Genomic DNA, 57,671 nt, shown 5'->3' on the forward strand with positions numbered 1-57,671 from the left:
TGACAGTCTTTGGAATTTTAATTGGTAATATCAAAATATATATAAGTTTGGCATGTTAGAAACGCAGGCCTTAGGAACAAAGAATAAGTCCAAGGCAAGTTCTAAGCATTAAGACTGGTTGACTTGATCCCAAGCCATACCAAGCACATCTGAGACCAAAGCTTTACCCATCGGTGCATAAGGTAGTAGTTCAGGCGCGAGCACCGAGGTTTGCCATTGCGGCATTTGTACCAATAGTGGTGCGCTAACACTAAGCACAACCAACACCATCAATACATTTTTGGCTGCCCCAAGGACACCACCTGCGATTTTGTCTACTACGCCCAAACGCAAGGTTTTTAGCACGCCTGAAAATACAAAAGCCACTAGATGCATAATCGCCAATATAATAATCACAACGATTAAAAAGGCCATTGCCATTTGTAAGACAGGAGCTTGTACAACGCCTGATAACTGTGGAGCCACTGAGCCTGCCAAGCGCGTGGCAGCAATGAGAGCAATAAACCAGCCTACCAGACCTACTGCCGTCTTAATGAGTCCTACCTGAAAGCCACGCCATAAGCCAATCAAGACCACAATAGCAATCACGATGTCTAGACCACTCATATATAACGCCTCATTTTTAGTGGTTGTCTAACCTTCCATGGCATCGTAATAGCCACCAATCGCTTGAAGACACGACTGTACCAGCCCAGGACCTCGATAAATCAGCCCAGTATAAAGCTGTACCATATCGGCACCTGCTTCAATCTTTTTAACCGCTTTGGCACCGCTATCAATACCACCCACGCCAATCAAAGCCACTTTACCATCCAGCTGATCAGAGAATTGTTGTAAAATTTGGGTGCTAATGTGGCTCACTGGACGACCTGATAAGCCACCGGCTTGGTCACCATCTTGCAAGTCTTCGACACCGACACGGCTCAATGTGGTGTTGGTAGCTATCAAACCATCAATCTCAAAATCTAACAACTGCTGTGCAATATAATCCACTTGTAGTGGCTCTAAATCAGGGGCTACTTTTAAGACCAATGGCACATAAAAGCCATACTCTGTTGCCAATTGATTATGGCGGTTTTTAATCGTAGCAAGTAGCTGCGTTAACGCTTCACCACTCTGTAAGTCACGTAAGTTTTTGGTATTTGGCGATGAGATATTGACGGTAATATAAGAAGCGTGTGGATAAACCCGCTCTAAGCAATAGACGTAATCATCAGCGGCTTGTTCCACTGGCGTACTGGCATTTTTACCGATATTGATGCCGATATTACCTTTGTATTTGCAGCGTTTGACGTTTTCAATCAGATAATCAACGCCCTGATTGTTAAAACCCATACGATTGATAATAGCATCGGCTTGCTTGATTCTAAATAGTCGTGGCTTATCATTGCCTATTTGCGGCTTTGGCGTGACCGTACCCACTTCTATAAAGCCAAAGCCAAGCTCGGCAAGTGCGTCGATATAATCGCCGTTTTTATCCAACCCTGCGGCAAGACCGACTGGGTTATCGAATTGTAATCCCATACAGTCTGTGGGCTGCATCGACTGACCATATACCAAACCTAAAGCACGCGCTTTATGAGCTTTATCTAGTAAAGATAAAGTCATCTCATGGGCGTGTTCAGGATCCATCTTAAATAAAAAAGGGCGAAGTAAGGCATAAGACATAGTAACGACAGACCCTGCTCGAAAAGCAATGATGAATGAGAAAAACGAAAGAGGTTAAGCGCAGCGATTATATCAGCTTAACAGAAATAAGACCAAAGTTTCATACAGCAAATTTCTATTCCAAAAAGTCAATAAGCGCTGCTAAACACCGTATCAAAATGATATGAGATTGCCCATATTATGGCACAGGTCGCCCATCTGTTAAGGCAATCCAACCTCGTATAATACGATAAAGATGCCAAATAAAGGTCAGTCCCATAATAATAAAACCAACACTGACCAATAAAAATGAACCGATGGCTATATTGCTGCTATCAGCAAGCATGCTGACACCAAAACCGCCTAAAGCAAACGTGATGATAAGAATGCCTATGATAAACCAGACGATACTGTACCAAAATGTCTTAATTTGCCAATCAAAATGCGTGGCGAGCCATGAGCCGTCCGCATCGTGGCGCTTAGCATAATTCATGATAATCGGCACAACCCACAATAGACCAGCCGTAAAATAACTGATCACATACAATAGATAGGTGATGTGATTATAAGTGGTCAAAGAACGGCGTTTACTGTCACTCATGTTGCCGCTTATATTATCGTTTATCATGTGTCTTGATCCTTAACAAGTCATATTATAATCAGACGTCTTAATTTTCACATTAGTCTGTTGACGCAGATGCTTATCCATTCAAGCTCAGAAAAACATTTTATAGAAATACTTTATAGAAAACGCCTATCACTAAAGCGTGCCACAAAACTTTAATTGTGTCGGATAGAATGTTTTTCAATGAAGTTCAATTCAAAATATGAAGCAATAACAGTGGGTGAAAGTAATGTTAATAAAACACGGTTTACGCTGTGACTTTTCTTATGTAGAAAATCCTAAGCGTATCATCGGTTCAATATAATGTGGATATAAGGAAGTCTGATTTATATAGAATTGACTATGATTTTAAGAAGTGACGGTCGCTTGTACCTCAATGGCTTTGGTGGTCACGTCCTGTTGCATCGAGAGTTGAGTAAATTGCCAACCTTGCTGTTTAAGTTTACCAAGTGCCGCACTCACAACCGCCTGACTGGCATTGGTAAAGCTCAGTTGAATTGCATCGCCAGCCGCGACTACTTGCGCATCTGTAATACCCGAAGTATTTAACAGCGCGCTGACAGTACTGGCAGGTGGCATAGCGGCTGCCCCATCTACAGTATTGACCGTATTACTATCAATATTACCCGCTTGCGCGCGCAGCCAAAAATAGTCAGCAACCTGCTCTTGATACTCGCTTTTGCTATCGCTTGCAGCTTGATGAACCGTATAACCGCCGTAGCCACCCACAAATAACAGCAGAAAAGCAGACAATATGGCCAATGCTAATTGATCGCGTGGAGACAATGCCTGCCAGCGTGATGATAGGACATTTTGATAACTATTCGCCCGCTCTGAAAAAGCGCTTGCTTTAGGCGCGGAGGTGCTACGTTTGGCACGGCGCTGTAATCGTTTCATTCTCTAACCTTTATTGCCAATAGTTTGCGATCAAGTGACTACTATAATGCTTATTGTCATCAAAAATATATCAGTCATGAGAAGTTGAAGTTCTCAGCGAGCTTAAGATGCTGCTACCTTATCTGCACCAACGCTTTCTGGCGTAGTACCTTCATCATTTATACTCACAGTAATTTGCCCACTAAACTGCCCTTGCTCATTACTATTTACCCGTTCTAACTTGGCTGTTAATCCTTGGGTGAACAGGGTATTGGCAAATTTATCAAGGCTATCGCGGTCAGGTGCAATCAAGGTGAAACTGAGCGCGGACGGTTGCATAACCAGAGACTGCGCCTTTAAGGAGGATTGCTTAATCAGTGGTGATATGCGTGATAGCACGGCTATATGTGGGGATGCTTGACCATTGGTACCCAGTTTTGGCGCCATTTGCGTGGTCAAATTGGTTCGGGGATTTAGACGTTCATCAGGAAACCAAGACTGATATTGATTAGTAATCGCTGTCTTTGTTGCCATCGTCGCTTGATTATATTTATAAAACTGCACCCCATCTGTCGCTATTTGCAGCACTAGGGCTGATAACGCTACCATCATTGCCACACGTAGGTAAGGCGATAATTGCGAATCGGTTGATTTGATAAAGAAATTAAGCGCGTGACGTTCAGGGCTATCAATCGGCGTTGGCGTACTGGTTAACATAGTCAATAGCAGCTGATGATCTGCGATAAGCGCGGCTGTTTGCGCTGAAAAATCGGTGGTCGTTACTGGGTTTTGCAAATTGATACTAGGATCAGATTTTGTAGCATCAAGGTCTGAAAAATTTGTATTATCGAAAGCTTCAATGCTTGGCACCACAGTCACTTCACTCAACTGCGGAAAGCGCTCAAAAATCAACGGCAAATAGCTGACCGCCATTCCTTGATATAATGATTGGCGTAGCAGCATCGTCTGGTCATCTTGATATAGAGTGATTTGCTGCCCCGCGCCTTCTTCTGGCACTGGTAATAATAAAAAGTCAGGCAGTAGTGCCGCGATACTCATACCGACAAGTTTGGCACTTTGCTGCCATGCCTCAATATCACCCTGCGCGAGCGCATATAAATACTGGTTATCAGCAAGGCTGGTTTGCCGTATTGCCAATTGCTCAACAGGGGTCAAGGACGTCTCTTCAAATAGATACTGCTTACCAGTATTACCCAATTGCTTCAGCTGAGTACCATTAAGCTCGGTATCCACTTGTAATACGTGGCTTGACGGAAAGTACAAACATACTGTTTTATGGCTATTGGATTTATAGCTGCTATAAATGTCATGCAACTGTTGCCAGCCAGCAACTGACTGCCATTGTTGTATGTCTTCATGCCAGACAGCTAGCGGACTGTGCTGCGCTCTTAACCAAACATGTAACACCAAGTGTGTCCTTAATTATCAAAGCCGTAAAATAACAAACTTATACGTTCTGTAAGCGCCCATGACAGTCTTTAAAGCATGAAAATATTTTAAAGACTGTCATGATGAATAATATCACTAGGGCGTGTCCTCATTTTAAAAATGGTCATAAAAATGAGATAAATTGCAGTCAAATGAGGAAAATAGCGCAAATAATATCGAGATATTAATCAGCTATTTGACGATATTTGGCAAAATTTAGCCATTTTTAGCCCATTTAGATACAATCGCTTGAATTGAGGACGCGCCCTAATACCAAATAGTCGATTGAAAAGTAATATCAATACGGTTGCTCAGGTACAAAACGATCAACCTCAGTTGCCATTCCAGACATGATGAAATCCATCTCAAACACTCGTGCTTCTGCCAAAGAAAACGACTCCGGATAATCACCGGTTAGTAAGCCAGCGAGATTGGCGACGATAGACATATGACAAACCACCACGAGACACTGCGCCTCAATCTTTGCTATATCGGTCAACGCACTATGGGCATCGTCAGAAGGTGTAATGTTATCTTGTACGGTCGCTGGTACTGTAGGAGCACGCGCTTGCAACTCTGCTAACGTTTGCTGCGCCCTATCATAAGGACTCACGATAAAACGATCGGGCTTATAATTGGTGGTGATATATTCTGCAGTTTGCGCGGCTTGCTGCTGTCCAAACTTGGTCAGCTGACGAGCGCTATCTGGACGCGTTTCGTCTTCTGCTTGACCGTGACGTACTAGTATAATTTTCATAACTTTCCTTGTCTATAGCCTGCCTTTTTATCAGCTGGCTTTTTATCAGCTGCCTTTCTATAACCTGCTTTGCCACTGCCTGACCTTACACATTTTCAGCAATACACATTTCTAGCAATCATTTTACTTAGAGTCGCTGTCTTTATCGCTACTCTTGTTTTTAGAGGTACTATTGGCAGCTTTCATTTGCGCAGTAAGGGCAGCATTGCTATGGTCATGAGCCATCACGAACTCGACGTCACTACGAAATCCCGCTTCCATCAAATGAAGCGCCACACCTAATGCGGCTTTATCTTCATAAATAACCGCATAAAGTGCATGGGTAATAGGCATATAAATACCGTCTTTGGTCGCTTTTTCGTGGACTTGCTGAATAGTATTAACGCCTTCAGCAGTCTGACCCAGCTTTTTGACGGCGGCATCAATACTCATGCCACGACCAAGCATATTACCGATGCGGTAGTTACGGCTTAATTCTGAGCTACAGGTTGCGTATAAATCACCAACACCTGATAACCCTAAAAATGTTAAGGGATTGGCACCGGCTTCGACACCAAAACGACTCATCTCTGCCAGCGCGCGGGTTAATATCATGGCTTTGGTGTTCTCACCCACTTCGTAGGCAGCAGCCATACCCATCGCAATAGCATAGATGTTTTTGAGCGCACCGCCCAGCTCAACACCGCGAATATCATCGCTGGCGAACACTCTAAAGAAGGCACTATGCAGTGCTGCTTGTACAGCATGACGTAGTGGTTCAGACTCACTCGCAATCACTGTCGCAGACGGCATATTTTTCATAATTTCTATAGCAAGATTGGGCCCTGACATAACGCCAAAATTCACTTCAGGCAACACCTCTTTGATAATATCACTCATCATGGCAAAAGTGTCTTTTTCCATGCCTTTCGTTAGCGACACAATAGACTGCCCACTGATAAAGGGCGCGATGTTTTTCAGCGTTTCACGAAAGGCCAAGCCTGGTACTGCAATAAAAATAATATCGGTATCTTTGACTGCTGACGCTAGATCATGACTGTACTTCAAGCGGTCATCAAGCTTGTGACCGGGCAGGTATTTCTTGTTCATCTGCGTTTTTTGCATCGCCTTGACGGTACGCTTGTTACGAACCCACAGCGTGGTATCACAACCATTACGCGCGGCTAGGTTCGCCATCGCTGTACCAAAACTACCACCGCCCAAAAATGCCAAACGGAGCTTGGTAGGATTACTATGAATCTCTGCCATGTTTTTTGCCACCGCAGACTCTACCGCACTAGGATCTAGCTTCTTACGGCCAATACCAGATTTACTAGCTCGTCCAATGATACCCGACAACAGACTGTTTTGTTTGTCAGCTGCTTTATTACTCTCGTTGCTACTATTTTCATTGGTATCTTTGTTGGCATTGGTATTGCTGTCATTAGCGCTTGTCATATGCATTTATCCGTATTGACTGACTTATTATTAATAATATCTTTAGTGGACAGCTACTGAGACCAGTTATGTTTAATAAGTAACCAATCTTAGCTCGGTAGCACTCAAATATGTTTATGGCTCAAAGCGGACCAGCGGCTCGATATCAATAGCTTTGCGTGTGGGTTCGTCTTTAGGGCTGGTGCCAGTATAAACAAAAGCCGTGACATAATCATCTGCACTTACGCCTAAATATGCTTTTATAGCAGGTTCGTTACACAGTAAGCCTGTGCGCCATACTGTGCTAAAGCCCTGCGCTTTTAAAGCCAGAATAAGATTTTGAACCGCAGCGCCTGCACTTAACATTTGCTCGAAATGCGGTACTTTTTTGTGTTCTTGCATCTGAGTAACCACGGTAATCACAACTGGTGCACGCAGCGGCATCGTCTGCGTTTTTTGCACTGTTTTCTCAGAGAGCACCTCGCCCTCTTCTGTCGCCTTTGCTTTTGCTGCTTCGACAAGAGCACGCCCTAAATCATGACGAGCATCGCCCGCAGTCACGATAAAACGCCATGGACGCAGTTTTTTGTGATCAGGCGCGGTCGCAGCACACCCAATCGCTTCTTCAATCTGAGCGCGCGTTGGTGCAGGAATATCTAAGTTACCCACGCTACGTCTTGAATTAATCCAGTGAATGAGCTCGTCGCTAGTAAACGGCGTGCTCTCAGTCGTTAGTGCTTTGATCGATATTTTTTCATTTTTCGTTACTTGATTGTCTTTTGTAGAATTAGTTTCGTCAGACTTATTCATTATTCACCCTTATTTATTATTGATATTGACTGCTACTGTTTATATCAGCAGATTATCCCGTTATAAATATGATTAGACAATCGTAAAACCGTAAACGAAAAACCAAGCAGCCTTTACCCTCTTACTTTAAATAGTGATCATACCATCAAGCCGCATCTGCATTTTCGACACGGTGCTCCATTTTTAAATAATCTTCTGACTGCATCTCAAGCAAGCGCGAACGCGTCCGTTCAATCTCAAACGCCAGTTTTTCGCCCTGATACAGCTCAAGAATTGATTGCTCTGCTCGAATCAGTAATTTTACGCGGCGATCGTAAAACTCATCGACCAGATAAACAAAACGCCGCGTCGGATCACGCAGATCATCATCCAATGATGGTACTGAATCGACTAAGACCGTACTAAATTGTTTCGCGAGTTCAATAAAATCAGCAGCCGAACGTGGCTCCATACATAAATGACGGAAGTCGCAAAATAAAACATCTTCAGTGCGAGCATTAATCTTAATTTGACGACCATTGATAGTAATCGGCTCATTACTGATTTTTTGATTATTAGATAAACTCGCAAAACGGTTGGCTAACCAATGGTGGTTGGCTTTGGTCATGGGCGATTCATACAGCTCTGCTTGCTGCAACACGCGCAAACGATAGTCGATACCGGAGTCAATATTCATCACGGCGGTATGGTGCTCAACTTCAGCGATCGCGGGCATAAAGCGATCGCGGTGTAAACCGTCTTTATAAAGTCCTGCTGGCTCAATATTTGAGGTAGCGACCAATGTAATACCACGATTGAATAGCATGGTAAAGAGATCGCCCAAAATCATCGCATCAGAGACGTTAGAGACAAAGAACTCATCAAAGCAGATAATGACTGCTTCTTTATAAATGATGTCAGCCACTTTCTCTAGTGGGTTACTTTCGCCTTGTATGGCGTTTAGCTCACGATGAACGCGCTGCATAAAATGATGGAAATGAAGGCGCATCTTGCGATCAATCGTCAAAGAATCATAAAACATGTCCATCATCCATGTCTTACCACGTCCAACACCGCCCCACATATACAGACCTTTTGGGGCAGTCGGCTTAGATTTTAAAAAACTAAAAATGCCTTTTTTTTGTTCCACGCGACTGGTGAGCTGGTGATGTAGCTCATCAAGATAGCTCATGGCCTGATATTGCTGCTCATCTCGAGTAAACTCATCGGTACTGACGGCTTGCTCGTAACGTTGCAATGGAGATAAACTCATAATACGACTCATCATTTAAAAAGGTAAATATTAGGGCGTGTTTGGTCCTTCGACCATGACACTGACTATTTTTCAGGCGATTCGACGTTAGAGATAGCAAGGCAATATTTCTAAGCGCCTATTTTCAACAAGGAAGCGGCATAAAAGAGTGCTATCCCTACGGACGGATACTATCTCAGGTGGTGAAACTTATGAGGTTACTTGATCTTCAATGCTCATCAAAACTATACTGTTGCAACAATTTTTTTAACTCAGATAAGCGACCGTGAAAAAAATGTCCAGCGCCGTCCACGACACTGACTGCTAGACCTAAGCGTTCTGCAAATTTCTGCATATTATCAGGATCAATCACTTCATCAGCATTGCCATATATCTCAAAGGTTCTGTCAGCTGGCAAGCTTAAATCTTCGCTGTCGTTTTTTTCAACAGACGGAGCGATAAGAGCAATTTTAGTAATATCAAAATCACTTAACCCCCAAACATGAGAGGCTTCGAGCACCTGCTCAGCCGCACGCGCAATCACGTAACCACCGAAAGAAAAGCCGCCAAGCCATAGCTTGCGCGCATTGGTTTGTTCTGCAATCCATTGTAGCACGGTCATTGCATCCACCACCTCACCTTCCGCATAATCATGCTCGCCAGTCGACTGACCGACACCGCGAAAGTTAAAACGGACCACGTGCATACCGCTATCACGCGCAAAGCGGTACATTGTAGTGACGACTTTATTGTTCATCGTGCCATCAAACAGCGGGTTGGGATGACAAAGCAGCGCCACCGTGTCGGTATTCGGATCGTTAGGATTGTCTTGTTGCCATAGCGCGTCAACTTCGAGCACGCCAGCAGGAGCAGGAATTAATGGCATAAAATTACTTATTAATTAAAAATGAATACCTCAATTATCCTAGATATGATTTTTATTTCAAGTGATTTGCTGTGTACGCCTCAGGTTTGTGGCAGGTGCACATGGTTTTATCATAAATAATAGCTTAGAACACTTAGGGCGTGTCATCAATTAGCACATGGATACATTTAGTGGTCTTAAAATGGCTAAATTGCAGCATGTAATACAAGCGCAATACCGAACACAATAACTGCCTAGACACCCCAGACTGCAATAGGTTAGATTTAGTCTGTCTTTTAATAAACAAAATACTTGCCTTACTTGTCTTTAGTTTTTATGATTAATTTATAGAAAAGAGGAATAACTTATGAATACGGTTAATAAAACTGCCACCATCACTGCTACTTTGGCGACTGCGCTTGTTTTGAGTGCCTGCCAGAGCACGCCTTCCTCACCAGTCATTCAACGTGCCAACTCTATTTACGAGACTACTGGGATAGCGGATAGCAAAGTAAAAGCTCAGCAAAATGCGCTTGATAGTGCCAAAAACACTTGTCGCAGCAAACAAGTGATTATCGTTGATGACAAAGTTGCTTATAATGGTATTTTAGATGAGCGCACGGGTCGTATGGTTGGACAAGCAAGTGCGGTTATCGGCTCTATCTTTGGCACGGGCTCACCCAATTTGTCACGCGATGATGATTATGAGTATACGATCAACTTCCGATGCCAGTAAAAGAACCATTATCAACTGACAAAGCTAAAGCATTCTACTAAATTTTTGAGCTAACTGAATAAGCTGATAAACACGTGAAGTAGCCCTAGCTTTGCCTTGTACTCAATAAAAATAAGCGTATTTGGTGTAAAATATAATAGGGTTTGGCCAGTAAGTCAGCGATGAAAATAATATATTGATCGCTGACTTACTGGCTTTACTTTTTGTAGCTACACTTTTGAGGTAAACTACCCTGTTTAATCTTCTACACCCCTTATTCAGTTTCTTAGTTTTCAGAATCCTTGTTTTTAGAATCCTTGTTTTTAGAGCCCATGGTCTACTATTATGCGCAAACCCAATCTTTCAAATACCAAACCAGCAAAAGTGTTAGCGCCTGCCAAGGATTTAGCGACGCTAGAAGCCGAACTGGCTGAGCAGGAAGATCGTTTAGAAGACACGGTCTTGCGTTTAAGTGACTATTTGTCAGCGGTTGAGATGGTCATCAAGCAAACCTTTGACCACCGCGTATGGGTGAAGGCTGAAATTCGTAATCTGTCTAGCAAAGGCGGGCATTATTACTTTGAGTTGGCTGAAAAAGATGAGGAAGGCAAAGTAGTCGCCAGCTGCCGTGGCAACCTTTGGCGCTTTAAAGCTGCACGCGTATTGGCAAAGTTTGAGCGGGCGACTGGCATGCCTCTTGAGCGCGACTTGACCGTATTACTCAAAGTCTCCGCAGGTTTTCACGCGCAATATGGCTTCTCTATTACCATTGAAGATATTGATCCTAGCTATACCTTAGGGGATTTGGCACGGCAATATGCCGAAATGGTCGATCGCTTGACTGGTGAAGGTTTATTGCAGCTTAATCAGCAGTTGCCTGTGCCCTTTGATATCGAGCATGTCCTAGTGATTGCTCCCGAAAAGGCCGCAGGTTTAGGTGATTTTCAAGCCGATGCGGATCGCTTAGCGAGTACAGGCGCTTGTCACTTCCATTACCATCACGCGACCTTTCAAGGCAATCATGCTCCAAGCGAGATTCGCCAAGCCATTGTCAGTGCCCAGCAACAATTCCAAGATACTTATCAGCGCCTGCCTGACTTATTAGTGATTATTCGTGGTGGCGGCGCGGTGGGAGATTTGGCTTACCTCAATGATTACGAGCTTGCCGCATTGGTCGCTGAACAGCCTGTCCCCGTCTGGGTTGGTATTGGTCACGAGCGCGATAAAGTGATTTTAGATGAAGTGGCGCACAGCAGCTTTGACACGCCATCCAAAGTGATCGCGGCGATTAGTAGCCATTTAGCACAACTGGTCACGCAGACTTTACATTATCAAGCGCAAATCAAACAAGCCGCCCAGCGTCAACTCAATATCGCGGAGCAACAAACGGCGCGACAATTGAGCCAAATGCAGTCGCGCACCATCGGTCAATTAACTGCCCTGCAAAAAGACAGCGACTATGCGTGGCGTAGTATTCAGCAAAGCGCACAGCGGCAAGTAAAGCAAGCAGCGAGACTGACAACCGAGTTACACACACAGACGCAAACCCTTGCACATCAGCAATTAGCCAGCGCCCATAACTACAGTGGTATCTATCAAAAAACCATTATGCAGAGCGCTCAGCAGCAGCTGATACAGGCACAACGTGATAGCGCCCATCTGCGTGATATCGTACTTTTGCACCGACCGTCTCGCGTGCTCAAGCAAGGTTATACCATGCTGACTGATGATAAAGACAAACAGATACTCACTAGCAGTACACAGCTCTACCCTGAGCAAACCATACATATCGTCTTAAAAGATGGTAAGGCTAAAGCTCAGATTGTTGATGTTAATACTGAGAAGAACACGACAGAAATCTCAGAGACACCAACTGAACCACACAATAATATCTAACGATCACTTATCTACTTACTTTTACTTTAAAAATCAGGAAAACCCATGACGACTCCTACTCGCAAGCGCAAAAAAGCCGCTCCAAAAACCTTTAAAGCGGCTTACGATATTCTAAAAACCAATGCGGCTGAATTGCAGCAACAAGATGAGCCTGATATCGACAATTTGATGACTACGGTGGAAGAATCAATTGCTGCTTACCGCGTTTGCGAGACACGCATCAATGCCGTACAACAAGCATTGGATGCAGCTTTTGCTGAAGAGGTAAAAACTGAGGAATTAGATAGTTAAATAGCTAAATGGCATCTACTCAGGTTCATCAACCTCGAAAACTTGGCGCAGATAGGCAAGATACGTATCATTATTAATCATGGTCTTGCCTGGACTATCAGACAGTTTAGCCACAGGTTGCCCATTGCACTCAACCAATTTTAGTACGATGTTAATCGGTGTGATGCCCATGTCATTGGTGAGATTGGTGCCAATACCAAAGCTGGTTCTGATACGCTCTTTGAAGTACTGATGCAACTCCCACGCCTTTTCAAGCGTCAAGCCATCACTAAAGGTTAGAATCTTTGTCTTAGGGTCTATCTTTAGTTTTTGATAATGGGCAATGGCTTTATCACCCCAGATATAAGGATCGCCGCTGTCATGGCGCAGACCGTCGAAAAGCTTGGCGAAATACAGATCAAAATCACGCAGGAATGCGTCCATGCCAACGACATCGGTCAACGCAATACCCAAATCACCACGATATTCATGTACCCAAGATTCGAGCGCGGCTTTTTGTGAGTCACGCAAACGCACATCCAATGCCTGAAAAGCTTGCATAAACTCATGCGCCATCGTCCCTATTGGTGTCATCCCAAGCTGCTTTGCCAAATACACGTTAGAGGTGCCGCTAACAATTTTTGGCTCAGCTTTGTGCAGGGTTTCTACCACATGCGCTTGCCAGCTTTTGCTAAAGCGTCGACGTGTGCCAAAGTCTGCAACGATGAAAGGTGGCTTTTCTGTATTTTGTTGCTTTGCATACTGATGCAACAGCGCAACCTTGTCATCCAAACGCCTTTGCCCCTCTTCTATCACGCTAGGGCTCGATAAGGCATTAAAATAAAGCTCGTTGACGATTGCCAGCACGAATACTTCAAAGAACATCGCCTGAATCATTGGCCCTTCGATATCGATCAGCAAGCGCCCTTTGCGGTCCGTACTGACGGTAATAAAGCGGCGCTTAAGTTTAAATAACTCTAAATAATCGACAAAATCAGAACGAATAAAGCGCAACCCACGCAGATAATCCAATTCATCTTCTAAGAAGCGCAATTCACATAGCATATCTAATTGCTGCTCTAACGTCTCTTTAATGTCGGCTAGTGGATAGACCGCCTCACTATTATTACGGCAGCGAAACCGATAGACACCGTGGGTCTGCGGGAACTGGTGTAACATGGCTTGTAGCATGGTAAATTTGTACAAATCGTTATCCAATAACGAGGTAATAATAGGTGCAGAAGTGACCGTCATGTTACAACCTTAAACGCAAAAGTAAAAAATCTATATTGCTCAATAGCTAAGCGATACTGACTAAAAGATATCTTGGGGCTTCTAATAATAAATGCTCATGAGCCTTTAAAAGACCGTTCAGTATAACGATATTTGTTGTTTTTTGCAGGCGTGACTACCCCTAGCAGCAAAAATCATACGATAATCAAAAACGTCTATAAAAACTGCTGCTTAGCTTGGTATAAAAATAAGTATAACAAAGACGTTCAGAGCAACCTCAACGTGAATAAATCCATTATTAGGCTTTAGCACGCATAAATTGAGCGACATAGTCATCGGCAGGATTGTCTCTTAATTCGCTAGGCGTGCCCGTTTGTACCAAGCGACCACCATTTAAAATACTAATACGCTGACCCACTTTGACCGCTTCATCGATATCATGAGTAATAAAGACAATGGTCTTATTGAGACGGTCTTGTAGTTCAAGCAGCTGATCCTGTAGTTGGGCACGAATAAGCGGGTCAAGTGCAGAGAACGCTTCATCCATCAGCAAAATCGGATTGTCAGTCGCTAAGGCTCGCGCCAGCCCTACGCGCTGCTGCATACCGCCCGACAGCTCATCAGGGTAGCTGTGCTCTAGATTGGGTAGCCCTACCTCATTAAGCCAATGACGCGCAACTTCATGACGTGCTTCCACGCTCATCTTGCGAACACGTAAGCCATAAGCCACATTTTGTATGACGGTCATATGTGGCATCAAGCCAAAATGCTGGAATACCATACTGACGGTATTCTGACGATATTGCTGTAACGCCTTATCATCCAATTCTAGAATATTGATAGAGTCGCTTGAGTTGGTATTGTTTATCCCGTCTGTATTAGCGGTTACTGGTGCAGCAGCAGTCGATGAATTTTCTTTTGCTATGCCTTGTGCTTTTGATGACAGGTTTTTAGAGTTAATAGTGGTGTCGACCCATATCTTGCCGCTGGTTGGATCAATCAAACGGTTAAGATGGCGTATCAAGGTCGATTTACCTGAGCCTGAGAGTCCCATAATGCAATGCAGCTCCCCCGCTTTAATCGCCAAATTAACATCATAGAGCCCGACTGAATAGCCAGTCTGCTTTTTGACAGCGACACTATCCATACCATCTACTAGTAGTTTCAACACTGATTGTGCTTGCGACTCATTAGCATTATAAATTTTGCTGATATTCTCTAACTGGATATGATTCATAGCTATTCTCATTATTGTTTAACCGATAGGACGTTTGCCAGCTTCAATGGTTTTTTGCCGCGCGCGTTTTCCTTGACCAAAAGCTTGGCTAATACGGTCAATGATAATCGCCACAATGACAATGGCTGTACCCGCTTGTAGTCCTTGACCGATATTGAGCGTCTGAATAGATTGTAAGACATCTTCTCCCAGACCCGGCGCACCAATCATAGACGCCAGTACGACCATGGCAAGCGACATCATCACTGCCTGATTGATCCCCGCCATAATACTGGGCAACGCTTGTGGTAATTTGATCCAAATGAGTAGCTGAAAATGGGTACTACCGAACGAGCGCCCTGCTTCGATCATTTCATGATTGACCTGCGTGATGCCCAACGTCGTCAAACGAATAAGCGGTGGCAAAGCATAAATAATCGTGGCAAATAATGCTGGCACTTTACCAATACCGAATAACATGAGCACGGGGATTAAATAGACAAAGCTTGGCATGGTTTGCATCACATCCAATATCGGCGTGACAATTTTTCGCAGCAGACTGCTACCCGACATAGCAATACCAATGGGGATACCGATCACCACCGTCACTAAAACCGAGACGATCAATAACGCTAAGGTATCGATTAAAGCGCCCCACAGTCCAAACGCACCGATTAAAAAAAGTCCTGCCCCGCAAGCAATGGCAAACCATACTTTGCGCACCCCGAACCATGCCAATACGGTCACCAGACCAATAATTAACCATGCTGGAATTACCGTTAATAGGCGCTCAATAGGCAACAACAAATAGGTCAAAGTGACGCTACTGATACTCCGAAACACATCACCATAATCTCTAACCACAGTCGCTAAGGCTTTATTAAGGGGCGTCTCAAGGGACCATGACGGAAAGCTGGAGGTTAGTGCTAGGAAGGGGTTACTTGAGGTGGCGTCATTCAACGGTGTATTGACACTGGTATTGCCTGTGCCATCGTTCGTTAGATTAATACCTAAATTGGCAGCAAGATTTTCAGCGACTTCTTTGGGTAGCCACGCTTGCCAAACGTTTGGATTGGCACGTAAAAACTCAAGCGCCTGTTCATCACCACTGCGCTTGCTTTCACTCATCTCTAAAATTGCACTGTTTAGTTGATCTGGCGTGAACTGAACTTTTTCAAAGGCACTTGCCAATTCGGGATTATCATTGATAAAAGGTGTCGATGCAGCAATCTTAAGCGGAGAGACAGGAAAGCCAGAGACACAATCCAAGGTACCATCAGCCAGTAACAAGTCTTGCCAACACTCATCCTTATGGGCAGGGAACGCTAGCGGCGCAAAGTCGTATTTGGCGATGAGCCCCGTTGGCTGCCAATAGTAAAATAGTAGCGGTTTTTTTTGTTCAAATGCGGAGGCAATTTCAGCATCGAGTGCTGCACCCGTACCTGGATGGGCGTTATTAAAAACAGCGTCTAAGCCAGTATTTTTGAGCAGTCGGGTGTTAAAAATCTCACATGCCCAGCCTGACGGACAGTTCATGAACCGTGACTTGCTAGGATCTTCTGGATCTTTAAATAACTCTGCGTACTTAGGCAAATCCTGATAGCGGCGCAGTCCCGGATTGTCATCCATGACGTATTGCGGCACGTACCAACCTTGAGTAGCACCGCCCTGCAGCGTATCGCCAATGACCGCAACTTTGTTGTCATTGATGGCCTGCTCCATAATCGGTGAGCGCCCAATCCATTGTTCGCCGATGATTTGAATATCGTTTTGCGACAATGCGGTCTCGAGTGCAGGTCCTGCCCCAGGTACTTCTTCGATCGTGCAGTCGTAACCACTCTCAGCAATATATTTGAGTATCCCAGTCGTAAACTGACCACTCTCCCAAGTCAGCGCGCCAAATTTGATCGGTGATGCGCAAGCGGCTGACGCTGAGACCGGCAGTAACAACACGCTCATACACAGTAAACTTAACGCAATCCATTGGCGCATGGGATGTCCTATATGTCGTTATTAAAATGAGTTATTTCGATGTCAAAGTCAGGTATCAATATTAAGTTATGAACCACTTGGCTGATAGCAAATGTGGACTTAATCTTTATTTCTCATTAGAAATATAAACTTACCATAACTACCGTCTAGTAATATTAAGAAATGTAGCGACATATGAGAATGATTATAGATAACTATTGGCTAGGTTCAGCTTTCCCTTTATGTATAAAAAATATTATAAAGCCATCAAAAATAAATACTACAATCATTAAAATTTTGTTTTTTGGACAAAAAAAACAGCACCTACTTATGTAGGTGCTATCATTATTAAACCGACAATCTCATCACATTTACTTCATCATAAATGCCATAGCTTTGTTAAATAAGCCGCCATAAGGTGGTAATAGGAAATTCATGCCGTTGAGCTTATTTTGTACAAAAACAGGTTTCATGTGACTTAAACGCTCAAAACCAGCTTTGCCATGGTACGCACCAGTGCCTGAGTGCCCAACTCCGCCGAACGGCAAGTCGTGTTGCACCACATGCAGGATCACTTCATTAATAGCTAAGCCACCTGATACCGTGTTGTCACGTACTTTTTCTATGTCGCTGTGACGCTCACCAAACACATAAAGCGCTAATGGACGCGGACGAGCATTGACGAAATCGATCGCATCATCGAGCGTATCATAGTGCATTAACGGCAGAATCGGTGCAAACAGCTCGTTTTGCATCACATCACTATCGGGTGCAGGCTCACTGATAATAACTGGTGGCATCAACCGCGTTTCGATATCATAGTCTGCGTCAGTTATCTTATGAATGTTTTCGCTAGAGACGCCATCTAGATAACCTTTGATACGCTTAAACTGCTCACCATTGATAATACGCGAGTAATCTGGGTTCTCGCTGATGTTCGGATAATGATTTTGCATCCACTCTTTTGCTAAGCCAATGAACGCTTCGTGATCTTTGCGCTGGATTAGGACATAGTCAGGGGCAATACAAGTTTGACCGGCATTCAGCGTTTTACCCATCATCACGCGATTGACAGCCGCTTCTAGATTGGCACCGTCCAATACGATAACGGGTGACTTACCACCAAGCTCCAACGTGACCGGGGTCAAATTAGGCGCAGCAGCAGCCATGACCTTTTTGCCTACTTCAGTAGAACCAGTATACAATAGATGATCGAAAGGCAGCTTACTGAAAGCGGCAGCGATCTCTACTTCACCCAGTACAACACAAACCATATCTGGCGAAAAGTAATGAGCGATGAGATCTGCAAACACTTGCGCGAACTGCGGTGCTGACTCACTCATCTTAACCATGATTCGATTGCCTGCTGTGAGCGCATCGATGATTGGCCCGACGGCTAAGAACAATGGATAGTTCCATGGCACCATGATACCAACCACACCTAACGGCTGCGGCTGAATCTCGTTATGAGCTGGCATGTATAATGCTGAAATAGAAGCGCGACGTGTTTTCATCCATTTTTTGCCATGCTTTTTGGCATGGCTGATACCCGTAAAACTGGGAACAAGCTCCGCAAATTGGGTTTCAGACTCGCTGCGATAGCCAAAATCTGCGCTAATCGCTTGAGCAAGGTTATGTTGGTTATCGCTAAGCATCATCTCTAAGTTGTCTAATTGAGTCTCCCGCGTCGCCCAATCATTTATTGGTTGAGCACGGCTCAATGCTTGCAATCTAGAGAACTGCGCTTGCATCTCATCGATAGTAGTCATAATACTAAGCGCTTTATCGGTACTGGTATGCGCCTGATTAGTGGTGTTCTGATTATTGTCTGTCATATATCTTCCTTGTCATAAGCGTTAGAGTCAGTACGCTGTATTTGATTGATAACTCTATATTTGTCTTTAAGCGCTAGCGGAAATAGCCGCACGCGCGCATATCATTATAAGAACTAACAAGATTCCATTCGTTGCTGTTTAATGTAGCGCATTGACTAAGCAATGAACAGTGTCTTTGATTGACTGCTGGGTTTGTATAAAATACGTGTCGGTCACAGGGACAATAGCTGCACTGAATCATCATTTAAAGGATATATCGCCTTTTATAGTCTCTTTAATTATATTCTCTTTAATTATAGTCTCTTTAATATTTAGGCTTTATGGTAGGTATCGATTAAAATTGTAGGTATCTATTAAAATTTGGGCGGCAATCACAAAAACTGCTACACTCAGCATTGGGGCGTGTTGAACTTTCGCCACCAGTCAAAATTCGCCAATACTTTACACCAGACAACAATAAGACAGTCACGCTTATGCAAAATGTCACGCAGCAGACTCACAATACCTCTCCTCACGACACCCTTCTTACAAAATCGCTGTCGGCCGCCGATTATGTCTCTACCCATGATGCTATGCTAGCGCGTACCTTGGAGCGTATCGCACTCAAAAAAGAGCAAGGCTTACGCACGCCTGATGAGCTATGGATTGTCGATCATAATGACGTTTACACGCTTGGGCAAGCAGGTAAAGAAGAGCATATCCTGCAACGAACTGACACCCCGATTATCAAGACGGATCGCGGTGGACAGGTGACCTGGCATGGTCATGGACAGCTGGTGGTATACTGGCTATTTGATCTGGACAGTATAGGCTGGAGTGTACGCAATCTTGTATCGCATGCAGAGCAAGCGATTGAGGACGTGGTAAATGACTGTCTACAGAACTCATCGTCATCTATCAGCGATAATATCAGCGCCCACGCTCGCCGTGATGCGCCCGGTGTTTATTTATATGCAGATACTGATACTGATACTGACAATGATGCGCAAGTCCAAAATACTTCTTTGGATGACAAAATCATGCTTGGCAAGATAGCCTCATTGGGTTTTAAGATTAAGCATGGTTTTAGCTATCATGGCATTGCACTCAATATCAATTGTGATTTATCGGCTTTTAACGCCATCAATCCTTGCGGCTACGCTGGCATGCAAATGCTACGCTTGGCTGATTTTTTGACCATACAAAAAGAGCCAGAGGCGCAAACAGCTCAGCACATACATAATTCTTTGAGCTATGAGCAAGTGACCCAAAAGCTTATTGATAATATTGCCAAACGTCATGCTGGACTGATTGAGCTACGAGCAATTGCACCCAAGTGATTTTCTGAGGCCATTTTGCATAATCTTTTTTTGCATAATATCTTGCCCGCTTAGACTTAAGCATTATGAGAAAATTCAGACCAAACTTGCTATAATTGCATGCAGCACAAATCGGGCACAGTAATAATCTTACTGCTTGTCCAGCTCAATCCTTTGACTATCATTGATTATTCAAACACTTAAAACAAAAGAAAATTGGAGCATTTTATGGCAGATTTTAACAAAATTTTGGACGCCGGCGACGTAGATGGCGGCATTATCAACGTAGTAGTAGAAATCCCTGCTGGTAGCAGCCATAAAATTGAGTGGAATCGCGAATTGGCCGTATTTGAGCTTGATCGTATTGATCCACAGATTTTTGCTAAACCTTGTAACTATGGCTTTATCCCACAAACGCTAGACGAAGATGGCGATGAGCTAGATGTGTTATTGCTTACTGAGCAGCCATTACCAACAGGTATTTTCTTAAAAGCCAAAGTAATCGGCGTCATGAAGTTCGTTGATGATGGCGAAGTAGATGACAAAATCGTTGTCGTACCTGCTGATGACCGTGACACAGGCAATGCTTACAACAGCCTAGCTGATCTGCCAAAGCAGCTAATCAACCAGTTAGAGTACCACTTCAGCCATTACAAAGACCTGAAAAAACCAGGTAGCACAGTGGTTGAATCTTGGGATGATGTTGCAGAAGCTAAAGAAGTGATCAAAAAGTCTATCCAACGCTGGAAAGATCTATAATCTATCACAGGTTGGCAGAAGTGCTGATAAAGATAACTATTAAAATACCGCAGTCATGATTATGATTGCGGTATTTTTTTGCTTGAATCTTGCTGATAGAAAATGGTTATAATGAACCACCGTACGACCTATTCACACTCTCATGTTGTAATAAGGACAATCATGTTTAATCCTGATCCTAGCGCAAAATCAGTCAATACAAAGTTGCCAAAAGCGATCATGATGATGATTGAAAAAAACAATTTGGTGATGGCGATCAAAACATTGGCAGCAGATGAAAACATCAGTATGGATGAAGCAAAGAGTAGAATCGATGCTTATGAGACGGCATTAAAGGTAAAACAACAGCAGAAATTAAATACTATTGCCAATAAGCAAGGTATTCCTAATCAGGCGATCAGTTTTGATAGAGAGCAAGCAGAGGAAGAACCAGATCGTTTAATAAAAAACCGTGTGAAAACCACTCAAACAGATCAAGGATTCAAAAGCCTACAGCGAGGTGTCGACAGCCAGTTGAATGATTTGGGCTATAAAAAACCGCTTTTACCGTATTGGGCAAAGCGGTTGCTAATCATTATCTTCATTATGATAGGATTGTTCTGGATATTGTGGCGAGTATTTGGCTAAATAAAAAATATTAGATTGTCATATTTTCCATAGAATTTTGTATTAATGCATGGCAGCTGCTTAACTATTTTTCTTTATAAGAGGCGCTTAAACCAAGCCTTTATAAAGGAAATAAAACCCTACCACGGTTAATAATATCGCAAAACATTTTTTTAGTAATGCTGGTGATAGTATATGCGCGACTTTCGCGCCTACTTTTGCGGTAAAAAAGCTCATGATACTAATGCCTAAAAAGGCATAAATATGGACAAAGCCAATAGTGTTAGGCACATCAACTTGCTGCTGCATGCCAAAAACCATAAAGCCTAACGCACCAGCAATGGCAATCGGTAAACCACATGCTGCTGAAGTGCCGACAGCTTTTTGCATGACCACGCCATAACGCGTGAGATAAGGGACGGTTAAGCTGCCACCACCGATACCAAAAATGGCAGAAGCGACACCGATAACCCCGCCTGCTGCTAATTGCTTAGGCTTAGACGGCAGTTCTGGATTAACATCATTAGAATGACTAGCGACCTGCTTTTTACCACCAAAAAACATCTTATAGGCGACCCAAAGCAGAAATACACCAACGATAAGCTGGAGATATAGCCCAGATATTTGCCCTGCAATCCCCGCACCCAAAAAGCAACCAATCGCTAGACCTGGTGCGAGATTTTTAAAGACAGGCCACATGACCGCGCCCTTTTTATTATGCGCCATGAGCGAGCTAATAGAGGTGACAATAATGGTCGCTAGTGATGTCCCTAACGCCAAATGCATGATATTGTCAGGACTGTAGCCCATTTGGGTAAAGACGATAAATAATAGTGGTACGATGATGGTGCCACCGCCCACGCCAAATAGCCCTGCAGCAAACCCTGCTAGCGCACCAATTATTAAAAAAATGAGTATTTCCACGGGATAGTTACTTCTCGGTTAAAGGATAGTTTTATAGTCGATGCTAAATAAAATGGATACGTTATCTGACAACGTAAAACTGATACAAATTTTTCTAGCTTGCTGTGCCTACGCCGACAGAGGCTACAAAAAATTCATTCCAGTTTTACTGTATTTTCTTTATATTGAGCTGACTATAGTTAGATGACCATTAAATAATCAATGTCAGAAAGTCAGCTTAAGCAATTTCTATTTGACCTACTTGATGATAGGCACGGTTGAAATACACCAAACCTTCATCAGTGCCACCTTGTGATACGGCTTGCTTGATGGCAACCACACGACACATAAACACGCTATGCGTGCCGACTTCTTGAATATCTTGAATTTCACAATCAAAACTGACCAGCGCATCCTCTAAAACAGGCGCACCTGTCGCTAATTGCGTCCAAACGCCCTGTTTAAATCGTTCTTCCGAACTTAATTTGGAGGCAAAGGCATTAGATATTGGCTCATGATGTGCGCCTAATACATTGACACTCAACGTTTTGTTTTCAAGGAAGTGGGCATGTGAGCGAGAGGTCTGATTCATACAAACCAACAAGGTAGGCGGTGTGTCTGTGACGCTACATACCGCAGATGCCGTAAACCCATGAATACCAGAGCTACCTTTTGTGGTAACCACATTAACGGCAGTCGTCAATAGCGACATGGCATCTCTAAAGTCGGTGGCTTCAATCATATCTTTACTCATCGCTGAACTCCTAAATTTGGCTATGACTTATTTCTAAATGGCATTAAGACTACTTGATGGCCTACCCACAGTATTTCAATCAAACCGAATAAACAAACTTGATTAGACCTATCCCACCTATTGATAAGTGCGAGCCAGTAACTAAGCGCTCAGCTCTTGACGAATGATTGCCGCGCCCTCACTCAACGCTTTTAACTTGCCTTGCGCTACTTGGCGAGGCAAAGGTGCCATGCCGCAGTTGGTCGAAGGATAGAGCTTGTCTGCATCGACGAATTGTAGAACTTTGCGTAGGGTATCTGCCACTTCTTCAGGGGTTTCAATAGTATTGGTTGCCACATCGATAGCACCGACCATTACTTTTTTACCGCGAATCAATTCAATCAAATCCATCGGCACGTGCGAGTTTTGGCACTCAAGCGAGACGATATCAATGCTTGACTGCTGCAATTTTGGAAACGCTTGCTCATATTGACGCCACTCTGAACCCAGTGTCTTTTTCCAATCATTATTGGCTTTGATACCATAGCCGTAGCAAATATGCACCGCTGTTTCGCACTTTAGACCTTCGATAGCGCGCTCTAACGTGGCGATACCCCAGTCATTGACGTCATCAAAGAACACATTAAACGCAGGCTCATCAAACTGGATAATATCCACGCCAGCCGCCTCAAGCTCTCTCGCCTCTTGATTCAGAATTTTGGCAAATTCCCAAGCCAATTTTTCACGGCTTTTATAATGACCATCATACAGTGTATCAATCATCGTCATAGGCCCTGGCAGCGCCCATTTGATTGGCTGATCGGTTTGCGCCCGTAAAAACTTAGCGTCGTCTACAAACACTGGCTTTTGACGGCTCACCGCCCCAACGACTGACGGCACACTGGCCTCATAACGATCACGAATCTTAACGGTTTTACGATTCTCAAAATCGACGCCATCCAAATGCTCAATAAAAGTAGTCACAAAATGCTGACGGGTCTGCTCGCCATCACTGAAGATATCAATCCCAGCATGCTGCTGTTCTTGCAATGTCAAACGTAAGGCATCTTGTTTGGCTTCAAGCAGTTGCTCCCCTTCTAATGCCCAAGGTGACCAAATTTTTTCAGGTTCTGCGAGCCAAGACGGTTTTGGTAAGCTACCCGCTGTCGATGTCGGTAATAATAGTTTCATAATTTTTAATCTTCTATAATGTTTATTTTTTTATTTTGGTGTCCAGTGAGGTTATGCTAGGGCGTGTCCTCATTTTAAAAATGAGGATAAAAGTGAGGTAAATGGCAGCCAAACAAGGAAAATAGCGCAGATAATATCGAGATATTACCTAGCTAGTTGACGATGTTTGGCAAGATTTAACCACTTTTAGCCCATTTAGATCGCTATCGGTTGAATTGAGGACACGCCCTAGGCAGCTTGTTTATCATCAGCGCGTTTTTGCACCGCTTCTTTTTGAAAAGTCTCGTTTGTCACCACATAGTTTGCCGCCCACTCATCAAGGATAGCTTGATACGGTGTGATGAATTCATCTTCCGTAAACTTACCTTGCGTCACTGCCATCTGACTGCGCTCTTCGCGGTCATAGACAATTTGCGTCAGTGAGTAATCTTGGTACTTTAAGCTTGGTTGATACACTTGAGCAGCGGTCGAGTTGGCATTGTAAATTTCAGGTCGATAAATCTTTTGAAAAGTCTCCATGGTACTGATGGCACTGATTAGCTCAAGGTCAGTGTAATCACCCAACAAGTCACCCGCGAAATAAAATGCTAAAGGCGCCACACTACCAGCAGGCATAAAATAGCGCACTGCTAAGCCCATTTTGGAAAAGTACTCATCAGTTAATGACCCCTTGTTCAGAGAGCCGCCATCTTGTCTGTATTCAGCCCCCAATACAGGATGCTGATTGCCAGTACGCTGATAGGTTTTACTGCTTGACACACTCAGACAAATCACTGGTTGTTTATCAAAGTTGGCTTGGTAGGCCTCTGAGTTCAATAAATGTTGAAACAGTTTGCCATGTAAATCGCCAAACTCTTCTGGCGGCGCGGATTTTGGATGGTTTACAAAGTGTTCTGGTAACACAATACTAAAGTCATAATCGCGCACATAAGAGGAGAAGCTATTGCCAATCATACCGTCAATACGCTTGTTTTCCTTATGATCCACAATCGTTGTTTTTAAGGTCTCAATGACTGGGAAGGTATGACCATTGCCTTCGATATCCAAGTCGGCAGAAATGATATCAACTTCAACAGAATAGCGGTCGGCGGTCGGATTATCCCAATGTGCTAGATCGTTAAAACGATTGTTTATCATGGTTAAAGTCTTGCGCAAATTCTCTTGACGACTCTCGCCACGTGCCAAATTTGCAAAATTCGTCGTCAGACGGGTGCTGTCTGCAGGTTGATAGTTTTCATCAAAACGAATGCTTGAGATGGAATATGTAAATTGTTTATTCATGGTAATCCCCTACCCTAATCTCATTAACTAAGATAAAAATGAATTTCTGTATGGGGTGAATCATACCTAAAACATTACATGAATAAAAACGATACTATTTAAATATAACATGAATAAAATTCATGTTAATAATTCTAGAAGCATGAAATAAATTTGGATAGCGGAGGTTTTGATGGCTTAATCAGTAAAAAATTAAGCCTATCAAATCATTTAAATATATCAACTACGAGTGTCTAAAACGTGACTTGATGTATGTGTAGAAGCGATTTAAATTGACTAGAGTAAAGAAATAAATATACTGAATTTAAAGCTCCATAAGCTGTAATAAAAAGCATGTGGCGACAAATAATGATTTTATCTCATCTTAATAGTAGGAAGCATCAACATAGAGATGCTAAAAAATACCCCTACTTTGTCTACTATTATTTTCAAGACATTAAAAAAGGATACCGCAGTATCCTTTTCATATTATTCAGAGCTAATAAAAGTTCTATTCTAGTGATGCTCACCAGGAAGAATTCTGGCAAAGGCACGCTGAGCAAGGTTTGGTTTTTTATCGGTAGTCAGTCCTGCACGGGTACTTGGGAAAATACGATAACCCATCGATTGAATACCAACGTTGATTGCTGGTGCTAACGAATAAGTCGCCGACGCAAATTTACCCATGTTGCTGGCAATACTATTTGGTTTATGAACAATCGCTTTTGCGACCATCATCGCCGCTTCATCCGGCATCAGCGCAGGCATGTAACGATATAGCTTGGTTGGCTCAATCATCGGTGTGCGTACCAATGGCATAAAGATATTGGTAATCGTGACATTATCGCCTTTCACTTCAGCAGCCAAGCAGCGACTAAAGGCATCCAGTGCCGATTTTGAGGCGACATAGGCGGCAAAACGCGGACTGTTTGCGAGTACGCCAATAGATGAGATATTAACAATTTGACCGGCTTGGCGTTCAATCATCGTCGGCAAAAATCCGAGAACTATTTTGACAGCGCCAAAGTAATTGATATCCATGGTACGCTCAAAATCATGGAAACGATCAATAGATTCGTGCACCGAACGTCGAATTGAACGACCAGCGTTATTGACCAATACATCAACATGACCAAAATCAGCCAAAATTTGCTCGCTGACTTTTTCAATCTCATCCATATTGGTCAAGTCACAAGGATAATAACTGGCCTTACCGCCAAGTTCCTCAATATTTTCTTTTACTATTTTTAACTTCTCTTCGGTACGTGCTAATAAAATGACATGAGCGCCGCATTCACTAAGCAAAAAGGCTGTACGTTCACCGATACCGCTTGAAGCACCAGTAATGATGATATATTTGTCTTTAACCGCTTTGCTAATTGCCTTTTTTGAGGGAGTAGCCATAAAAAATCCTTTTTGTTTATTATATTCCCAATAGTGTGCAGCTCTAGAATACCAAAATTACATTGTAATTACTCGAAAAAGTACCAGTAAAATTTGATAAAAATAATTTTGCGAATTACTAAAGCTTGTCCTCATTTTGAAAATGGTGATAAAAATGAGATAAATGGCAGCCAAACAAGGAAATTAGCGTAGATAATATCGAGATATCCATCAGCTATAGTCAGTGAAAATTAATATCGATACATCACGTACTGCTGACATCAATTTTGCTTGCTGTGCCTGCGCAGACAGAGGCTACAAAAAATTGATATCAGCAATACCGACGTGTTTTTAGGATACTTTGACTATGTTTAGCTATTTTTAACCCATTTAGGCGTTTTCGTTTAGATTGAGTACACTCCCCAGTAAAAGGGCTGCAAATTTAACATCCCATTTTTCCCAGCTTTTTGGCTATAATTGTTTTTGCAATTTACGCATCATAAGGAGAACACACCTTGGTAGAAATACTGGCTCATTATATTGATTTCATTGCCAAAATCGTTGAAGTCATTGGTGTCCTTATTATGTTCTTTGGGCTGCTTTATGCTTTTTATAGAGGCGTTCGTTCAACAGGTCGTTTCACCCATGGCACCTATGTCGAGATTAGACAGACGGTTGGCAAGTCCATTTTGTTAGGGCTTGAAGTGCTCATTGCTGCTGACATTATGGCTACAGTCGTTACAGAGCCTACGCTGCGTAGTGTTTTGGTACTGGGGTTTATTGTGCTCATTCGAACTTTTTTAAGCTTATCTTTACAAGTCGAGCTAGAAGGTCGCTTTCCTTGGCAACACCCCAAGTCTGTGCCTGAAAAGACATCAAAGACTGAGCATGCTGATGAGTTGTAATCAGTGATTCATAGCCAATAGCTATTTATACCTTACTCATGAGCCTGTAAAAAAGCCTCGACCACACGAAACTGCCCAACGGTGCTCTCTTCGCCATACATTGCTTGACGAAAAGCATTAGAGTTTGGAATGCCCGTCGTATACCAAGCAATGTGCTTACGGGCGATTCGGCAGCCGGAGTATTCACCATAAAAGTCATATAGCTCTTGTAAATGCGCCAGTACAATTTCTTTGATTTCGCCAACATTTGGTGCATCAAGACGCTCACCAGTACGCAAAAAATGCTCAATATCGCGAAATATCCACGGCTGACCTTGTGCCGCTCGTCCAATCATTACGGCATCACAACCCGTCAAGTCATAAACACGCTGCGCTTTTTGCGCACTATCGATATCACCATTGGCAATGACCGGAATGCTAATGCTTTCTTTGACTTCCCGTATCAGCTCATAACGCGCTTCACCCGTATACATATCCTCACGCGTACGCCCATGAATGGCAATGGCGGCAATGCCTGCTTGCTCTGCTCGCTTTGCAACGCGCAAAATGTTTTCACGCCCATTTTCATAGCCCAATCGTGTTTTTAAGGTGACGGGCGCATCGACAGCATTTACCGCAGCATCCAGCAAACGTGCCACCAAATCTTCGTCTTGAAGCAAGGCAGAACCGGCCAGCTTGCGACAGACTTTTTTGGCGGGACAGCCCATATTAATATCGATGATTTGTGCGCCATTATCGATCTGATAGCGAGCCGCTTCCGCCAGTTTGTTTGGCTCCGCCCCCGCTATCTGTGCAGAGATAGGTGCGATCTCATTATCGAAATTGGCACGGTATAGCGATTTTTTGCGTGCATAAAGCGCGGTATCAGCGATAATCATCTCACTGACGGCATGACCTGCGCCAAATGACTTACACAAACGGCGAAACGGGTTGTCTGTGACTCCTGCCATTGGTGCAACTATCAGACGGTTTTCAATCGTCAAGCCGCCGATATTCAGCGGCTGCAATAAGGGATGATCGCTTACAATCTGCGTTTGCGGAGTCTCAGAGACTGAAATATCTATAGACATAAATAACGGCTTACTTATTAATAAAAACAGGTCAATGAAATCAAGCCGTTATTCTAAGGGTTCACACGCATATTGCAAGCGATTCACTCGAATAACTTGCACCCATAAACATCAGTTTTTAAGCGCCAAACCAACTATTTATCAAACACACTGCCCTGCTCCAACGTAATGTCATCATCATGCTCTTGCATACGCCATGGCAAACTGTCCGGTGACACATTTAGGAAGTGCAAATATTTTTCAAACTGATCAATAATATCGTTGATGACGGACTCTGTCTCATAGCCGTACAAATCATAGGTCTGACCACCACGGCGTAGATAAACCTCAGCACGATGATGATGCTCTTGTGGCAACTCACCTGCTGTACTTTCAGTATGGTAATCCGGCGCATCATGTTCAGATAGGCGCACTTCATACCAAAACTCGACATCATCACCGCGATGCAGCTCAAGCACAGCGCGATTATTGACCGCATCATAATTGACATCAGTCGTCCAGCCTGTCTCTGCAAATTTGGCTGACACCTCTACCATTGAGGGCATAATCACCTCTTTGATATAGTTTAAAACCTTATCACGGGTTGGTTGATCAGTGATGTAATCGATACGATCACGCCATGCTGATGGCTTAAGTAAGTGCGGTGGTAGTTTGCTGTCATTACCCAAGCTCTGGTTACGATGTCCTTCGATACGTAGCGCACGCCACATGCCAAACATCGATATCAATATGATAATCGCGAAAGGTAAGGCACTAACGATAGAAGCCGTTTGGAGTGCTGTTAGGCCACCGGCAAGCAATAGCGCAGCGGCCACCGCACCTTCGGTCACTACCCAAAACGTACGCTGCCACCATGGCGTATCACTTCGACCACCTGCTGCTAACGAATCAATAACCAATGAACCTGAATCTGACGACGTCACAAAAAAGGTAATGATTAATAGTATGGTCAGTGAAGACACAAACTCAGTGAAAGGCAGGTTTTCTAGCAGTTTAAACAAGGCAATCGCTTGGTTGTTTTGTACCTCAGTAATTAACGAGGTATAACCATCTACCATAATCATATGCAATGCAGTGTCACCAAATACGGCAAACCAAAAGAAAGTGAAGAACGTTGGCACTAGCATGACACCAAGTACAAACTCACGAATGGTACGACCACGGCTAATTTTGGCAATAAACAAACCAACAAAAGGTGCCCATGCGATTGTCCAAGCAAAGATAAACAACGTCCAGCTACCGATCCAATCGCTGTTTTCATACGCTTGCAAGCTAAAGGTGCGCTCGACAATATTACCTAAATAGCTGCCCGTATTTTCCATAAAGGCATTTAAAATAAAGACCGTTGGCCCTACGACAAACACAAAAATCATCAGCGCAGTCGCCAGTACCATATTCAATATAGACAGCCGCTTGACGCCTTTATCCATACCTGCCAGCACTGAGACCAGTGCAGCAGCGGTAATCAATGCAATAGCAATGACCTGTACGGTGGTATTAACTGGAATGAGGTCCGGTAACAGATAGTTGAGGCCAGCGTTAATTTGCGATACCGATAATCCTAGGCTGGTCGCGATACCAAACAGTGTACCTACAATTGCAAACACATCGACAGTATGACCAATAGGACCGTAAATCTTGTCACCAATTAAAGGATATAACGTGGAGCGCATCGACAACGGTAAACCATGACGAAAAGAGAAATACGCCAACGATAGCCCTACCACCCCATAAATAGCCCAAATATGAAAACCCCAATGAAAATAAGCAATCTGCATCGCTTCTTTTGCCGCCTCAATGGTCTGCGGATCAGACAATGGCGGGCTGGCAAAATGCATGACAGGCTCGGCCACACCAAAGAACAATAAGGCAATGCCGTAACCTGCCGAAAACAGCATGGCAAACCATTCAAGGAATTTATATTCAGCCTCAGCATGATCAGGCCCAAGCTTGATAGTGCCATAAGATGAAAATGCCAGCGCGATAATAAACATTAAAAACAGCGCGACTGCCAACATATAAAACCAACCAAAAGTATTGGTGGTGAATGTCAAAACAGTACTAAATAGTGCGCCCGCCGCTTCAGGATTTGCAGCAGTGCCAACCACCAATAAAATCATGATGACAGCAGCCGGTACAAACACTGGCAGTAAGATAGTAGAGCGAGGTAATTTACTCATAAAAAGTGATATCCTCAAATTAATACAGCTTTATTTTATGAAAAGGTTATTCGTAGAAGCAATATGAAACAGATGTGCCTAACAAAATATAATTTGTATCACACTCTTTGTCTGAACCCCAGATAAGCCCTTATCTTGTAACATTACTTTAACTATTGTTACATGACTATTACCAAGCAACAAAAAAGGCCGCTTGCTAGCGACCTTTTTATCTATTTTGGAACTCTCAAAAACTCTTCGTTGAAGACATATATTATTGAGCAGCAATCACTGCCGCAAGTTGCTTGGCAATTTCCGCCAGTTTTTCATGATCTGCTTGCGTCACTGCATGGCGACCCAACTCATGAATGCTCGATGGAATCAGGTGCACATGGTAATGAAACACCGTTTGACCTGCTTGTGAGCCATTCAACTGCATCTGAATAACGCCCTCACGCTCAAACACTTGGCGCTGCGCTTGCATGACCTTTTTGGATGTCATTAGTATTGCAGCGGCATAATCAGGTTCAAGATCTGCCAAATCAACCGCTTTTTGCTTAGGGATGACCAATACATGCCCTTCTGCTTGCGGCATGATATCCATAAAAGCGAGGGTTTTATCATCTTCATAAACCTTGTGATACGGGATATCACCGTTTAGCATTTTGGCAAAAATGTTGTTATCGTCATAATCAGCTTGTTGGTTAACTTCAGTCATTATTATTCCTTTTGGTTATTTTATGATTTTGAGTAGTGAATATGTCATCTGCAACATAGTGGACGAAATGCGGGTTAAGTACAAGCAGCAGATATAGTCAAAATACCCCAAAAACGCGACGATACTGCTGATATTAATTTTCACTGACTATAAGTGAAAAAATCAAATTTATTTTTGTACTGACAGACCATTCAAACACGCTAATTTATTGGCGAGCATCCCCTATTAAATGTTATATTAACCCCCTATTTTGCTAACGCTGGAGTTATGAATTTGACTGCCTTGCCGACTCAATTATCAGACAATACCACCACATCGCATGACACAGATACGCTATTAACTCATAACCTCAACGACAACACAGATGCGCCTACATCTGCAAGCGATGAACAAGTTGCTGTTGTCAGTAGCGATCAAAGTGACACTCAAAATAATAATCTCCTAAAGATAAATCCAAATACGATTGTCTTGGCAGAGGCTTTAACAGATACCACCATTAGCTGGCGGATTCATAATTGCAAAATTAGTAAAAAGACGGTCACGCAAGACTTGCCATTGCCGTTCTTATATCACTATGATAGCTTGGATGACGCTATTAAACAGACGCATCCGCTGACACCTACCTTACTTGCTCAATTTAACACACCCATGACTGCTGCTGAAGCTGCGACTCTCTTAGATATTTCTAATGATTTATTGTCCAGTCCTTGGCATGTCAAAGTGATTGGCTCGTTGGTGGTCTTTAGTGAGGCACTGCAATTAGCCGTACGTCTACATTGGACCAATACGGGCAAAGAGACGCAGCAAATATATACCAAAGATGCAGAAGATGCGATGACAGCTGCTTTTAAAGACTGGCAGTTTTTTGGTCGCGTTGATGTTCTATATAAAAACGACAAGCAAACTTTAATGAGTATCGATGAGCAAGGCAACACTGAAGAGCCATTACTAACTATTGAGGCTAGTGCTGACTATCAACAACTACTATCCTCTCATGCATTAACTGTCATTGCCAAATTAGAAGCGGATAAAGCCGAGCTACCATGGTTTGACACGGCAATTTTAGAACGCCTTGAGTAGTGTTTTAACCACAACTCCTTTATGATTGTCTATGCATTATTTTCAGTTATTCATAGCTAATGGTATGGTAACGAATTAGTATTATTCACTAGTACTCACTCTGCATAAAAAGCACACTATCCGCATCAAAGCTGATGCTGCACACGTTAATAAATCTCGCTTATTTGTAAGGAATATCACATGGATTATCGCTCAAAAACCTCTACTGGTGGTCGTAATATGGCAGGTGCACGTGCCCTATGGCGTGCAACAGGTATGACTGATGGCGATTTTGGCAAGCCAATTATTGCCATTGCCAACTCCTTCACCCAGTTTGTACCTGGTCATGTGCATCTAAAAGACTTGGGGCAAATGGTCGCTCGCGAGATTGAGCAAGCAGGCGGCGTGGCAAAAGAGTTCAATACTATTGCCGTTGATGACGGTATTGCGATGGGTCATAGCGGTATGTTGTATTCATTGCCGAGTCGCGACTTGATTGCGGATTCTGTTGAATACATGGTCAATGCTCACTGCGCAGATGCCTTGGTATGTATCTCTAACTGCGACAAGATCACTCCGGGTATGTTGATGGCTGCCATGCGCCTTAATATTCCAGTGGTATTTATTTCAGGTGGCCCAATGGAAGCGGGCAAAATTCTAGCCAGTACGGTTGGTAAAAGCCACAACACTGATGGTAGTGACAGCAGTGCCGTTCGTAAGCTTGATCTTGTCGATGCGATGATGGATGCCGCTGATGACAGCATTAGTGATGAAGATGTCGCCGCAATTGAAGCCTCAGCTTGCCCAACTTGTGGCTCGTGCTCTGGTATGTTCACTGCCAACTCGATGAACTGCTTGACCGAAGCCTTAGGCTTGGCATTACCTGGTAATGGCTCACTACTGGCAACTCACTCACTACGTCGTGAGCTATTCTTAGAAGCGGGGCGCACCATTGTCTCGCTTGCCAAGCGCCGTTATGAGCAAGATGACGATTCAGTATTGCCACGCTCAATCGCCAGCAAAGCCGCTTTCGAAAATGCGATGACCTTAGATATCGCCATGGGCGGTTCGACCAATACTATTTTGCATCTGCTAGCTGCTGCTAATGAGGCAGAAATTGACTTTAAAATGCATGATATTGACCGCTTAAGCCGCGGTGTGCCTTGTCTTGCAAAAGTCGCTCCTGCCTCGCAAAAATACCATATGGAAGACGTGCATCGTGCTGGCGGCGTTTTTGCCTTGTTGGCCGAGCTTGATCGTGCAGGGTTACTGAAAACTGACTTGCCGACCATTCATAGTGCGACAATGAAAGAAGCGATTGATAAGTGGGATATTATGAATCCTGACAATCTTGAGGCACGCGCACGCTATATAGCAGCACCTGGTGGCGTACGCACCACTGAAGCCTTCTCACAGTCAAAAGAATGGTCAAACCTTGACGTCAACCGTGAGTCAGGCTGTATCCGCAGTGCCCAACATGCCTACTCAGCAGATGGCGGCCTTGCGGTACTGTACGGTAATATCGCTGAGCGTGGCTGTGTGGTCAAGACCGCTGGTGTCGATGACAGTATTTTAGTGTTTACTGGTCGCGCGCGACTCTTTGAGTCACAAGATGATGCCGTCGCTGCGGTATTGGCTGACGATATCGTTGCAGGCGATGTGGTCATCATTCGATACGAAGGTCCAAAAGGTGGCCCTGGTATGCAAGAAATGCTCTATCCAACGACTTATCTTAAGTCTAAAGGCTTGGGTAAAGAGTGTGCGCTACTGACTGACGGTCGTTTCTCTGGTGGAACATCAGGCCTCTCGATCGGTCATGCCAGCCCTGAAGCAGCTGAAGGCGGTGCAATTGGTCTGGTTGAAGAAGGCGATACCATCCATATTGACATCCCTAACCGTACTATCAATATGCAGGTAAGCGATGCAGAATTGGCCGCTCGCCGCGAAGTCATGGAAGCTCGAGGCCGCGATGCGTGGAAACCCGTCAGTCGTGAGCGCCATGTTTCTCCTGCCCTACGTGCTTATGCGGCAATGACCACCAGTGCCGATACTGGCGCGGTACGCGATGTGAGTCAAGTTGAGCGCTAAGCCAAAAATCTTAGTGGCCCGTTTTTAAGACATATTTATTATTATCATCCTAAGCCTGCGCGATGCAGGCTTTTTTTTCACCAAAAAACAACGTAGCAGACGTTTCAATAACGTTTTTTTGCGGTAATAAAAAAATTTTAACGTCATGATAAGGCTTGGTGATGGCGACTCTGTTTATCGTTCATACAGGTTGTTTTAGATCAAGATAATTGGGACGTATTGAACGTTATGATTGAACACTATAACTTATTTTTATTGGTCTGCGGCATCGCCTTTTTATTAGGGGCGTTGTTTCCTATTATTTTTAAGCGGACACCCATCTCCTTACCTATGCTACAGGTCAGCTTTGGCTTGCTCATGGGGTATTCGTGGACGACATTGTCATTTTTGAATCCACTTGATAATGGTTTAATCGTCGAGAAATTGACTGAAATTGTGATATTGGTTTCTTTGGTCGGTGCCGGTATTAAGATTGATACTGAGCTGTCTTGGAAACTATGGCGCCCTACCGTACGCTTGTTACTTATCACCATGCCGATTGGCATCTTTGCTATGGCAGTGTTGGGGTATTATGCATTTGGTCTGAGTATGGGCGCGGCAATCTTGCTAGGCGCTGTATTGGCACCCACCGATCCCGTGCTGGCCTCTAGTATTCAAGTGGGGCCTCCAAATACGGGCGGTGAAGATACGCCGCGCTTTACCTTGACCTCAGAGGCCGGATTGAATGATGGACTGGCATTTCCATTCGTTTATTTGGCCATTAAAATAGCAGAGGCTTTTAGCGAAGGTCAGCGTTTTACGGGTGAGATGCTCTGGTCGTGGTTTACTCATGATGTGCTGTGGAAAATTGGCGCAGGCTTGGTGGTGGGTATTGTTGTCGGTAAACTATTGGCAAAATTGGTGTTTTCAAAGCACAGCCACGAAACGACCATTTCTCAAGGTTATGTGGTCATTGCCCTAACACTAGTGGCATATGGGTCAGCAGAATTTATACATAGTTATGGTTTTATTGCTGTATTTGTCGCGGCTTTTGCCTTCCGGCGTTCAGAGCATAAACACAGTTATCACCACAAGCTCCATGATTTTGCAGAACAGTCAGAAGGTTTGCTCATGTCGCTAGTGCTGGTTGCTTTCGGTATGTTTCTTGGTCAAGGATTGCAGTCAGGTGTTGAGCTGACATGGCGCGTTTACATTGTTAGCTTCACTTTTTTATTATTGATACGACCCATCGGTGGGTTTATTGCGTTGTCAGGTCTGAACATCCCACACGCCGAAAAGTATGCCATTTCTGCATTGGGCATTCGCGGTATTGGCACGCTATATTATTTGTCTTACGCGCTCAATCAAGGTTTTTTCGGCGAGGAAGATGCGCTCAAATTATGGGTCGTCTGTTCGATTGTGATTTTGGCTTCAATTTTTATCCATGGTCTTAGCGCAACAAGACTTCTCAAAATAGCGCCCAATAAATTACATTAACCTTAAGGTCTGTCTAGCGCTTTGAAAGCTTCGAATAGACTAAGCTAAGCACGGCTTCCGTTAGGGCAAACTGACGCACATCATTGAGCATCGTGGTATCAAAGTTATGAATAAAAGCAAAGGACAATTGCTGCGCAGGATCACACCAAGCCACTGAACCGTTATAACCCATATGCCCAAATCCTTGCTGGTTTGCCTTTAGCATCTCACTGTCTACGTTTTGGCAAATGCTAAATAGTCGATGATAACCCAAGCGCCAATCCATATTCGCTGGCATAACGGCATCTAGTCCTCTGACTTGCGGTGTCGATAGTTGCTCAAAAGTAGCACTATCAATAAGCGTGCGTCCCTGCCATTTCCCTCCATTAGCCAACATCGCATAGATGGTGGCCAGTGCCTGCGCTGAGGCAACACCATTGGCTGCTGGAATGGCTGCCTGTAGTGTCTGGCGCTGGTAATAGTCAATAGGTTGTTTATTGGCGGGTATGAGTGCCGATTTATAATTTCTTAGATTAAGCTTGCTCGTATTGAAATATAAACCATTAATACGAGCGGTGTCTAATGTAGATAGGTTGTTTTTCTCATCATCCTGAATTGTATTTGCCGTTTCTTTATTTGCTAGTGTTTGCTGCTGCCAACACCCATAACTGGGCAGATTTGCATAAGTTTGTATCGTCTCTGGTGAGTCTGCTTTTATAGTAGGTTTATGACGTCTATTACCTAGCTGTGAGCTGTCCTCATTTGACCCAGCAAAGTTTTTGGCCAGCATCGCCACTTGATCGACTTTGCTAGCAGGCACGCCGAAATAACAACTGTCGGCGATACCCAATGGTTCAGTCAGATAATGACGCAGCGCCTCAGCCAATGACATCTCAGTGACGGCTTCTATGACGCCGCCTAATACCCAGCCATAAACTAAAGCACTGTAAGCGCTTTCATATAACTCGGCGTCTTCAGGTGCAGTGACTGACATTGCGGCAATTTTTCTGAGCATCAATTGCCAATCGAGCAACGCTTCGCTGTCTGCGTCAATACTCTGAATAGAAAACAAATTTGCTTGATGCGACATAACGCTGCGTAGCGTAGCAGCACTTTTATGCTGGGCAGCAAAGGCTGGCCAATAGCTGGCAATCGGCTCATCATAAGCAAGCAGCTGCCGCGAAACCAACACATGCACCAGCGTTGCCAATACGCCTTTACCAGTAGAAAAGTTAATCGCCAAGGTATCAGGCTGCCATGACATGTCCGGACGAGCCATGCCCACGCGCGCCTCAGCGATACATTTACCGTCCTGATAGACAACCACAGCACCGCCAGCGGGCGCGTCGTCAAGCTGTAAATCAGTCAATAATTGCTGCATGCGTTTCTGAAACTCGCCATCGATTTGCTGGTCAAGATTCTGATTGGTTTTTTTATTGTTGTCAGTCATGGTTTTCCTGCTCCATTTTTTATAATTGCTAAGTGTCAAAAAAAGGCCACCTATTGGTCGCCTTTTTGTTACTCAGTGCTGCTCAATAACACTTTATCATCTTTATGTCTTAGCGCGGTACTAGCAAACGCTTATAAACTTCGTCTTCAAGCTTCGTCAAGCCATGGCTGCGACCACGCTCCATGGCAGTGTCCATCTTACGACCACGAAGCCATCCTGCACGCAGAGCAATGGCGGCCCCTACTCGATTACCAGAGCCACAATGCATGGCTATTTTTTTGCCATGATGTTGGCGTAAGATGTTATCAAATGCCAATATTTTAAGCTGCTTTAAGTCTGCAACGCCGTTGATAGGCAAATGCTCATAATGCATGCCAGCTTGCGCGACTGCTGCTGCTTCATCAAAGCTCAACTCGTCATTGGGCTGTAAGTTAATGACCAGCTCAACCCCAGCTTCGGCCAAAGCCGCTACTTTTTTCTCATCGAGCGCACCGCACACAATGGTGTTTGCATCAGGACGAAAGTAAGGGTCAAACATAGTGGCGAGATCGACACCATTATCTAGAACGTTATTATCAGTAACTGCTAGGCTATTAGGTTGATCTGCATTTATTGCTGCTGTATGTGAAGTCATAATTATAAATTTGTTCGTTAGATTGGGCTATTGAGATAAAAGCTATTTGGGTCACTGATGGTCATTTTACCAACGGCTCATTAATGGTTATTGTGCAATTTAACGACACCAGCCAAATGCGGCTTATCATTTTTAGAGCTATATAAACCAAATTCACAAGTATCGTCTGCATTGTCAAGCTGCGCTACTGGCTCAGCGATAAGCTCTACTTCAGCGGGTAAAAAGATAGGCAATTTGAATGAAACGTCAATCGTACAGGCGTCAGGTAGCTCGTCCATCATGGCAAGGCACTTCGCCTTTGACCACATACCATGAGCGATCGCTTTAGGAAAGCCAAACGCGCGCGCGGATAGCGGATGCAAATGGATAAGATTAAAGTCACCTGAAACAAAGGCATAACGACGACCGATATCTTCTGGCACTTCAAAGATGCTGTGCACACCGTCTGCGTTCACTTCTGGCTTCACCGTTACTGGACGCGGGGTGCTTTTTTTATCTTTGCTGCTGTCTGATTTTTTACTACGGGACAGATACGTTGACGTCCCTTCCCAAATGACTTCGTCCTCTGACTTGATCGTCGTCACGAAGTCAAACTGTTGACCTTGTGCATGGTCACGCAAGTTATCAAAGGCGACCGACATAGCGACAGTCTCACGCTCACCAATAGGACGATATTGAGTCACGCTATTATCCACGTGTACTAGACCTAGCATAGCAAACGGAAATGGCTCTTTGACCATCATGTTCATTTGCAGCGACTGTGACAGCACTGAAAAATAAGTAATGGGCACTTTACCATTATCAGAAAAACCGCAAATCTTACGATAATCATTTAGATTGCCCTGATCAATGTGCAGGTCATCCACATAATAGGTCGCTTGCGGCAGTTGATCTTTACTGATTTTGTCACTATTGCCAATAGGCAATAGGCTTTTCACAATATTGGCGTAAGTCGTATGCGCTTTTGGCAACGCATCATAATGTTTGTCTGACATAATAAATCCTAAGTGTGGCTCAAGCTGATTTTTTAATGCATATTAAAATGCTATGAAGTCGTTGATTAAGCCTATTATTGAACGATGTTTTTTATAAGTACTGGAGTTATAAGTACTGGAGCCTGTCATCAATTAGCACATTAATACATTAATACATTGATAGCCAGTCTCATAGCTATTCTCATGAACAGTATAGGCACTTATCAATACGAAAAACAATTTGGCTTATGGTTCCTGTGTTTTTATCATAAAAAAGCCACCCTTGGGCAGCTTTATTACAATTTATCAGCAATTTTTTCGTAAGCATATGTGAGGTAAATAAAAAATAATAGGTTATATCACATATTTAGTATGAGCAACCTCATCACTTATACCTACAAATAAATTAGGGCTATGTACTCAAGGCTATGCACCCAGCAAGCTTTGACCACAAACACGTACCACGTTGCCATTTAGACCGCCAGAAGCAGGAGATGCAAACCATGCGATGGTTTCAGCAACGTCAACTGGTAAGCCGCCTTGGCTCATTGAGTTCATACGGCGACCCGCTTCACGAATAGCAAATGGGATGGCTTCTGTCATTTGAGTTTCGATAAATCCTGGGGCAACAGCGTTGATAGTCATGCCTTTGGCATTGTCTTCTAGTTGCTTAGCAGTGGCATCAACCAAACCAATCACACCCGCTTTCGAAGTCGCGTAGTTGGTCTGACCCATGTTACCAGCGATACCTGAAATTGATGAGACGCAAACGATGCGCGCATTGTCTTTTAGGACGTCATTGTCAAGTAAATAGCGGTTCAGCTTAGCGATACTACCTAAGTTGATATTGATGACCATGTCCCACTTTTTCTCATCCATTTTTGCCAAGGTCTTATCACGCGTCACGCCAGCATTATGGATAATGGAATCTAGACCGCCACGATTTTGCGCCGCTTCTGCGATTTCTTTGCCTGCATCAGCACTGGTAATGTCAACGGTCAATACAGAACCACTGATTTCGCTGGCGACTTTTTGCAAGTCAGCTTGCTGCTGCGGGACATCAAGACAGATAACATGAGCGCCTTCACGAGCCAATACACGCGCGATGGCTTCGCCAATACCGCGGCTTGCACCAGTGACTAGCATGGTCTTGCCACCTAGAGGCTGTGTCCAATCGACATCAACGTTATCGCCTGTGCTGACACGTATCACTTGTCCCGACACATAAGCTGAGCGAGCTGACGTGAAAAAGCGCAAGGTTGAGTCTAAGTTTTGCTCTGCGCCTTCTTCAACGTAGATAAGTTGTGCGGTAACGCCGCGCTTAAACTCTTTACCAACCGATTTTACAAAGCCTTCAAGCGCACGTTGTGCCAATGCTGCTTCGATGTCAGTCAAGTTTTCTGGCGTACGGCCAACGATGATTACTCGACCTGATTGTTCTACGCGGCGAGCCACCGTATGGAAAAACTCATAAACTTCTTTGAGCTGATCGGCGTTGCTGATATTACTGGCATCAAAAAGCAATACTTTAAACTTATCATCGCCGCCCGTATTGGATTTAGCTTCAACACCCGCATCAGAAAGCGCATCTTTGATGTCATCACTGCTGTTTACATACACATCAGCATGTACATCTGACAAGATACGTGCAACAGAAGCACTCACGCTTTTATCATCGCCATTAGCACGACCAACCAAGACGCTACCGCGTACCAAAGGCTGGCCACTATCAAAACGGTCAAGCTCTACTGGCATAGGCAAGCCTAAGTTTTTTGCGACTTTTTTACCAATAGAAGATTGAACAAAATCACCATAACGGTCTGACATAATATAATTCCTATAACGAAAGGTTAAGATAAGAGTAAATGAAAAATGGAATTTGTCTTTTATAATCACTCATACAAACACCAACAAGTATAAAGACTCATCAGCATCATAATTATTTATATTTAGTAAATGGGTACAAAACTGCCTTAACTATACACTCACATGGTAAACAAGTCCAAAAGCCAACAATGTCTATAACAATCTGTAGACAAGCCAGTATACAAGACAGTCTCTTTTTTTAGATTTAAAAATCGCCATGTTGTGCTAAAATCAGACCTATAAGTTATGGCAAATGCATTTATCGATAACAATATATTATCAAACGTGCCGTTATGCAATGCTAATAATCAATACTAGCCAGTCTACGAAAGTTATCATTCTAAGAAATATCATGGCTGCTTTTATAGCTATCAGTGGACTGAGAGATTACTGAGCTTAAATAAGTGTCACATAGTTTGCTAAAGACATACAGTAAGGCAGCAAAAACGTCTTATGATACACAGCTAGACGGCATCATAAATGATAACATTTGCTCATTGCATTAAATCATTAAGTAATACCTGCAAGCAACTTAAGCAGTACATTTTAATTAGTAACCCTTTTTAAGGGCTACCTTCTTTTTTTCTGCCAATATTTTAAGGATAATATTATGAGTAATAAAAATAATCACCCTGAGAGTCCTGTTGTTGAAAGCACTGTCGTAAAGTCTACCGATAACAAATCAAGCAGTACCAAATCAGATAGCGCTAAGCCAATAGATAATGCTAAGCCAGATAGCAACAAGAAAGAAGCGACGGCTAAGAAAACCAGCAGCACCGACACTAAAACAAGTGCCGCTAAAGACACTACCAGTAAAAAAGCCGCTGATGATAAAGTCGATACTCCTGCTGCCAAAAAGACCGCTACCTCTGCTAAAAAATCAAGCGCTACGAAGCTTGCTTCTGGTCTAAACCGCGTCGCAATTTTAGGTGGCAACCGTATCCCATTTGCACGCTCAAACGGCTCATATGCAGACGTCAGCAACACAGATATGCTAACCGCTGCATTGAATGGTCTGGTTGAGCGTTTTAATTTGCAAGACGAAAAAATCGGTGAAGTCGTCGCTGGTGCCGTTATGAAACTAAGCCGCGATATCAACCTAACTCGTGAAGCCACACTAAACACCGATCTGAACCCACATACCCCAACTTATGACATCTCACAAGCTTGCGGTACTGGCTTGCAAGCGACCTTTGCTTCTGCTAATAAAATCGCCCTTGGTCTTATCGATTCAGCCATTACTGGTGGCGTAGATACTACGTCTGATGCCCCTATCGCAGTTGGCGATGGCCTACGTAAAGTCCTTATCAAATTGGGTGCTGCTAAAGACAACAAACAACGTCTAAAAGCATTAATGGGCTTAAATCCAAAAGACTTACTCGATGCGCCAAAAAATGGTGAGCCACGTACTGGTTTATCGATGGGCGATCATCAAGCCATCACTGCACTTGAATGGAATATCAGCCGTGAAGCACAAGATGAGCTTGCTTTTAATAGCCATCAAAACCTAGCGCGCGCTTATGATGAAGGCTTCTTTGATGACCTAATCACTCCATATAAAGGTCTAACGCGCGACAATAACTTGCGTCCGGATACCACTTTAGAAAAACTGGGTAAATTAAAGCCAGTATTTGGCAGAAAGAATGCTAACCCGACGATGACGGCTGCTAACTCTACGCCGCTAACTGATGGTGCTTCTTGTGTACTACTGGGTACGGATGAATGGGCAAAAGAGCATGGTCTGAAGCCATTGGCTTATATCGTCCATCAAGAAACAGCTGCTGTGGATTTCATCGGCAAATCTGGCACGACAGAAGGCTTATTAATGGCACCTGCATATGCCGTACCGCGTATGCTTGAACGTGCTGGTCTGACGTTGCAGGATTTTGATTTTTACGAAATTCATGAAGCTTTTGCTTCACAAGTATTATCAACATTAACTGCTTGGGAAGATGAGAAGTTCTGCGAAGAGCGTCTAGGTCTTGACGCGCCACTAGGCTCTATCGACCGTAGCAAGCTCAATGTGAATGGTTCATCACTTGCGGCAGGGCATCCTTTCGCTGCCACTGGTGGTCGTATCTTAGCAACGGCTGCGAAACTACTGGATCAAAAAGGCTCAGGACGTGTGCTTATCTCTATCTGCGCCGCGGGTGGTCAAGGTGTGACTTGCATCCTAGAGAAGTAAATTTCTAGCTGAGGTAACTTGGCAATAAATAGTTTAGAGTTTTAAAACACCCTTTAATCAATGGATTAGAGGGTGTTTTTTTATGCCTATCTTCTGTCCATTAAGAATTGTAAATTCGGTCAGAAACCGTCAGGCAACACAATAATGAAACGTAGCCAACGCATAGCACTGCTAGCAGATATGATAAAGTAAGAATAATCAATAATAACCATGACATCATTTATCTGGAGCTTGATATGAGCAAAATACCCTCAGCGATTGAACCCAATTCATTGACCGCGCAAGAGCGTAATGAGCTCACCTCATCTGAGCAGGCCAATTTTATTGGTCGCATGGATAAGGAAGTCTTTGATGATGAGCTGCGCCGTAAGATGCATCAAGACTTGATTGATACCTATGACGAAGAGCTTGAGAACGAAATCGATGATTACATGCGAGACTTTCGGTTTGATGGTCGGGAAATGAGCGAGCAAGAAAGACTCGATCGCCGTATGTATTTTCAAGAGTTAGTGCGACTACAGCGAGAACTTATCAAGTTACAAGACTGGGTAGTGGCTCGTGGTGAGCGTATTGTGGTGATATTTGAGGGTCGTGATTCTGCAGGTAAAGGTGGTGCCATCAAGCGTATCACTCAGCGATTAAACCCGCGCGTTTGTAGGGTCGCTGCCCTGCCTGCACCAACGGAACGTGAGCAATCACAATGGTATTTTCAGCGTTATGTGGCGCACTTGCCAGCCGCTGGTGAGATTGTACTTTTTGATCGTAGTTGGTATAACCGTGTGGGTGTCGAGCGCGTCATGGGGTTTTGTACGGATGCGCAGTATGAAGAGTTTTTTCAGTCGGTGCCCGAATTTGAGCGCATGCTAGTACGCTCTGGTATTCGCTTGGTCAAATACTGGTTTTCGATTACTGATGATGAGCAACATTCACGCTTTATGAGCCGCATTCATGATCCTCTTAAACAGTGGAAGCTTTCAGCGATGGATCTGCAATCACGGCGGCGTTGGGAGGACTATACCAAGGCAAAAGAGACCATGTTTGAGCGTACTCATATCCCTGAAGCACCGTGGTGGGTGGTCGAAGGTAATAATAAAAAGCGCGCGAGGCTAAATTGTGTTGCGCATCTACTGGAGCAAATTCCTTATAAAGAAGTGCCGCGCGATGAGGTAGAACTACCCGAGCGCAAGCGTGATGATGAGTACTATCGTGAGCCGATTCCAGACGATATGTATGTGCCGCCGCGTTACTAAAACACATTCCCGCTTTGCTTAACCTCACTTAACCCAGTCATATTTTACTTAAAAAAACACCACCTTATACATATATAAGGTGGTGTTTTTTATCTTACTATCTATCTTGAAACCCATCGTTATTTCAGTAGATAAGCGCACGAATAGACAGACACGCTACATGGTATAAGTAGACTGCAAACTGTCTATTTTACCAGCCAATAAGCGCTCGACTTCATTTTTGATTCTTTGCCCTGCGATATCAGTGCCAATCTGCACCGCAAAACCTGCAGGACGACCGCTTTGAACTTTAGAACTAATCCACACTACCTTACCATTCATCGGTAAGCGCTCGCTAGAGTTGGGTAAAGTCACCGCAATAAACACCTCATCGCCCAGCTTTTGTACGCGATCAGAGGAAATAAACAAGGCACCATTATTTACAAAGGATAAATAGCTGGCGTATAACGTTTCGATATCTTCCATATGGCAGGTTAAAATCCCGCCACGCCCTGGCATTGCCATAGTCAGCTTCCTTTATAAATGAGTTTTGAGGTATTTTATAAGTGATAAATCATAGCTAGACCAACGCATTAATAGATCACCAAATAATAAGTGAGCATCTTAATCTTGGTCTTAATCTTCTTAGTCCTGCTGCACTTAATTTCTACAGTGGATTGACTATAGATAGGCCAATTCTTGCATTAGCTTATCATAGGCGAATTTTTCTTGCACATTTTGTTGTAGGGCAATTTTGGTCTGCTGTAGGCTAGTCGCAAAGCCTTCTAAACCACTGTCAGTAGGCTGATAAGTGTCTAATGCTACTGAGAGACTGATATCTTTTTGCAGTTCGCTCAGCCCCAAGCAAACACGGCGCATATCAAGCAGCATCAGCTCAGACAGCTGGATAAACTCTATGATACTAAGCTGGGTTTGCCAATAATCGCTGGCTGCTATGCTACTTCGTTTGCCACTACGTAGTGCTTGCCACGTCGTCAGCCACAATGCACGCTTACTATACCAAGGTGCCTGCGCCAGCGCTATCGCCGCTAAAGGCGCACCATTTGCCAGTTGGATAAGTTGCTCAATTGCCGCTGTACCGACCGCTTCACGATTGACCGTAGACCCAAGCGCCTGCGTCACATATTCAACGGCAGTAGCAGGCTCAATGGTCTGAAGTGGCAGCTGTTGAACCCGACTTTTAATGGTCGGTAATAGCTGCGCTGGCGTATCACTGAGTAAAAATAAATGAACTTGCGCTTGCGGCTCTTCCAAAGTCTTAAGCAACGCGTTGGCAGCAGCAACCGTCATTTTTTCGGCATGATCTAGCACGCAGATGCGCATACCTTGCCCGCCTTGATAAATAAAAGGCTGCAACGCACGAATATCATCAACTTTTATTTTAAGAGCACTATTGCTAGCGGCTTTGGCAGATTTTTTGTCTTTAGCACTACTACTGGCAGCTTCTTTATTACTTGTATTTTCCACACTGACCGGCATACTGACGATAGGAAGCACTTGTAAGCTTGGATGCGTACCGGATCTGAGCCACTGGCAGCTCTCACACTCGGCGCAAGCACCAAATGGATGAGTATCACGCTGACGACACAACAACCAAGCAACCAAACGCCATACAAAAGCACGCTTGCCCATACCTTGCATCCCTGCTGCGAGCATTGCATGAGGCAAAGACTGTTGCGACGTTGATACCCGCTTGGTCAACTGCGACCACAGAGTTTTCTGCCACGGCAGTAACGGTGCAAAATAAATGCCATCTGACGTATCTAATGCACCTGTACTTTCTGTGAGGTCACTCATAAATTTTGCTCTATAGCTTTGCTTGATGACTGTACTTGACGACTATTATGCTTGATAAATGTGCTTGATAAATTAGTAGGTAGTGCGATTAGGTAGTGTAATAATGTCACTTAGCAAGAAATGTGTTTTTACTTAGGCTATTTAGAGAGAGGATTTTGAAAATCCGCCAAGCTCATGCTATTTAAACGATCTAAATCTTCTTGAGTATCGACACCTGCTGGCAGCTGGCAAGCGGCTGTGGCAATAGCAATATGACCACCACTCTCTAAAACACGTAATTGTTCTAAGCTTTCAAGTATCTCAAGCGGTGTCTGCGGCCAATGTACAAACTGCTGCAATAGGCTGACGCGATAAGCATATAATCCTAAATGACGATAAGCGTTTTTGGGTGGCTGCTTATGGCTCTCATTAGCCAATACGACATCTCGATCGCAAGGAATCGGTGCTCGGCTGAAATATAGCGCCCGTTGCAAATCATTAGCGTGCTGACTGACAACCTTTACCACTGATGGACGCATAAAAGTCTCGTGGTCATCAATAGGTTCACATAAGGTAGCCATCACGCTGTCATTATCTGCTACCAAAAGCGCCTTTACCTGCTCCAATAATAGCGGCGGTACCAACGGTTCATCACCTTGCATATTGACCACAATATCATGCTCGGCCCAGCCTTTAATGGCAGCGACTTCCGCCAAACGGTCAGTCCCTGAAGCGTGCTCTGCGCTGGTCATCACCACATCAAAACCCGCATCCATACACACTTTTGCAATACGCTCATCATCGGTCGCAATACACATATCATCAGCGAAGTGTGCCGCCTGCGCCTTTTCGGCGACCCAAAGGATCATTGGCTTGCTATGGATATTTAACAATGGCTTACCGGGTAGTCGGGTACTCTTAAAGCGAGCAGGAACGACAATATGCGTTTTGGCGGGCGTAATGATGGGCGACATAGTTTATTCCTACAAAATCATTTAAATTCTAAGATTTACAGCTTTTTACTATTAAACATATCAATATTTAAAACGGTTAACTGCTGCTGTAAATTGTCATAACAACTATCCGATAACACCGCTGTCACCGGTAATATCCAGAGTCTACTTACAAGCTCTTTATGGTCCTTGCTCAACGTTTGCGCCGCAGTTGCTTTCAATAGCAAAGCTCGTATTTTTACCGCATCTTTAGTGGTTATCACGACGGGGTATTCGCGATATTGCAACAAGTCAGCCAAGCTAAACTCATAGTGGTCAGGATAAGGGTGACCTATAACCTCAAAACCAAGCGAGTGTAAAGTATCAAAAAACCGCTGCGGATAGCCAATACCGCTCACCGCATGGACTCTACTGCCCTTTTTAGGCGCATCAATTTGAGCGTCAGCTAATACAGGTTGCCATAATAATTGCATGTCGTCCGCTTGTAGGTGCATGGACAGAGGCGCAGCTTGTAACTGTTGCTCGGTGTTTTTATTATGAGGCGCTGCACTGTTATTTGGCCCTTCATGATAAATAACAGTAGCACCTTCTAACCTCGACATGGGCTCACGTAAAAACCCAGTTGGGAGTAATTGCTTATTACCAAAGCCCCGTGCTGAATCGACCACAATCCATTCAATGTCACGTTGTAGGGCATAGTGCTGTAAGCCATCATCAGCAATAATGAACTGTAAGTCAGGATGGGCATCCAATAAAGTAGTAATTGCCTGCTTACGATTGGGGCATACGGCCATGGGCGCATCTGTCATATTGACAATCAAACAAGGCTCATCCCCTACCACATTGGGTAAACTGGCGGCATCGACCAAAGCTGGCATTTGACTACTATCGCCACCGTAACCGCGACTGATAACACCGACTTTTACACCTCGGTCTTGTAGATAATCAACCAAGGCAATAATTAATGGCGTCTTGCCACTGCCACCCACGTTGATATTACCAATCACCATTACAGGAACTGGGGCACGGTAACTGGATAGTAAGCCCATCTTATAAGCTTGACGACGCAGCATGGTAATGAGCCCATACAACCAGCTAATCGGCAATAATAGCCACAACCAAGCGGCTTGACGATGCCATGCACGCGTCACTGTCGTCTCAATGCTCACTATGATTTGCCATCCATTACCTTGATCTCATACTTTTAGTCGCCAAAAATATTGCAAATCATTTATCAAACACAGCTATTCAAAATCGCGCTCATACATTTGCGCGTAGTGACCTTGCAGCTGCATCAACTCGTCATGTGTCCCTAGCTCAACGATCTGACCGCCATCCATTACAGCGATACGATCGGCTGACTCAATCGTGGTTAATCGATGCGCAATAACCAGCGTAGTACGATCTTTCATTACGTTATCAAGCGCTTGCTGAATGTAATATTCTGACTCATTATCAAGCGCACTGGTCGCCTCATCTAAGATTAGAATCGGGGCGTCTTTTAACAAGGCGCGAGCAATCGATAAGCGTTGACGTTGACCACCAGACAGTTGCAAGCCTTCAGCACCGACCTCACTTTGATAACCGTTTGGCATCTTCATAATAAAATCATGAGCAAAGGCATCTTTTGCGGCACGTTCAACTTCAGCTTGGGTCTTATGAGCTAAGCTGCCATAAGCAATATTGTTCAAAACTGTGGTATTAAACAGGACTACTTGCTGATTCACCATGGCAATTTGGGCGCGCAAACTCTCTAACTTAATACTTTCAATGGGCATACCATCCAACGTAATCTGCCCTGAAGAGGCTTCTAGAGTGCGCGTCAATAAATTAACTAACGATGACTTACCTGCACCGCTTCGTCCCACGAGTGCAACCGTCTCACCTGCTTTTATGTTCAATGTAAAGTCATGCAGGGCGACCGTCGAATCAGGATAAATCAAACTGATATTCTCTAACGACATCTCACCTGATAGTGCTTTGTTTATTGTACCTGTGTCTTCTTCTTCTGGCTCATCAAGTAGCGCAAAAATAGACTCACCAGCGGCAATGCCTTTTTGCAATTTTTGATTGATATCGGTGAGCGACCTGACTGGTTTGCTCAGCAAGCCTGCTGCTGCAATGTATGAGATAAACTCACCAGCTGAAATGTTATCTATTACCGCAGGTCTCAGTGCGAGCCACACCACAACTGACATCGCCATCGCCATCAATAGCTGTACCGCAGGCGTATTGATACTGTTGGTAACGACAACTTTCATGCCTTGGCGCAAGTTCTTTTTTGATGTTTTATCAAAGCGCTCAGCTTCGTACGCTTGCCCGCCGTAGTTTTTTACGACTTGATAGCCACCGATGACTTCATTGGTGATATGGCTGACGTTGCCCATCGTCTTTTGAATGCCTTTAGAAAGCTTGAGATAACGCTTGGAGGCGATGCGAATGAGCCATAGTATGGGCGGCAATACGACAAATAAAATCAAGGTCAAACGCCAATTGCTATACAGCAAAAAACCTATCAATGCCACGACGGTCAAACCATCACGCAGCAACGTCTTCATCGAGTCTGTACTCGCGGCGGTGACTTGTTCAACATCAAATATCAATTTCGATGAAATAGTCCCAGCGGGATTGGCCAAATAAAATGAGCTTGGCAAACGCAGCAGTTTATTGAACACCTCTACTCGCAACTCATAGACCAAGTTGCGCGAGACTAAAGCAGAATAGTAATTACCCAAAAAGCTACCCACACCGCGTACAAAGAACAGTCCGATGATCAATAGGGGAAATAAGGCTTTTTTGCTTTGATCATTTTGATTGATGGCATCAGTGATATATTGTAGTAACTTAGCAATCCAAATCTCTGTGCCCGCATTAATCGCAAAGCCCACGACCGTCAATAGCAATGCCCACCAATATGGTTTTAGGTAGCTGAGTAGACGCAGTAATGTTTTATGCTTAGGCGGGCTTTCTGAAGACACTGATATTTTCTTAATAGAAGTTTTTGCAGAGTCCGGTTGATAAGCTTGGCTCATAAAAGCCTCAATTTGAGTGTCATGACATGAATGGACTGTGCTAGTAGCACAGTTTTATAGTGGTATTGATATGATAATACAGCGCTTAAGCGTTTAAATAGTACAATTAAAAATCATAGCACAAACAGGATAAAAATATTATTGTGGTAAAGGCTGACCAAGTGGTACAACAGTACTAATATTTAAGTTCAAAAACCCCAGTTTGCCAGCGATATCCATGACTCTTACCACCGATTGATGGGTGGCGTTGGCATCTGCTGCAATAACGAATAGCATATCACGATTACTGCCCGCTTCTTGCTGTAACATACTGGTCAACTCAGCCTCATTACTACTGGCAAGCGTAATGCCATTGACTAAATAACTACCATCTTCTTGCACGGCGACTTCGATGCTGTTTTTCTGCTCGGTCAGTGCCACGCCTTCCGCTTCAGGAAGAATAATATTTAAGCGACTAAAATGATTAAACGACGTTGCCAGCAGTAAGAATACAATTAAAAATAATAGACAATCGATCATTGGCGTTAAATTGATTTCAAGCGGCTCTACGGTTGGTTTTCTAAAGCGCATATCACCCTCTTTAAATGCTTAATACTCAGTTTTTCGATGAATGACTCTTCAGATCATAATGCGTAGTACCAATGAAATTATTCATACTACGACGTCATTGCAATACCATTATCTGAGCTTAAAACACTGGTTGAATGTTCACTACCTACAGTCTCATCCGATGATGCACGATGTGCTGAGGTTTTTGAACTAGGGTTGTAAGTATTTTCAAACAGTTGATAATCATACAGCTCTTGAATCATTAGTCCTGCTTGGGTCTCAAACTGGGCATTGATATCAATGATACGGCGCTGAAAATAGCGATAGGCAACCAGTGCTGGGATAGCCACAATCATACCAGCAGCAGTCGTAATCAAGGCTTGTGACACGCCAGCAGCAAGCATCGTTGGATCTTGCATCGCGCCATCAGTAATCGCTAAGAACGACGAGATAATCCCCAGTACCGTCCCTAATAGTCCGAGCAACGGGGCAATCGCACCTATAGTACCGAGCATATTGATGTTTTTTTCTAATTGATGCACTTGCACACTTGCACGGTTTTGCATATGCATCGTCATCGACTCTAGTCCATACTGACGATAAAGCAGCCCTGTCGCTAAAATATCACCAAGAGCGGTCTTTTCTTTGACATTCATCAACTGGGTACGCCCGATATCGCCATTTTCACGTAAACGGGTAATGAGCTGTTCGCGTAATCTACTCGGGGCAACTTTATTAAATTGCAAGGTATGGCTACGCTCAATAATGATAACCAATGCCAATATTGAACACACCACAATCGGTGTCATCAGCCATCCACCCGCCTTTACCAACTCCCACATACTGACTCTCTTTTATATTTTTAAAAAATATGTTTTATAAAGATGGTTTGAACCGTTGTTATAACCTGACGGAAACTATCAAACCTGCGCTTCTATATGTTTAATCAAAGCGGCTAGCTGATCTTGGCTGTGGAAGAATATCTCGACACTGCCCTGTCCGTCTTTTTTATGCTTAAGCTTAACTTCAGCACCAAGCATGTCGGTCAGTCTTTGCGTTAGACGTTCAGCGTCACGAGACTGTGCTTTTTCCGTACGGTTGGTTTTGGGGGCGGGCTGCAAAATTGACTTAACCAGCTTTTCAGCTTCTCGCACCGTCATGCCGCCATCAATGATTTTTTGCGCAATGATAGGCTGCTGCTCAGAGGACAATGCCAAAAGCGTGCGCGCATGACCCATATCTAGGGTGCTGTTTGCTAAATGGTCTTTTACTGTGTCATGTAACTGGTTCAAACGTAGTAGGTTCGATACGGTGGTACGCGCCTTGCCAACAACTTCAGCAATCATCGCATGACTCATACCAAACTCTGTATGAAAACGCTGCAATGCGGCGGCTTGGTCAATCACTGACAGGTCTTCACGCTGGATATTTTCAATCAATGCCAGTGCAATAGCCAGCTCATCTGACAATGCACGCTCAATCGCCGGTATCACGGCTTTACCTGCCATTTTTGCGGCACGCCAGCGGCGCTCACCAGCGATGATTTCGTGGGTAACGAATGCTTCACTTTTGTCTTCGTTAGCCAGTAATGGACGAATAACGATGGGCTGCATCACGCCATGCTGTTCAATAGAGGACGCCAATTCCATCAGCGCAGTTTCACTCATGTCACGGCGTGGCTGGTATTTACCCGCTTGTAGACGCGTGACATCAATTTGTACCAAACTAATTTGGTCTTCTGTTCCATTATTATCTGTGCCAGCAGTACGGGATTTATTGGCAGACGTTTTACTAGCCATCCGCGGTGACCGCGTTGGACGATTACGGTTAGTCGTGCCAGATCCTGTGGTATTTGCCATCGGTTTTTCATTGGCTTTTATGCCTAAAGTTTTGGCGGGCACACTGGTGTTGAGCATATCAGTATTTGATGTTTCAGCTGGCAAAGTGTTGTCACGCGCAGCCATATCGTCTTGCAAGGCAGAGGCGGTAATTTGCTTTTCTTTTTTGATTGACCCTAACAAGGCGTCCAAGCCTCGATTAGCAGCCAACCCTCTTTTCTTCGCCATGATTACCTATCCTCTAACGCTAAAATAAAAGCCAAATAATTGTGAATGCGGCTTACTCATTACTATAGCCTACCCACTATAAAATCACTACGTCGTCAACCTCGCTGACCATACTAATGTATCGCTAGCACTTGATTTTCTGGTATTGATATTATTCTGGATTGACTATAATAAATACGATGTTTAATACTATTTTTCTGTTTGGTCATTTTCCATTATGACCAGTTTTTGCGCTTAGACACAAAAAACTAGCGGCTTTTTGATCACTGTTTCATCACTTCAGCAGCCAGTTTCTGATAAGCGCGTGCCCCTTTTGACCAGCGCTCGTAAGCGATAACTGGCAGGCCGTGCGCTGGCGCTTCTGCCAAGCGGATATTTCTTGGAATGTGCGTCTTGTACATGATATCGCCAAAGTGCGCTTCTAATTCAGCAGAGACATCGCGAGCAAGCGTGTTACGTGAATCAAATAATGTTCTGACGACGCCGCGAATATAGAGCTTTGGATTGAGCTCAGTCAAACGCTCAATCGTTTGCGACAAGTCCGCTAGGCCTTCTAGTGCGTAATACTCACACTGCATAGGAATAATCACCCCATCAGTGGCGACCAAGGCATTAATCGTTAGCAAGTTCAAACTAGGGGCACAGTCTATAATGACATAGTCGTATGGGGGTTTGTTCGCAGCGACTTGATCATTGACCAACGCTGCCATCGCTGTCTTAAAGAGCTCATGACTGTTGGTTTTACTCATCAAGGTGATATCCATACCAGCCAAATCACGATTGGCACCGATCACATCAAACCCTGCTGGACTGGCAACAATGGTATCAGACAATGAGACGCCATCCAGCAACACATCAGCGATGGTCAACTCTAATGCGTTTTTGTCCACACCAGTACCACTGGTCGCATTGCCTTGTGGGTCTAGGTCAATCAGCAGTACGTGCTTGCGCTTAGCAGCCAAGCTGGCGGTCAAATTTACCGCCGTCGTGGTTTTACCCACGCCGCCTTTTTGATTCGCAATTGCTATGATTTCCATACACTCACTCAATTTAATTAGGGTCTTTACTTACTGTATTTTACCGACTGTCTGTACTATGTATCTGTGACCGCCAGATTTTACTGGTTGCCTGTTATTAATAGTCATTTTAGCAATCGCAATGCTTGGCGTTCAGCTTCTTATCACTATAATACAAACGATACTTACAATATAAATAACTCGCTTTGCATCCAGATTTTTTAGATATTATGCTATTTAGATACCAAGGTAAACGATGTTTCACGACTACAAGGTGCTCATAGCTTAGACATTTTTAGCAGACATTTCAATTAAATGCCGACTGTCATGCAGACGTGGCACTTTAAGCTTAATCGTCTTAATATGCCAGTCGTTATCTAGCGCTTGTAGCTCTTCATCACTTGGCGCTTTACCCTTCATCGCACATAAATAACCATTATCCGCCAGTCTTGGCTGCGCGACTTCAACAAAATCTATGAGGCTGGCAAATGCTCTAGAAGTAACCACGTCATAGCTGGCCTCATGCGCTTCAATACGAGAGGCAATAGGCTGCATATTGCTCAAGCCAAGCTCGCTACTGATTTGCTTAATAAAGCGAATCTTTTTTTGATTGCTATCAAGCGCCGTACACTGCCGCTCAGGCTGACAAATCGCAATTATTACGGCGGGCAAGCCAGCCCCTGTGCCGATATCCAGCAGCGAGCCTGACGGTAAATGCGTTATAATAGACAAACAATCAATCACATGCTTAATCAACGCTTCTTCTGGATCGGTGATGGCGGTCAGATTATACGCTTTATTCCACAATAAAAGCTGGTCTAAGTACAATAATAACGTGCGCTGCTGTGTCTCACTTAAGGGTAGACTTAGCTCGTTTATCGCTTGTGCCAATATATTGGCCAACGCTGGCAATTGCGCACCAAGCTTAACAAAGCCCGTAGGATCAATAGAAATATTTCCCGTACGAGCAGACGATGATGTGGTTTTAGCGGAAGCTGACATACAACGAGTTATCCAGTTTTAACATGTGAACCGACTATTTTATCATGCAGCCTGCCTATTGAATAGTTGCAGATTGCGCCAATGTGAGACATCTTATACTATCTGCGCTGCTATTGAGGCGTTATTCTGCTTTGATGGCATTAAACTGACCATCCATCTGCTGCTTTTTTATTCATTATTTTCAGTGACGCATCCAATGATGATACAAAACTGCGTTTAATGACTTATTTAAAACACCGCTATATCTTGTAAGATGTCTTTAATTAATAATAAAAAATTAAGCATAAAGACAAAATTAAGCATAAAGACATTGTGTAAAAAAATAACCACTCTACCCTCTAAAAACAATTCACTTTTTTAAGACGACACACCATACGCCTATGACCGAACAAAAACATGCCCCCACGTCTAAAATATCAAATGACGCTAATAAAAAAGACACGACTAATATGGTAACACCTATTGCTGAATTGACTGACGCGCCGAAAGATGGCAAGCAAGCAACACCGGATACGCCGCACCCACTCTTTACTGAGGTTAAGCAGCGCTGCCTTGTCAGCGCTGGGCACCTAAAGCGGTATAGCGAACCAAATGAGCTGCCGACGGACACACGCACGGCACCAGATTTGGACGTTGGCTTTGGTCAGCAGCGCGCGCTAAAAGCCTTGCAGACGGCTTTAGATATCAAAGCCAGTGGCTATCATGTGTTTGCGGCTGGTGAAAATGGTTTGGGCAAGCGTACCATCATTAGTCGTTTGCTAACGCGTATAGCCGCAGATGCACCCACGCCTGACGACTGGGTCTATGTGCATAATTTTACCGATCCACGTACCCCACTAGCCTTGCGCCTGCCTGCTGGTCAAGCCTCATTGTTGCAGCAGCAAGTCAATCACTTATGGCAGCAAGCAAAAAAACGACTGAGCCAACGCTTCCGTAGCGACCAGTATCAAAGCAAAATCGAGGCCATCAAAAACGACACGCATCAAAAAGAAAGTCAGGCCTATGAAGTGCTCAATGCGGAAGGTAAGCAATACGACTTGGCGTTGACGTTCCGCTCCTTTGATAACAAAGCGGTGTTTGTCCATCCAAGCAAATTGGCAACAGAAACCGATCAAACCGCGACTCAAAGTAATAATACTGATAATAAAGATGACAAAACCTCTATTAACAGTCAAAACCCATCAGTAATAGGAGAAAGTAAGAAAACCACTACTTCTAGCAAAGATGCTGCTGACGATAACGAATATGGCAATAGTGAATATGAAGCTGAGCTAAGTAACTTTGTGCAAAAGAACCATATGCAAAAACGCCTAAGTCAGCTGACCATCGCCCTAGAACAGTTAGAGGACGAAGCCAATGACGCTATAGAAGCACTGCATCGCAATATTGCACGTCGTGCCCTACAGCCTTTGTTTACCCCTATTTATGAGCAGTTTTCCAGTCATCCGCTAATCGTTGATTATCTCAAAGCGGTATTTGCCGACATGGTTACGCATGTCGAGCGCATCGTGAATGGCGATGATGAAGAGTTTGTGACCGCAGTTCTGGCGACGACTCCAAGCCGCTATGCGGTCAATGTCATTGTCAGTCACACCCCAGACAGCGGCGCCCCTGTTGTCTTTGAAGATTTGCCGACGCATTTAAACTTATTGGGTCATGTTGAGCAGATCACCCAATTAGGCACGGTGACCACCGATGTCAGTATGATTCGAGCCGGTGCGTTACATCGTGCCAATGGTGGTTATCTACTGTTAGAAGCCAGTCATTTACTTGAACATCCTTATGCATGGCAGGGTCTTAAGCGCGCACTACAATCGCGCAAAATCAAACTCTCGAGCCTTGAGCAAATGCTGACCTTAACAGGCAGTTTATCGCTAGCGCCTGCGCCCATTGACCTTGATATTAAGGTGATTTTGCTTGGCGAAGCAGATCTGTATTACGAGCTATTAGAGCTTGAGCCTGAGTTTGATGCAGTGTTTAAAGTACGCGCTGATTTCCATGATGATGTGGTTCGCAGCAGTGAGCATGAATTGGCACTGGTCGCAAAAATGGCCGACATCATTGATTATGCCAAACTCTACCCGTTTGATCGTAGTGCACAAGCCGCCCTACTAGAGCATTTAAGCTTACAAGCAGAAGACCAAGATCGACTAAGTTTGCACAGTGATTTATTGATTAAGCTATTGCATGAGTCTAACCGTCATGCGCGTTTAGGCGGACAGGAAGTGGTCAGTGCAAAGCATGTGGTCCAAGCCATCGAAGATATGGACGAGCGCTCAGGATACCTGCGTGACCTCTATTGGGATGAGCTCAAAAACGGTCAGCAGCTTATCCAAACCACAGGCAGTGCCGTTGGACAAGTAAACGCCCTCACCGTGGTCAGCTATGCCGATAGTGAGTTTGGCATGCCAGCCCGTCTGACTGCGGTCATTCAACCGAATATCGGTACGGGTGAGATTCTAGATATCGAGCGCGACGTAGACTTGGGTGGTAGCTTGCACGCTAAGGGCATGCTGATT

Annotated in this window: 49 protein-coding genes (1 of these 49 cut by a window edge); 13 read left to right on the forward strand and 36 right to left on the reverse strand. The window is 44.0% G+C overall.

Annotated elements, in window-relative coordinates; all coding sequences use genetic code 11:
- Nucleotides 1-108: 108 nt before the first annotated feature.
- The 10 genes from ACMFL8_RS08200 to ACMFL8_RS08245 all read right to left on the reverse strand — a co-directional run bounded on the left by ACMFL8_RS08200 (nt 109) and on the right by ACMFL8_RS08245 (nt 9,697).
- Nucleotides 109-606 (reverse strand): CvpA family protein, encoded by a 498-nt coding sequence (locus ACMFL8_RS08200; protein ID WP_413190651.1) that lies wholly within the window; start codon nt 604-606, stop codon nt 109-111.
- A gap of 27 nt (nt 607-633) precedes the next feature.
- A complete protein-coding gene (locus ACMFL8_RS08205; RefSeq protein ID WP_413190652.1) occupies nt 634-1,668 on the reverse strand; it encodes a quinone-dependent dihydroorotate dehydrogenase in 1,035 nt (344 codons plus the stop codon).
- 178 nt (nt 1,669-1,846) lie between these two features.
- Complete coding sequence (locus ACMFL8_RS08210; RefSeq protein WP_189581640.1) at nt 1,847-2,275, reverse strand: DUF4870 family protein; 429 nt, start codon at nt 2,273-2,275, stop codon at nt 1,847-1,849.
- Between the two features lie 345 nt (nt 2,276-2,620).
- Complete coding sequence (gene gspM, locus ACMFL8_RS08215) at nt 2,621-3,169, reverse strand: type II secretion system protein GspM (protein WP_413190653.1); 549 nt, start codon at nt 3,167-3,169, stop codon at nt 2,621-2,623.
- Nucleotides 3,170-3,271: 102 nt separating this feature from the next.
- Nucleotides 3,272-4,576, reverse strand: a complete 1,305-nt coding sequence (gspL, locus tag ACMFL8_RS08220; RefSeq protein ID WP_413190654.1) for a type II secretion system protein GspL — start codon at nt 4,574-4,576, stop codon at nt 3,272-3,274.
- 319 nt (nt 4,577-4,895) lie between these two features.
- Nucleotides 4,896-5,354, reverse strand: a complete 459-nt coding sequence (sixA, locus tag ACMFL8_RS08225; protein ID WP_413190655.1) for a phosphohistidine phosphatase SixA — start codon at nt 5,352-5,354, stop codon at nt 4,896-4,898.
- Between the two features lie 123 nt (nt 5,355-5,477).
- On the reverse strand, nt 5,478-6,791 hold the full coding sequence (locus ACMFL8_RS08230; RefSeq protein WP_413190656.1) for an NAD(P)H-dependent glycerol-3-phosphate dehydrogenase: 1,314 nt from the start codon (nt 6,789-6,791) through the stop codon (nt 5,478-5,480).
- Nucleotides 6,792-6,905: 114 nt separating this feature from the next.
- Nucleotides 6,906-7,580, reverse strand: coding sequence for a nitroreductase (locus tag ACMFL8_RS08235; RefSeq protein WP_413190657.1), 675 nt, complete (start codon nt 7,578-7,580; stop codon nt 6,906-6,908).
- 145 nt (nt 7,581-7,725) lie between these two features.
- Nucleotides 7,726-8,832 (reverse strand): cell division protein ZapE, encoded by a 1,107-nt coding sequence (gene zapE, locus ACMFL8_RS08240; RefSeq protein WP_010198312.1) that lies wholly within the window; start codon nt 8,830-8,832, stop codon nt 7,726-7,728.
- Between the two features lie 208 nt (nt 8,833-9,040).
- Complete coding sequence (locus tag ACMFL8_RS08245; protein WP_413190658.1) at nt 9,041-9,697, reverse strand: alpha/beta hydrolase; 657 nt, start codon at nt 9,695-9,697, stop codon at nt 9,041-9,043.
- 346 nt (nt 9,698-10,043) lie between these two features.
- On the opposite strand from ACMFL8_RS08245, the gene ACMFL8_RS08250 reads away from it, so the two are divergent.
- The 3 genes from ACMFL8_RS08250 (at nt 10,044) to xseB (ending at nt 12,578) form a co-directional block, all read left to right on the forward strand.
- Nucleotides 10,044-10,412: a hypothetical protein gene (locus ACMFL8_RS08250; protein WP_413190659.1), complete on the forward strand. Its 369-nt coding sequence runs from the start codon at nt 10,044-10,046 to the stop codon at nt 10,410-10,412.
- Between the two features lie 324 nt (nt 10,413-10,736).
- Nucleotides 10,737-12,287, forward strand: coding sequence for an exodeoxyribonuclease VII large subunit (gene xseA, locus ACMFL8_RS08255; RefSeq protein WP_413190660.1), 1,551 nt, complete (start codon nt 10,737-10,739; stop codon nt 12,285-12,287).
- A 45-nt stretch (nt 12,288-12,332) separates the two neighbouring features.
- Nucleotides 12,333-12,578, forward strand: coding sequence for an exodeoxyribonuclease VII small subunit (gene xseB, locus ACMFL8_RS08260; RefSeq protein ID WP_010198302.1), 246 nt, complete (start codon nt 12,333-12,335; stop codon nt 12,576-12,578).
- A 15-nt stretch (nt 12,579-12,593) separates the two neighbouring features.
- Here the strand turns inward: xseB and pncB are convergent, their stop codons facing one another.
- The 4 genes from pncB to ACMFL8_RS08280 form a co-directional block, all read right to left on the reverse strand.
- Nucleotides 12,594-13,811, reverse strand: coding sequence for a nicotinate phosphoribosyltransferase (gene pncB, locus ACMFL8_RS08265; RefSeq protein ID WP_413190661.1), 1,218 nt, complete (start codon nt 13,809-13,811; stop codon nt 12,594-12,596).
- 277 nt (nt 13,812-14,088) lie between these two features.
- Nucleotides 14,089-15,027 carry an ATP-binding cassette domain-containing protein gene (locus ACMFL8_RS08270; protein ID WP_413190662.1) on the reverse strand — a complete coding sequence of 313 codons (939 nt, stop codon included), beginning with the start codon at nt 15,025-15,027 and terminating at the stop codon, nt 14,089-14,091.
- An 18-nt stretch (nt 15,028-15,045) separates the two neighbouring features.
- Nucleotides 15,046-16,998 carry a glycine betaine ABC transporter substrate-binding protein gene (locus ACMFL8_RS08275; protein ID WP_413190663.1) on the reverse strand — a complete coding sequence of 651 codons (1,953 nt, stop codon included), beginning with the start codon at nt 16,996-16,998 and terminating at the stop codon, nt 15,046-15,048.
- A gap of 350 nt (nt 16,999-17,348) precedes the next feature.
- A complete protein-coding gene (locus tag ACMFL8_RS08280) occupies nt 17,349-18,812 on the reverse strand; it encodes a coniferyl aldehyde dehydrogenase (protein WP_201592490.1) in 1,464 nt (487 codons plus the stop codon).
- A 473-nt stretch (nt 18,813-19,285) separates the two neighbouring features.
- Here ACMFL8_RS08280 and lipB point away from each other — a divergent pair, with 473 nt between their 5' ends.
- The 3 genes from lipB to ACMFL8_RS08295 all read left to right on the forward strand — a co-directional run bounded on the left by lipB (nt 19,286) and on the right by ACMFL8_RS08295 (nt 21,496).
- On the forward strand, nt 19,286-20,131 hold the full coding sequence (gene lipB, locus ACMFL8_RS08285) for a lipoyl(octanoyl) transferase LipB (protein ID WP_413190664.1): 846 nt from the start codon (nt 19,286-19,288) through the stop codon (nt 20,129-20,131).
- A 207-nt stretch (nt 20,132-20,338) separates the two neighbouring features.
- A complete protein-coding gene (locus tag ACMFL8_RS08290) occupies nt 20,339-20,869 on the forward strand; it encodes an inorganic diphosphatase (protein ID WP_110923013.1) in 531 nt (176 codons plus the stop codon).
- A gap of 162 nt (nt 20,870-21,031) precedes the next feature.
- Nucleotides 21,032-21,496 (forward strand): hypothetical protein, encoded by a 465-nt coding sequence (locus ACMFL8_RS08295; RefSeq protein WP_413190665.1) that lies wholly within the window; start codon nt 21,032-21,034, stop codon nt 21,494-21,496.
- A gap of 87 nt (nt 21,497-21,583) precedes the next feature.
- Here the strand turns inward: ACMFL8_RS08295 and ACMFL8_RS08300 are convergent, their stop codons facing one another.
- The 5 genes from ACMFL8_RS08300 to ACMFL8_RS08320 form a co-directional block, all read right to left on the reverse strand.
- Nucleotides 21,584-22,399 carry a sulfite exporter TauE/SafE family protein gene (locus ACMFL8_RS08300; RefSeq protein ID WP_240215691.1) on the reverse strand — a complete coding sequence of 272 codons (816 nt, stop codon included), beginning with the start codon at nt 22,397-22,399 and terminating at the stop codon, nt 21,584-21,586.
- Nucleotides 22,400-22,616: 217 nt separating this feature from the next.
- On the reverse strand, nt 22,617-23,120 hold the full coding sequence (locus ACMFL8_RS08305; RefSeq protein ID WP_413191386.1) for a flavin reductase: 504 nt from the start codon (nt 23,118-23,120) through the stop codon (nt 22,617-22,619).
- Between the two features lie 153 nt (nt 23,121-23,273).
- Nucleotides 23,274-24,302, reverse strand: a complete 1,029-nt coding sequence (locus ACMFL8_RS08310; RefSeq protein WP_352309276.1) for a methionine synthase — start codon at nt 24,300-24,302, stop codon at nt 23,274-23,276.
- Nucleotides 24,303-24,530: 228 nt separating this feature from the next.
- Complete coding sequence (locus tag ACMFL8_RS08315; protein ID WP_352309277.1) at nt 24,531-25,583, reverse strand: DUF1852 domain-containing protein; 1,053 nt, start codon at nt 25,581-25,583, stop codon at nt 24,531-24,533.
- A gap of 495 nt (nt 25,584-26,078) precedes the next feature.
- Nucleotides 26,079-26,966 carry an SDR family NAD(P)-dependent oxidoreductase gene (locus ACMFL8_RS08320; RefSeq protein WP_352309278.1) on the reverse strand — a complete coding sequence of 296 codons (888 nt, stop codon included), beginning with the start codon at nt 26,964-26,966 and terminating at the stop codon, nt 26,079-26,081.
- A 494-nt stretch (nt 26,967-27,460) separates the two neighbouring features.
- Between ACMFL8_RS08320 and ACMFL8_RS08325 the strand changes: the two genes are divergently transcribed.
- On the forward strand, nt 27,461-27,850 hold the full coding sequence (locus ACMFL8_RS08325) for a DUF1622 domain-containing protein (RefSeq protein ID WP_352309279.1): 390 nt from the start codon (nt 27,461-27,463) through the stop codon (nt 27,848-27,850).
- A gap of 32 nt (nt 27,851-27,882) precedes the next feature.
- On the opposite strand, the gene dusB is transcribed toward ACMFL8_RS08325, so the two are convergent.
- The 3 genes from dusB to ACMFL8_RS08340 form a co-directional block, all read right to left on the reverse strand.
- On the reverse strand, nt 27,883-28,920 hold the full coding sequence (gene dusB / locus ACMFL8_RS08330; RefSeq protein WP_352309280.1) for a tRNA dihydrouridine synthase DusB: 1,038 nt from the start codon (nt 28,918-28,920) through the stop codon (nt 27,883-27,885).
- Nucleotides 28,921-29,054: 134 nt separating this feature from the next.
- The gene (locus tag ACMFL8_RS08335) at nt 29,055-31,100 is read right to left on the reverse strand and encodes a BCCT family transporter (RefSeq protein ID WP_189581574.1); all 2,046 of its coding nucleotides are present in this window, start codon (nt 31,098-31,100) and stop codon (nt 29,055-29,057) included.
- Nucleotides 31,101-31,353: 253 nt separating this feature from the next.
- Nucleotides 31,354-31,797, reverse strand: coding sequence for an HIT family protein (locus tag ACMFL8_RS08340; RefSeq protein ID WP_010198228.1), 444 nt, complete (start codon nt 31,795-31,797; stop codon nt 31,354-31,356).
- 267 nt (nt 31,798-32,064) lie between these two features.
- Between ACMFL8_RS08340 and ACMFL8_RS08345 the strand changes: the two genes are divergently transcribed.
- The 3 genes from ACMFL8_RS08345 (at nt 32,065) to ACMFL8_RS08355 (ending at nt 36,420) form a co-directional block, all read left to right on the forward strand.
- On the forward strand, nt 32,065-32,877 hold the full coding sequence (locus tag ACMFL8_RS08345) for a hypothetical protein (RefSeq protein WP_413190666.1): 813 nt from the start codon (nt 32,065-32,067) through the stop codon (nt 32,875-32,877).
- Nucleotides 32,878-33,057: 180 nt separating this feature from the next.
- A complete protein-coding gene (gene ilvD, locus ACMFL8_RS08350; RefSeq protein ID WP_189581564.1) occupies nt 33,058-34,944 on the forward strand; it encodes a dihydroxy-acid dehydratase in 1,887 nt (628 codons plus the stop codon).
- A 228-nt stretch (nt 34,945-35,172) separates the two neighbouring features.
- Entirely contained in the window at nt 35,173-36,420 is a 1,248-nt protein-coding gene (locus ACMFL8_RS08355; RefSeq protein WP_413190667.1) for a cation:proton antiporter, read from the forward strand.
- 13 nt (nt 36,421-36,433) lie between these two features.
- Here the strand turns inward: ACMFL8_RS08355 and ACMFL8_RS08360 are convergent, their stop codons facing one another.
- The 4 genes from ACMFL8_RS08360 to ACMFL8_RS08375 all read right to left on the reverse strand — a co-directional run bounded on the left by ACMFL8_RS08360 (nt 36,434) and on the right by ACMFL8_RS08375 (nt 41,284).
- Nucleotides 36,434-37,849 carry a serine hydrolase domain-containing protein gene (locus ACMFL8_RS08360; protein WP_413190668.1) on the reverse strand — a complete coding sequence of 472 codons (1,416 nt, stop codon included), beginning with the start codon at nt 37,847-37,849 and terminating at the stop codon, nt 36,434-36,436.
- Nucleotides 37,850-37,958: 109 nt separating this feature from the next.
- Nucleotides 37,959-38,483: a serine/threonine protein phosphatase gene (locus ACMFL8_RS08365; protein ID WP_413190669.1), complete on the reverse strand. Its 525-nt coding sequence runs from the start codon at nt 38,481-38,483 to the stop codon at nt 37,959-37,961.
- Between the two features lie 80 nt (nt 38,484-38,563).
- A complete protein-coding gene (locus ACMFL8_RS08370) occupies nt 38,564-39,478 on the reverse strand; it encodes a MaoC family dehydratase (RefSeq protein WP_189581555.1) in 915 nt (304 codons plus the stop codon).
- 405 nt (nt 39,479-39,883) lie between these two features.
- The gene (locus ACMFL8_RS08375) at nt 39,884-41,284 is read right to left on the reverse strand and encodes a 3-oxoacyl-ACP reductase (protein ID WP_189581552.1); all 1,401 of its coding nucleotides are present in this window, start codon (nt 41,282-41,284) and stop codon (nt 39,884-39,886) included.
- Between the two features lie 649 nt (nt 41,285-41,933).
- On the opposite strand from ACMFL8_RS08375, the gene ACMFL8_RS08380 reads away from it, so the two are divergent.
- Together ACMFL8_RS08380 and ppk2 are read left to right on the forward strand one after the other, a co-directional pair.
- A complete protein-coding gene (locus tag ACMFL8_RS08380) occupies nt 41,934-43,508 on the forward strand; it encodes an acetyl-CoA C-acetyltransferase (RefSeq protein WP_189581549.1) in 1,575 nt (524 codons plus the stop codon).
- A gap of 236 nt (nt 43,509-43,744) precedes the next feature.
- Nucleotides 43,745-44,758 (forward strand): polyphosphate kinase 2, encoded by a 1,014-nt coding sequence (ppk2, locus tag ACMFL8_RS08385; protein ID WP_228293107.1) that lies wholly within the window; start codon nt 43,745-43,747, stop codon nt 44,756-44,758.
- A 156-nt stretch (nt 44,759-44,914) separates the two neighbouring features.
- Here ppk2 and ACMFL8_RS08390 read toward each other — a convergent pair whose 3' ends face one another.
- The 10 genes from ACMFL8_RS08390 to rsmG form a co-directional block, all read right to left on the reverse strand.
- On the reverse strand, nt 44,915-45,262 hold the full coding sequence (locus ACMFL8_RS08390) for a PilZ domain-containing protein (protein ID WP_189581546.1): 348 nt from the start codon (nt 45,260-45,262) through the stop codon (nt 44,915-44,917).
- 156 nt (nt 45,263-45,418) lie between these two features.
- Complete coding sequence (locus ACMFL8_RS08395) at nt 45,419-46,555, reverse strand: DNA polymerase III subunit delta' (protein ID WP_413190670.1); 1,137 nt, start codon at nt 46,553-46,555, stop codon at nt 45,419-45,421.
- 137 nt (nt 46,556-46,692) lie between these two features.
- Nucleotides 46,693-47,508, reverse strand: coding sequence for a 3-deoxy-manno-octulosonate cytidylyltransferase (kdsB, locus tag ACMFL8_RS08400; protein WP_413190671.1), 816 nt, complete (start codon nt 47,506-47,508; stop codon nt 46,693-46,695).
- Between the two features lie 35 nt (nt 47,509-47,543).
- Entirely contained in the window at nt 47,544-48,656 is a 1,113-nt protein-coding gene (gene lpxK, locus ACMFL8_RS08405; RefSeq protein WP_413190672.1) for a tetraacyldisaccharide 4'-kinase, read from the reverse strand.
- A gap of 75 nt (nt 48,657-48,731) precedes the next feature.
- Nucleotides 48,732-50,519 carry a lipid A export permease/ATP-binding protein MsbA gene (msbA, locus tag ACMFL8_RS08410; protein ID WP_413190673.1) on the reverse strand — a complete coding sequence of 596 codons (1,788 nt, stop codon included), beginning with the start codon at nt 50,517-50,519 and terminating at the stop codon, nt 48,732-48,734.
- A gap of 138 nt (nt 50,520-50,657) precedes the next feature.
- Complete coding sequence (locus ACMFL8_RS08415; protein WP_010198193.1) at nt 50,658-51,089, reverse strand: ExbD/TolR family protein; 432 nt, start codon at nt 51,087-51,089, stop codon at nt 50,658-50,660.
- 86 nt (nt 51,090-51,175) lie between these two features.
- Nucleotides 51,176-51,910: a MotA/TolQ/ExbB proton channel family protein gene (locus tag ACMFL8_RS08420; RefSeq protein ID WP_413190674.1), complete on the reverse strand. Its 735-nt coding sequence runs from the start codon at nt 51,908-51,910 to the stop codon at nt 51,176-51,178.
- A 78-nt stretch (nt 51,911-51,988) separates the two neighbouring features.
- Nucleotides 51,989-53,134 carry a ParB/RepB/Spo0J family partition protein gene (locus tag ACMFL8_RS08425; RefSeq protein ID WP_413190675.1) on the reverse strand — a complete coding sequence of 382 codons (1,146 nt, stop codon included), beginning with the start codon at nt 53,132-53,134 and terminating at the stop codon, nt 51,989-51,991.
- Nucleotides 53,135-53,397: 263 nt separating this feature from the next.
- The gene (locus ACMFL8_RS08430; RefSeq protein ID WP_010198184.1) at nt 53,398-54,171 is read right to left on the reverse strand and encodes a ParA family protein; all 774 of its coding nucleotides are present in this window, start codon (nt 54,169-54,171) and stop codon (nt 53,398-53,400) included.
- A gap of 264 nt (nt 54,172-54,435) precedes the next feature.
- Nucleotides 54,436-55,152: a 16S rRNA (guanine(527)-N(7))-methyltransferase RsmG gene (gene rsmG, locus ACMFL8_RS08435; RefSeq protein WP_194618708.1), complete on the reverse strand. Its 717-nt coding sequence runs from the start codon at nt 55,150-55,152 to the stop codon at nt 54,436-54,438.
- Between the two features lie 449 nt (nt 55,153-55,601).
- Here rsmG and ACMFL8_RS08440 point away from each other — a divergent pair, with 449 nt between their 5' ends.
- Nucleotides 55,602-57,671 carry the 5' portion of an AAA family ATPase gene (locus ACMFL8_RS08440; protein WP_413190676.1) on the forward strand. Its footprint extends 690 nt past the window's final position, so 2,070 of the gene's 2,760 nt are visible here — the first part of the coding sequence; its start codon is at nt 55,602-55,604; the stop codon falls past the right edge of the window.

The sequence above is a fragment of the Psychrobacter sp. AT9 genome, assembly GCF_047272965.1.
GTDB classification, from domain to species: domain Bacteria; phylum Pseudomonadota; class Gammaproteobacteria; order Pseudomonadales; family Moraxellaceae; genus Psychrobacter; species Psychrobacter glaciei.

What these genes read in the sequence shown, in the direction of transcription:
- ACMFL8_RS08290 (WP_110923013.1), top strand. Translation starts at nt 20,339, where the DNA reads ATGGCAGATTTTAACAAAATTTTGGACGCCGGCGACGTAGATGGCGGC.
- ACMFL8_RS08320 (WP_352309278.1), bottom strand. Translation starts at nt 26,966, where the DNA reads ATGGCTACTCCCTCAAAAAAGGCAATTAGCAAAGCGGTTAAAGACAAA.
- ACMFL8_RS08415 (WP_010198193.1), bottom strand. Translation starts at nt 51,089, where the DNA reads ATGCGCTTTAGAAAACCAACCGTAGAGCCGCTTGAAATCAATTTAACG.
- ACMFL8_RS08305 (WP_413191386.1), bottom strand. Translation starts at nt 23,120, where the DNA reads ATGATTGAAGCCACCGACTTTAGAGATGCCATGTCGCTATTGACGACT.
- kdsB (WP_413190671.1), bottom strand. Translation starts at nt 47,508, where the DNA reads ATGTCGCCCATCATTACGCCCGCCAAAACGCATATTGTCGTTCCTGCT.
- ACMFL8_RS08250 (WP_413190659.1), top strand. Translation starts at nt 10,044, where the DNA reads ATGAATACGGTTAATAAAACTGCCACCATCACTGCTACTTTGGCGACT.
- pncB (WP_413190661.1), bottom strand. Translation starts at nt 13,811, where the DNA reads ATGACGGTCACTTCTGCACCTATTATTACCTCGTTATTGGATAACGAT.
- ACMFL8_RS08270 (WP_413190662.1), bottom strand. Translation starts at nt 15,027, where the DNA reads ATGAATCATATCCAGTTAGAGAATATCAGCAAAATTTATAATGCTAAT.
- ppk2 (WP_228293107.1), top strand. Translation starts at nt 43,745, where the DNA reads ATGAGCAAAATACCCTCAGCGATTGAACCCAATTCATTGACCGCGCAA.
- ACMFL8_RS08395 (WP_413190670.1), bottom strand. Translation starts at nt 46,555, where the DNA reads ATGAGTGACCTCACAGAAAGTACAGGTGCATTAGATACGTCAGATGGC.
- ACMFL8_RS08280 (WP_201592490.1), bottom strand. Translation starts at nt 18,812, where the DNA reads ATGACAGACAATAATCAGAACACCACTAATCAGGCGCATACCAGTACC.
- ACMFL8_RS08230 (WP_413190656.1), bottom strand. Translation starts at nt 6,791, where the DNA reads ATGACAAGCGCTAATGACAGCAATACCAATGCCAACAAAGATACCAAT.
- sixA (WP_413190655.1), bottom strand. Translation starts at nt 5,354, where the DNA reads ATGAAAATTATACTAGTACGTCACGGTCAAGCAGAAGACGAAACGCGT.
- ACMFL8_RS08375 (WP_189581552.1), bottom strand. Translation starts at nt 41,284, where the DNA reads ATGTCAGACCGTTATGGTGATTTTGTTCAATCTTCTATTGGTAAAAAA.
- xseA (WP_413190660.1), top strand. Translation starts at nt 10,737, where the DNA reads ATGCGCAAACCCAATCTTTCAAATACCAAACCAGCAAAAGTGTTAGCG.
- ACMFL8_RS08210 (WP_189581640.1), bottom strand. Translation starts at nt 2,275, where the DNA reads ATGATAAACGATAATATAAGCGGCAACATGAGTGACAGTAAACGCCGT.
- ACMFL8_RS08390 (WP_189581546.1), bottom strand. Translation starts at nt 45,262, where the DNA reads ATGGCAATGCCAGGGCGTGGCGGGATTTTAACCTGCCATATGGAAGAT.
- dusB (WP_352309280.1), bottom strand. Translation starts at nt 28,920, where the DNA reads ATGTCTATAGATATTTCAGTCTCTGAGACTCCGCAAACGCAGATTGTA.
- msbA (WP_413190673.1), bottom strand. Translation starts at nt 50,519, where the DNA reads ATGAGCCAAGCTTATCAACCGGACTCTGCAAAAACTTCTATTAAGAAA.
- ACMFL8_RS08420 (WP_413190674.1), bottom strand. Translation starts at nt 51,910, where the DNA reads ATGTGGGAGTTGGTAAAGGCGGGTGGATGGCTGATGACACCGATTGTG.
- lipB (WP_413190664.1), top strand. Translation starts at nt 19,286, where the DNA reads ATGCAAAATGTCACGCAGCAGACTCACAATACCTCTCCTCACGACACC.
- ACMFL8_RS08200 (WP_413190651.1), bottom strand. Translation starts at nt 606, where the DNA reads ATGAGTGGTCTAGACATCGTGATTGCTATTGTGGTCTTGATTGGCTTA.
- ACMFL8_RS08335 (WP_189581574.1), bottom strand. Translation starts at nt 31,100, where the DNA reads ATGAGTAAATTACCTCGCTCTACTATCTTACTGCCAGTGTTTGTACCG.
- ACMFL8_RS08370 (WP_189581555.1), bottom strand. Translation starts at nt 39,478, where the DNA reads ATGTCAGACAAACATTATGATGCGTTGCCAAAAGCGCATACGACTTAC.
- ACMFL8_RS08205 (WP_413190652.1), bottom strand. Translation starts at nt 1,668, where the DNA reads ATGTCTTATGCCTTACTTCGCCCTTTTTTATTTAAGATGGATCCTGAA.
- ACMFL8_RS08315 (WP_352309277.1), bottom strand. Translation starts at nt 25,583, where the DNA reads ATGAATAAACAATTTACATATTCCATCTCAAGCATTCGTTTTGATGAA.
- ACMFL8_RS08310 (WP_352309276.1), bottom strand. Translation starts at nt 24,302, where the DNA reads ATGAAACTATTATTACCGACATCGACAGCGGGTAGCTTACCAAAACCG.
- zapE (WP_010198312.1), bottom strand. Translation starts at nt 8,832, where the DNA reads ATGAGTTTATCTCCATTGCAACGTTACGAGCAAGCCGTCAGTACCGAT.
- ACMFL8_RS08235 (WP_413190657.1), bottom strand. Translation starts at nt 7,580, where the DNA reads ATGAATAAGTCTGACGAAACTAATTCTACAAAAGACAATCAAGTAACG.
- ACMFL8_RS08295 (WP_413190665.1), top strand. Translation starts at nt 21,032, where the DNA reads ATGTTTAATCCTGATCCTAGCGCAAAATCAGTCAATACAAAGTTGCCA.
- ACMFL8_RS08245 (WP_413190658.1), bottom strand. Translation starts at nt 9,697, where the DNA reads ATGCCATTAATTCCTGCTCCTGCTGGCGTGCTCGAAGTTGACGCGCTA.
- ACMFL8_RS08275 (WP_413190663.1), bottom strand. Translation starts at nt 16,998, where the DNA reads ATGCGCCAATGGATTGCGTTAAGTTTACTGTGTATGAGCGTGTTGTTA.
- ACMFL8_RS08365 (WP_413190669.1), bottom strand. Translation starts at nt 38,483, where the DNA reads ATGACTTCACATACAGCAGCAATAAATGCAGATCAACCTAATAGCCTA.
- ACMFL8_RS08360 (WP_413190668.1), bottom strand. Translation starts at nt 37,849, where the DNA reads ATGACTGACAACAATAAAAAAACCAATCAGAATCTTGACCAGCAAATC.
- ACMFL8_RS08345 (WP_413190666.1), top strand. Translation starts at nt 32,065, where the DNA reads ATGAATTTGACTGCCTTGCCGACTCAATTATCAGACAATACCACCACA.
- ACMFL8_RS08430 (WP_010198184.1), bottom strand. Translation starts at nt 54,171, where the DNA reads ATGGAAATCATAGCAATTGCGAATCAAAAAGGCGGCGTGGGTAAAACC.
- ACMFL8_RS08340 (WP_010198228.1), bottom strand. Translation starts at nt 31,797, where the DNA reads ATGACTGAAGTTAACCAACAAGCTGATTATGACGATAACAACATTTTT.
- ilvD (WP_189581564.1), top strand. Translation starts at nt 33,058, where the DNA reads ATGGATTATCGCTCAAAAACCTCTACTGGTGGTCGTAATATGGCAGGT.
- xseB (WP_010198302.1), top strand. Translation starts at nt 12,333, where the DNA reads ATGACGACTCCTACTCGCAAGCGCAAAAAAGCCGCTCCAAAAACCTTT.
- ACMFL8_RS08355 (WP_413190667.1), top strand. Translation starts at nt 35,173, where the DNA reads ATGATTGAACACTATAACTTATTTTTATTGGTCTGCGGCATCGCCTTT.
- ACMFL8_RS08425 (WP_413190675.1), bottom strand. Translation starts at nt 53,134, where the DNA reads ATGGCGAAGAAAAGAGGGTTGGCTGCTAATCGAGGCTTGGACGCCTTG.
- gspM (WP_413190653.1), bottom strand. Translation starts at nt 3,169, where the DNA reads ATGAAACGATTACAGCGCCGTGCCAAACGTAGCACCTCCGCGCCTAAA.
- rsmG (WP_194618708.1), bottom strand. Translation starts at nt 55,152, where the DNA reads ATGTCAGCTTCCGCTAAAACCACATCATCGTCTGCTCGTACGGGAAAT.
- ACMFL8_RS08380 (WP_189581549.1), top strand. Translation starts at nt 41,934, where the DNA reads ATGAGTAATAAAAATAATCACCCTGAGAGTCCTGTTGTTGAAAGCACT.